Genomic DNA, 57,671 nt, shown 5'->3' with positions numbered 1-57,671 from the left:
TGCTCACAGAAGGTGCACCTACATTCGAGCGTCCTTCCAGAACTCCTGCGCTCCGCGAGGAAGGCGACAAACCGGAAATGCCAACTGATCTCAAAGCGACAGTTCTCAAAGTACTATCCTCTCACAATGTGGCTTCAAAAAAATGGATATACAGGCAGTATGACCATGAAGTTCAGTTAAGGACAGTAATGAAACCCGGAGATGATTCAGGCATCCTGAGAATCGATGGTAATGAGGGTATTGCAATGTCCTGCGGCTGCAATCCGAGACACACGCTACTTGATCCCTACCATGGAGGGAAAGGCACTTTGATAGAGAATGCCATGAACCTGGCTGTTAAGGGCTCCCGTGGAATAGCAGTGGTGGATTGCCTCAATTTCGGCAATCCCGAGAAACCTGATATTTACTGGCAGTTCAAACATGCCATCCTGGGTCTGGGAGATGGCTGCAGGGAACTTTCCATTCCAGTTGTGGGAGGTAATGTATCCCTGTACAATGAGAGCGAAGAGTTCAGGACTGCCATTCCACCCACTCCATCTATTGGTGTCGTAGGTTATATCAGTGATGTGACTATCGCACCACCCGGAATGTTCATGAATGAAGGGGATACCATCATCCTTGTCGGGACAACAAAGGATGAGATGGGAGGCTCCGAGTACTACAACCTTGCAGGAAAGAAGAAGAACGGGAAAGTCCCCCAGGTACCAGAAAATGTTTCTGACATTATCGATGCTGTGATCAGGACAGTGGAAAGCGGGAAGGTAACAGCTTCACATGATGTTTCTCTTGGAGGGCTTGCAGCAGCATTATGTAAAATGTGCGTGAACATGGGTGCTAGTGCAGACCTGACATCCACAGGACCGGAAATGAGGGCTGATGATGTGCTGTTTTCGGAATCATATGCCAGAGCCATCATTACAACCCCTGAACCTGAAGCTGTTGAAGAATTGCTTGGGAACATTCCTCATACAGTCATTGGGACGACAGGTGGCAGTGAACTGAAGATAACAGGAAACGGATTTAGCATATCTGTTCAGCCTGAGGAAATAAAAGAGGCAGAAGAGAGCCTCACAAAACTGATGATGGAGTAAGATCCATCATCAACTTCGATACATAAGTACAACTCATTTGCGTGTTGTTCTTGTCTCATCTGCCTTGTCATCGCTACCTACCCGTGTAGCGAAATACAGCATGTATAGCGCTGCCAGACCCACAAGGATGTAGATTATTCTTGAGAGCAGACTCATCTCGCCAAAGATAGCTGCTACAAGGTCAAACTCGAATGCACCGACCAAACCCCAGTTAAGGCCACCAATTATCACAAGTGCAAGGGATAACCAGTCAAGAGCGTTCATTCTTGTTGCCAATTTGTCACCTCCCTAAAACCCCCTGAATACTAATTTTCTTTATGCGAGTAATGATTCTTAAAATAAGACGTAACAATTTTAAGGATTCGTCATAAAACGCTAGCTTCCGATGGAAAATAGAATCGGCCCTATTTAGAAGTCAGAAGACTACCCGTCATGGCAGGAAAGAAAAAAAGGAATTAGATGAAAATATAAAATTAGAAATATAACTGAGATGGGCTCCGGCCCATCATATTAAGATTTATTCTTCCTTTTCTGCAAATGCGAATTTACGCAGTACTTTAGTGATCTTGATGTTTACGGTCTCACCGACTTCAGCCTGAGGCACAAAGATAACAAAGCCCTCTATCCTGGCAATGCCGTCTCCCTCTTTAGCGATGTCCTGAATCGTTACTTCGTATGTTTCTCCAGCAGCTACAGGAGCTGTTGACTCTTGATTATTGTTAAACAAAACAATACACGTCCTTTATTTGAAAACTAAGATCTTCAACCATACTGCTGAAAAACGCCATAAATTGGTAATTTATAGAGAATCTGCAGAACAGTATCTAATCTTAGGCATAATACATACAAATCCATATTTAAATCTTTTTAGTGATAATAGAAGCTACCGAGTATATCGCAGACCACATCTATTTTAACTATGAAATAAAATAAGTACCTAGCAATCACAATCAAATTATAGATTTGAAATAATATTCAGGATGAACTCAATGGACGAAGTACAGATCAAAGTAGAGAAAGCACATCCGAACGACTTCGGCAGGGGAATTGTAAGACTGGACCCTACAACCCTTCTGAGCCTGCAGCTATCTCCCGGCGACATAGTGGAGATAGAGGGCAAGAGGAAAACTGCAGCGAAGGTTTGGAGAGCCGAGAGACAGGACTGGGGGCAGGGAATCGTACGCATAGACGGATTCATCCGGCAGAATTCCGGAGTTGGTATCGGAGAAAGGGTAACCATCAGGAAAGCAGAGGTTGAGACAGCTACCAAGATAATCCTCGCACCTCCGGAAGGTGTGACTATGGAATTTGGGGATCATATCAGTGAAATAATCAAGAGGAACATAATGAAGAGGCCCCTTGTGGAAGGAGATGTCATACCAATCATCAGTTCTATGACACAGCCAATGTCCAGCCAGGTAGGCGGGGGACAGGCCATACCACTAATAGCTGTTGAGGTCGAACCTGCCGATACAATCGTTATAATAGGTGAATTCACTGAAATAGAACTCAGGCAAAAACCTGTGAGAGGATATGACGGTGCGGCAAGAGGAATCACCTATGAGGATATCGGAGGTCTTGGTACTGAGATACAGCGCGTAAGGGAAATGATAGAGTTGCCCCTTAAGCACCCGGAGTTGTTCCAGAGGCTTAATATCGAGCCTCCAAAAGGTATAATACTCTTCGGCCCACCGGGAACCGGAAAGACGCTTATCGCAAAGGCTGTGGCCAATGAATCCCGTGCTAACTTCCTTTACATTGCGGGTCCCGAGATCATGGGCAAATACTATGGTGAAAGCGAGGAACGCATACGTAAGATCTTTGAGGAAGCGGAAGAAGAAGCTCCTTCGATCATATTCATAGATGAGATAGATTCCATTGCGCCCAAGAGACAGAATGTTACCGGAGAGGTGGAAAGAAGAGTTGTCGCCCAACTACTCACTATGATGGACGGCCTTGAGGAAAGAGGACAGGTAGTAGTCATCGGAGCAACGAACCGCCTTGACGCCATCGACCCGGCTTTGCGTAGGCCTGGAAGGTTTGACAGAGAAATAGAGATTGGAGTTCCTGATACGGACGACCGTCTTGAGATACTGCAGATCCATACAAGAGGAGTCCCACTTCGTGAGGATATGACCCCGGAAATGCTTGAGTACCTTGCAAAGCATACCCAGGGTTTTGTAGGTGCAGACCTTCTTGCGCTTGTCCAGGAAGCAGCTATGAAGTCACTTAGGCGTGCACTTCCCGACATCAATCTGGAAGATGAGGAAATATCGCCGGAAATACTTGATACTATAAATGTATGCAGGGAAGACTTTGAGAGTGCGCTTCGTGAGATAGAACCGTCTGCCATGAGAGAAGTGCTTGTGGAAGTGCCTGCTGTTAAATGGAGCGATGTGGGAGGTCTTGATAAAGCCAAGCAGGAAATAGTAGAGGCAGTGGAATGGCCCCTCACACGACCCGAGAAATTTGTTGAGATGGGTATCAAGCCCCCAAAAGGAGTTCTGCTGTTCGGCCCGCCAGGAACCGGAAAGACACTTATCGCGCAGGCGGTTGCCAATGAATCTAATGCGAATTTCATCAGCGTGAAGGGACCACAGATGCTCTCAAAATGGGTAGGTGAATCTGAGAAAGCCATTCGTGAGACATTTAAGAAAGCAAGGCAGGTAGCTCCTTGTATAGTATTCTTCGATGAGATAGATTCAATAGCACCCATGAGAAGTGCGATGACTGAAGACGGCAAGGTTTCTGAAAGGATAGTCAACCAGTTGCTCACAGAACTTGACGGACTTGAGCCACTGAAAGAGATAGTTGTGATAGCCGCTACTAATCGTCCTGATATGCTGGACCCCGCACTTCTGAGATCCGGGCGCTTTGACAGGCTTGTGCTTGTAGGACAGTCCACGCTTACAGGCAGGAAAGATATATTCAGGATACACACCAAGAATATCCCCATGGGAGAGGATGTCAATATAGACGACCTCGCAATTCTTACTGAGGGCTTTGTTGGCTCAGATATAGAAGCCGTATGCAGAGAAGCTGTAATGCTCGCACTACGCGAAAACTTTGAGAGCGAGAAGGTCGGCATGAAGTATTTCAGGGAAGCTCTGGCCAAGGTCAGACCAACGCTCTCAGAGAACATGATCGAGTATTATGAGAGAATACAGGCACAGTTTAAAGGCGGTATAAAGAAAGAGGAACCAAGTTCTTATATAGGATACAGATAAATATATCAAAAATTTAAGTGTCACTTTTATATTCAGGGGTGAATGAAATAATGGCAAATGTCTTTGCAAAAAACCTTTCAAGCAAACAGGTAATGGCAACCGATGGTACAGAAATAGGTGTCCTTTTCAATATAGTGATGGATGTCAAGACCGGCGACCTGATCAACCTGATAGTAAAGCCGGATATGAGCCTTGATACATCTAAATACCTGACCGATGACCAGTACATATTACTTCCTTTTGAATCGGTCAGGGCCATCAAGGACTACATAGTTGTCGACAAGAACCTTGCCAAGAGCCTAAAAGATAAAGCAGGTTTGTAAAGCCACGGATACAAGTTCACCCCGGGCTTTACAGCCATTCTTACAGCCTTTTTTTATACCCCTTCACTTCTGACTGAAAAGGTCACAGCATGCCTTTTGACAGAAGGTAGTCAATTGCTTCTGCGGTCCCGTCCCCATATGTAGTGTCTGTCACATAATCTGCAGCGATTTTTGTCACCCGATCTGCATTTCCTACTGCAACAGCGAAGCCTGCTATATCAAGCATTTCGACGTCATTCACTGAATCGCCTATTGCAACAAAATCAGACACTTTCAGTCCCATTAGGTCAGCCATTTTTGCAAGACCGGTGCCTTTATTGATTTTTTTGCTCTTGATATGGATGGCAAAATGAGTATCTATAATTTCGACATCTAGTCCGGTGGTTTCCAGTAAAGCCCTTGCAGTTTCAATATCAAAATTCCTTCTTAGCACTATCTCTGTTTTTCTCAGGGACGAGTCAAGCTTCTCCATATCGAGTACCTTCGAAAGGATAACGAAAGCCTGTTCACATTCATGGATGTGATTCGAAACTATCGGTTCTTTGTCAAAACCATCTGTGATAACACCGCCGTTCTCGGCGATTATACGACAGCATACCCCTATGAGCTTGGAAGCAGCCCTAGCATAGCAAAGGACATTACCTGTTGCAAGGATAACGGGGACCTCAAGAGTACGCAGTTTTTCAGCCGCTTTCAGGCTGAGCCGTCGATCAGTATCAGTAATAGTACCATCGATGTCAATTGCAAGAGCCTTGAATTTCATAGAATTAGGATAAGGGGAAACGATTAAAACGTTTCCCTGATCATGGATCGCGCAATCCTGCAGTAGTGACAGAGATTATAGACTCCGCATCCGGAAGGTTAGGCGAGTCAACAAGACGGACTATTCTTTTGTCCCCTTTAGATTTACGCATATATAACCTGAAAGTGGCTGTATGTCCTACAATGTGCCCACCTATTGGTTTTGTCGGGTCACCAAAGAAAGCGTCCGGTTTTGACATTACCTGGTTTGTCACAACAACACATGCGTTTAAGAGATCCCCAAACCTTTGCAGCCCATGAAGGTGCTTGTTGAGTTTCTGCTGCCTGTCAGCAAGAGTTCCTCTGCCTATGTACTCAGCCCTGAAATGGGCAGTCAGTGAGTCCACAATGAGAAGTCTTACAGGCTTTTCGGTGTTTTTGAGCTCGTTGGCAAGTTCCATTGCTGAATCCACAAGCAATATCTGATGATTGGAATTGAAGGCACGCGCAACATGTATGTTCTTCAGGAACTCTTCATGATCATACTCCTGACCATACTTCTCGGATAGTCCTTCCACCATCTGCTGGATTCTCTCCGGTCTGAAAGTGTTCTCAGTGTCGATGATGATCACAGAGCCGTCAAGACCTCCCTGTTCTCTGGGAAGCTGTACATTGACCGCAAGCTGGTGTGCAACCTGGGTCTTCCCGGAACCGAACTCACCGTACATCTCAGTTATCGATTGGGTCTCGATACCGCCTCCCATCATCTCATTGAACTCCATGCAACCCGTGGAAAGTTTCCCCACATGCTTCCTGCGTTCCATTACAACATCCCCGGTCTCAAAACCTCCGATATCCGCAGATTGCCGGGCAGCCAGGATGATCTTGGCGGCAGTGGATTCACCTATATCTGCTGCGGTTGCGAGTTCCGCAGGCGATGAAACAGCTATCGCTTCTACTGTCGTGAACCCTGCATCCATCAGTTTCTGTGCGGTTGCGGGACCCACATGGTCCAGTTCTTCTAATAACACTTCAGTCATTCTTATTACTCCATAGGTGCACATGCTATCAATTTCGTGCACATTTGTGATGCTTTATAGGGGTGTGAGTATATATACATAAGGCAAGCAAGGTGAAAGTATTCAATGTTCAGGAAAGATTACTGCAACACAAGCCTTATCACAGAAAATGGTAATTAACATCCCGATGGCAAAAGTAGCGATCGGAGGTACTTTCGAATGCCTGCACGACGGGCACAGGGAACTGCTCAGAAAAGCATTCGAACTTGCAGACAGCGGGCAGGTCGACATCGGCCTGACATCAAATACGATGGCAAACAAGCGAAGCCGGAAGATACCGGACTACTCCTGTCGCGAGTCACAGCTTCTGGAATACATAAGTGGTAGCCCAAAAAAAGCAAAGTACAGAGTGATCGAACTTAATGACCCTTATGGCAAGACACTTGACGAAGACTATGATTATATTGTGGTTTCACCGGAAACACACCCTGTAGCACTTAAGATTAACAGCATCCGCAAAGATAAGGGCATGAAGCCTATAGAGATAGTCAGGATCGGATTCGTGCTTGCGGAGGACAGCGAGCGTATCTCCTCGACCAGAATTGTCAGTGGAGAGATAGATACACACGGGCGCATCCTGCGCTAAGATCAAAAGTACATAATTTTATTAACCTTCTTTTACAACTAATCTGCATGAGCAGAGAATTCTCGCAGATGGATAAACAGATATTTGACAAGCTGGCACCTGAAGCCGGCGGAAGTACAATGTCCAAGATGGGGCACAGTTACCCGTTCATCCTCAGACCCATATCCCACAAGATAGCACAGTCTGCAGAGGATTTCAGGGAAAGGCTGGAAAAACTTGATACCACCGAGCTTGATTATCTCGTAGAACTTGCCATGGAAGAAAAAGAAGATATCCGCTCTCTGGAAGAGGAAGATGTTGATTCGTTCATGGAACTTATCAGGAACAAGCTCTCTCCCGAGAGGGAAAAGGAACTGAAGGCAAAACTCGGGTTCGCATGAGCGGAGAAAGACCTGACAGATTACTTTTTGGAACAGCAGGCACCCCCAGAGGTTCTCTTAAAGGCACAAGCATCAGCGGAATAGAAAGGATAAGAGATGTGAAACTTGGTTGCATGGAGCTCGAATTTGTCCGGGGAGTAAAGATGGGCGAGAAAAGTGCAAGGAACGTTCTTGAAAAAGCAGAGAAACTGGATGTGTCCCTGAGCGTGCATGCGCCATATTACATCAACCTTAACTCCGCTGAACCCGAGAAAATAGATGCCAGTATCAGAAGGATATATGCGGCTGCAAGGATAGGAAGCCTGTGCGGAGCAAGGAACATAGTGTTCCATCCTGCCTATTACCATGAGGACACCACGGAGAAAGTGCATGAGAGAGTTTCAACTCTTCTCAGAACACTGACATCACGCCTTGAGGACGAGAGCATACATGTTGTCCTGAGACCAGAAACAACCGGCAAGCCCTCTCAGTTCGGGTCCCTTGATGAAACACTGAGACTGAGCAGTGAGATAGAAGGAGTTCTGCCTTGCATTGATTTTGCACACCTGCATGCCAGGAGCAACGGAGCTGAGAACTCCGGAGAGGAATTCTCCCGCGTCCTTGCAAAGGTTGAAGGAACACTCGGAAAAGAAGCCCTGCATGATATGCACATGCATGTTTCCGGCATAGAGTACGGAGAAAAGGGAGAAAGGAACCACCTCAATCTGGAGGATTCGGACTTCCAATATGCAGAACTTATGAAGGCGTTGAAAGAATTCAGGGTTAAAGGCCTTCTGATATGTGAAAGCCCGGACAACGAAGGCGATGCACTGCTGTTGAAAAGAACCTATGAGGGAATTTGAACACTCCTTTTCATATATGTATACCCGGTGCCAGGTGTTCCAGTATCGGATGCAGCAGTGTCAGTACCCCTATAATGATTATGAATGAACCGCTGACCAGGGGAAGCTTGCTGATGCTCGTGCTGCTGACATAACCCTCGATAAAACCCCTTCCTTTAACAAATACTATCGAGAGGAAAGTTATGGATACTGCCAGACCGGCGCTGAATACGAGCACATAGGAAAGACCATTATATACCTGATCATTGGATATGCTGAAGAGTAATATCGCAAGCGCTGTCGGGCATGGTATAAGCCCTGTGGAAAGCCCTATTGCAATTACCCCTTTCCTTGTATCGATAGTATGCTCATGAGGGTGATAGAATTTCCTTAATATCCATACTCCCACACCTATCAGTATGAGCCCACCGACCAGGCTCATGATATCATGAGTCAGGTCGACATTCAAGGCCTCTACGAGATAAATGGAAGCAACACCCAATGCCATCACTACTATAACGTGAGAGAAAACTATAGTCATTCCAAGAAGAAGAGCATCTTTAAGATCTGCATCCGTCCCCATGACAAAAACTGCCATTATCGATTTTCCATGACCTGGTTCGAGTACATGTAATGCACCAAGCAGAAATGCAGAAACAAGTATCAAAAAGCTAAAATCTGAAGACATTGTACTTGTTTCCAGTGATAGTAGATTCATGAATCATAGCCCCATCAGGATATTCTTATTTAAGTAATGTAAAGTATAGTAATACTTCGTAATACTTAAATGGAGTTACTATATAAAAGGGTAACGAATAAGTATGTCAATAGACCACAAGAAAGTGTTACTTTGCTCATTATGACCACTCAGGAGTTAAACAAAAGCAAACAGAGGGATTTATCTTTACACTAGATACATGAACAATATCTCTGGAACATCCCACCTCTGCACATTGTTACATGAACAGAAGTATGTATTGAACAAGCAGTACTTACAAAAATACTAACAATTATATGGATAAATGCTAATACTAAATATAATGAAAGAACGGTACATAATCATCTTATTTATACTATATGTCATGCTCACTCTTACATTTTCACTCAATGAATAAAGATTAGCTATGAGAAAGTCCGGATGCGTTGTATCAAAAAAGGCATTTGCATAGATCAATGTCCTTCCGACACCCATGAGCTCACTTTTCCGGTACTGGATTAGCCACACTCACAGGAATGTTTATCCCACTCTTTTCCATATAGCCTTTTATACGGTCCATAGCATGCTCTACCATACCATCATGAGTCAAAATGAGACACCTCTGGCCCGACAATGCATTGAGTATAGAGCGGTCGATAACCCCGGAGGTGACATGGATATATAGATCATCTTCTTCAGCTATCAGTTTACTCTTCTTGCCCATGGCACCCACGCACTCGATACCATCCTTTGAAATTATGCGCATCAGTTCATCATGAGAATACCTGGAAGTGTCATAGATACCAATGGAGCCGGCCCTGAGAGCTTTTCGGTCCATCTCGACTATCGCAAGACCGTCTTCGTGGATGTGCAGCACACGACAGTTGATAGCCTCATACATCGAATCCATAGCATATTCCCCGTAAAGTATCCCCAGATTTATAGTATCGCCTTCCTTAACCTCGGGAGGGATATCGACCCACATCAGATGCTGGGAGCGCAGGGTCTGCACCAGGTCAGGAATATCCCGGGGGCAACTTTTAATCTTAGCAAGACCCCTCTTTTTGATCTCCTCGTATATCTCCAGCGTAACAGGCCTCTTGAGATAAGCTGTCTTGAGGTTTTCAGTCTGCCTGAATATTTCCTCAGGAGCACCTTCACTGATGACTTGGCGATTATTCATGAGGAAAACATAATCTGCCCAACTATAAGCGAGATCGACATCATGGGTTGAAATTATGATAGTCTTGCCAAAATAGTTCAGTTCGTTTAGCAGGTCCATTACCTCATCTGCTCCCACAGGATCCAGATTGGAAAGTGGCTCATCGAGGATGATAACCTCCGGGTCCATGGCGACTATACCGGCAATTGCAACCCTCTTTTTCTGCCCCCCGCTGAGGTGGTGGGGCGGTTTGTTCTTAAGATGTGTCAACCCGACATATTCCAAAGTGTCAGTGACTACCTTTTCAACCTTCTCTTTTGAATAACCCAGGTTAGTAGGCCCGAAAGCAACATCCTGGTAAATTGTGGGTGCAAATATCTGGTCATCGGAATTCTGGAAAACAATACCTACATTCTTTCTTACTTCGCGCAGGGACTTTGAATCGTATTTGAGGGGTTCCCTGTGATAGAGCACCTGGCCTTTCTGGGGGCGGTAGGTCCCGTTAAGGGCAAGGAAAAGCGTGGATTTGCCAGAGCCATTGCGACCGACAAATGCTATTTTCTTTCCCTTTTCGATCTTTATATTGATGCTCTCAAGAGCGAGGGTGCCATCAGGATAAGAGTAACTGAGATCCTTTGTTTCCAGAACGACCATGTTTTTACCTCAGATAAAGGAGATACCTCTTGTAAAATAGAAAACAGCCAGCACAAGCACAAAGTAACCACATGTCAGCACGATCTCGGGTAGCCGGACTGGTCTTTTCTCATCAAGCATGGTCAGCTTCCCGTCATAGCACCTTGAGTTCATTGACACATATAGTTTTTCCCCCTGCTCCCATGACCTGATGAAAAGGTTAGTCCCAAGCATGACCACAGACCGGAAGGATGTCCTGAAATCCTTATATCCCAACCGGACAGTCTGAGCATACTTCACACCCATAGCCACCTCCAGGAAGACAAAGATATAGCGATACATCATCATCGATATCTCAATGAACGAGTCAGGAATTCTTGTCGCTTTTAGGACCGAGAACAGTTCTATCATAGGTGTGGTAAGGGACAGGAAGAGCAGGCAGGACATACCACCCAGGGTCCGTGCAAGTACCAGCAGGGCCATATTAAGACCGGCAGATCCCACACCAAGAGTAAAGCCCAAGACCTCAAAGGAAAACAACTTCGCCCCCTCTCCAAAGAAAAATGCAATTATTACAGCACTCACCATAACAAAACCTGCAGGAGCTGCAAGTACTCGTAGATAGAGACCTGTAGGTACCTTGCCAAAGTAAACTGTTGCGAAACTCATGCACACAGCTATTACAAGAGGAACAAAGGGAGAGTTGGAGGAAACACCTGCAAGGATGCCAAAAGCAACAACAGTTAATTTGAGCCAGTTGTTCCTGTACCTGAGAGGGCTCGATACGGCATAGTCATCCAGGATATGTGTCATTTTCCAAACCAGCTTAAAACTAACCAATAAATAGAACGAATCTTACCTGCTATTGTACAAGTATAAAGAAAGAAAATACAGTACCTTCTAGATAAGCATTTCGTTATGAATCAACATCATAAGAACTGTGATGTTTACAGGACACTAGGAGAATCAGGATATGTTTGTATTCGTGGATAAGTTGACATTATATCCAATGCCACTATAAATAGAGCATGAAAAAAGAGAAATGGAAAGAAAAGAATTAGTGCCTTTCCCCGGAAAAGCACAACATCATTCAATTCCTCTCGCCTTTTCCCTTATAGTAGCCAATAGTGTATCCGATTACAACAGAACCGAACGCCGCCTGGAGAGCAAAGAGCAGGCTTTCTGTCTCGCCTCCTGGTGGTTCAAAGCCAATACCTCCGAACCACGGTTCATAGTCAGGATTGATCTCAGCTATCATGTCTCCAGCCTCACCATCCGCACCGCCGAATTCGGAATCAGGATTATTGGCTACGCCATAGAAGAACTGTGCTGCAAAGAGTATCACGACTATGGCAACAAGGTATTCAAGCTTCATTCCATGGCCTCCCTTAGTTTTGTGGCTGCTGAGGAAGTGAGCACATTAAGGCCCACCAGCACATCACTCTTGACCTGTACCACATACTTCATTATCAGTGCTGTCAGAGCTCCTTCCATGATAGCAAGAGGGACCTGGGTTGTTGCAAATACAAGGGCAAACATTTTGAATGATGCAAATACGCTTCCTTCGAAGGGAAAGGCTAAAGCAAGCTGCAAGGAAGTTACAACATACGTTACCCAGTCGGCAATTGCAGTGGCAAGGAATACATTCAGGTAAAAGTTCATACCTGCCTTTGATGCCACCTTATATAATGCGTAAGCAACAAAAGGACCTGCGATACCCATGGAGAACACGTTGGCGCCCAGAGTAGTCAGACCGCCATGTGCCAGAAACAGTGACTGATACAATAGCACGATCACACTTAGAACAGAAGTTACAGCCGGTCCGAAGAGGATAGCTGCCATTCCGGTGCCTGTGGGATGTGAGGAACTGCCAGTCACAGAAGGAAGCTTCAGGGATGACAGCACGAATATAAACGCACCCGCAACAGCAAGCAAAGGAACGATTTCACGTCTTTGACTCACCAGTTTGTTCATCTGATAGATACCATACATTATAACAGGAATGGAAATGGCAAACCATACCTGCCACCAGGGAGAGGGTAAAAAACCTTCGAATATATGCAACTAAGATCACCTTCCTTTTTATAACACCAACAAATCAAGTATAATTGACTAGATGTATATCAGGTATTATGTTATGGTAAATAAACATAACGATAGGTGTTAAAGTTAAGATATGTCAGCATTTGTACTAACAACAATCCACGTTGAAGTAACTTATATACATACATATGTGTTGATAATAGGCTGATTGGAAATAATACAATTCACACAGTCCTTCAAAACCGCAGATACAATAATAGAACAGAGCTTAAAAAAAGTAACTTTACTTGATATTATCTGACAACCATCAAACAGTACACATCCGACTTGTTCAGAGGTGGCTCGCTCACAGTGCCGACAGCGGACCGTTCATCAGGGTAGCCAATATCCTCATAGATACATATTTTCGCATCGATATCCATTTCTTCCAGAATCCCTGCGACCTCAGCCGGCCCGAAGTTGTCAGCAGGTAACAGGAAAATATTCTTTCCCAGAGACAATTCACGGATAAGAGCTTCTTTTGCCGGAGCCGGATCCCTGCCATGCGCTGTTATCATGGCCAGATTTGACATCTCCACATGGAAGCGTGCGCATGACGCCTGTATTGATGAAACGCCGGTGACAACCCTGTCATGTCCTCCTGCGAATTTTCCCAGCCCGGAGAACATGGGATCTCCGGTAGAGAGTACAACTGCATCTGAGGGCAAAAGATGCAGGTTCTTGAAACTCTTGATAGGGTGGGCTTCACACTTAATGTGATCCCTGGCAAGCTCTATCGCCCTTTCAGAACCATAGATCACAGGTGCTGCACTGATAACATCTATTGCCTCCTGTGTCAGCATCTTCGGACCGACACCCACACCTACGATGATCATATTCCATCCCCGCTGTCCATGAGGACCGTTCCGTCGCGGTCAACAACGACGATGCGTGCTCCTTTGCCTTTCTCTATTGCCATCTCAAAGGCTTTCCTGAGCCGCTCGTTGCCGGGGTCAAGCTCAAGCATCTCAACAACGGTGGCAAATCCGCTGTCCTTGAGCATGTCAGGGTTTCCCCACTTCAGGACAAGACCTGGCAGGCCGCATATGACAACGTCCCCGGTTGCAGCCTCAAGAGCTTCATCGATACGGCTTCCGGCAAGCACGACAGTATACTCCGGAAATAGCATGGTCGAATACCTGATGCCTATCCTGCCGGTAGTAAGTACCACTTTGTCGGACTCTCTTATCAAATCCCCTTTCATCTCCCCAAGATGATCGTTCCAGGGCTCTACAAAACCGGTAGTCCCGAGGATTGATATGCCATCAACGATACCTATGCGATTGTTGAGAGTCTGCTTTGCGATTTCCTTTCCCTGCGGGAGATAGATGGTGACTTCGGCACCCCTGAGATTCAGCTCTTCCACAGCCTCTGTTATGGAGGCAACTATTTGCTCCATGGGCCGCGGATTAATGGCAGGGTGCCCTTTCTTGGATTCAAGCCCGCTGCGTGTGACGATACCGACACCCTGGCCGGCATTCACCACAATTCCATCAGCCTCCTTGGCATCGGCTGCGAATTCAAGCCCGCGGGTGATATCAGATTCATGATCGTTATTGATCTTGACTGCAACAGCATGCCCCTTACTTGCCTTGACGTCAAGTTCGGCACGCAGGCCTACTGGTGTGGGGACTGATACATGGAACACATCCGTACCAAGAGAGAGCACCGCAGCCTTTGCAGCAAGTGCAGCCGTTGTCCCGGTAGTATAACCTCTCTTTAACACCGAGCCATTGCTAAGTACAACCAGCATTCCGCTCCTTATACCTTCTTCCAGTTCCTTGCGGGACATCTGTGAGCGTTCAAGCCATTCTTCTGGTATCTTGGATTTGTTTACCGGGTCGATCATCTCAGGTCAATTGTAGTTCATACTTTTAAAATTTACCGACAAGTCACGTTCTGCCAAACATCTTACCCAGCTCCTCCTTTGTGAAGGATACCATAGTAGGCCGCCCATGCGGACATGTATATGGATTGTCGCATAACATCAGTTGCCTCAGAAGCCCAAGCATCTGCTCCTGGGTGCATACCGCACCTGCTTTTATCGCCGCCCTGCAGGCCATGGTGCTGCACAGGCGGTCATACACCTGTGTGTCCTCCTTGATCCTCCCGCCTGATACCAGGTCCGAGATGATATCGTGAACGATTTCCGGGTCTTCCAGCCTGCCAAAAATGCTTGGCACTGTCGTGACCACATAGCTACCGGACCCGAACTCGGACATGGAAAAGCCGATCTGCTCCAGGAAAGGTATATAATCCTCTATAATGGCCATTTCCTTTGTACTGAGCTCAAGGGTCACGGGGGTGATAAGCTCCTGCCAACCCATATCCCGCATCTTGAGCACCTGCTCGTACATGATGCGCTCGTGGGCTGCATGCTGGTCCACCAGTACAAGTTTCCCTTCTGTTTCTGTTATTATGTAAAGATCGGAGAACTGCCCAAGCACCTTCACATCCGGAACCTCACCTTTTCTCACGGGAGGTACATGCTGCGCCTGAAGCCTCTCACTCTTCGTCAGCCGCTTCTGGGTATCTTTCATCGGATACTGGTAAGGCTGGCTATTCTCTTTAATAAGGACAGGTTTTTCCTGATGCAGTTCCTGCCTGTACTCTTCAGTGCGCTGTTCACGACTTTCCGGATAATACCCCCCAAAGCCTTCTTTTTCCACCGGAAGTCCCGCTGGCTCCGGCTCATATATCTTTGACTGGAGGGTGCTCTCCTTCGCAACCCTGAGCTCAGGGATGAGGTCTGCTGTGCTGAGGGCCTGCTCAACTGCCGTGATTATGGCAGATTCTATCTCTTTTTCTTGGCTCAGCCGAACTTCTCTTTTTGTGGGATGCACATTCACATCAACATGAACTGGGTCGATGTCAAACTTCAGGAAAGCTGCCGGATAGCGTCCCTTGGGAAGAAGCGTGTAGTAACCCAGCCTGACAGCATTGCTTATAGCCCTTGAATAAATGCTTCTGCCATTAATGAAGAAAGCTTGCAGGTCCGTTCCGCTTCTGGTAAGTTCGGGTTTTGATATGTATCCGGATATGGATACAAACTCTGAATGTAGTTCCACTGGAACTAATGAGCGGGCAACATCTGCACCGTAAAGGTGCACTATGCTGCCAAAAAGGTCGCCGGAGCTCGGAGACCTCATGACTACCTTGCCATCACTTACAAGAGTGAAAGATATTTCCGGATGCGCTACTGCATGCCTTGTGACCACATCAGTGACATTAGCAAGCTCTGTACGCAAGGTTTTCAGATACTTTTTCCGTGCAGGGGTACTGTAAAAAAGGTCGCTTACAGAGATAGAGGTTCCCACAGCCGAGCCTGCAGAGGAGATATCCTTTATGCCGCTGCTGTCCACAATTATCTTCGTACCCGAGATATCGCTTTCCTGCCTTGTGACGAGTTCAACCTTTGAGACCGAGGCTATGGATGCGAGCGCTTCCCCTCTGAAACCCAGAGTGAGGACACGCTCGAGGTCATCGATACTGCTTATCTTACTGGTAGCATGCTTCATGAAAGCCAGCGAAGCATCCTGATGACCCATTCCCGAACCATTGTCGATGATAAGTATACTTTTCGTGCCAGACCCCCTTATTTCCACTCGAATATCAGTGGCATTGGCATCAATTGAATTATCTATGAGTTCCTTGACCACAGATGCAGGGCGCTCGATGACTTCTCCTGCAGCTATTTTATTTATCGTGGACTCGTCCAGCAGATGTATCCTGGAATCTTGCAAATCACATGCATCGTCCGTCATTTTCGCTCTCTCCTTTCTCACATACAGCAATCTTAAGCCTTTCCTAAGAAGTATCAGGGAATACACATACTTTTCCTTGACTGAATTAATGTATATTTTCTGTCAGAGAATATACCATAGATAAGAATTATATCTGTTTGGCTTTTTAGAGGCAGCATATAATTAGAAGGTCTAAGATGAAAGATACCGGGGAAATTGAAAAAATAGTGCCTTTACTAGCACTTTTAACAGCCTTTCCAGCATTTTCGACGGATATGATCCTGCCAGCCATCCCATCTCTTGCTATAATATGGGACAAGCCCCTGGCAGTGATCAATTTGATCCTTATTGCTTTTTTCGTAACCTATGGCTTCTTCCTGCTTTTCTACGGCCCCATATCAGACAGATACGGGCGCCGGAAACCTCTCATTGTCGGCATTTCATTGTACATATTTGCCAGTATGCTCTGTGCTCTGGCTAACAGTGCAGCCGCATTGATAGCATTCCGAATACTACAGGCTGCTGGAGCTGCTGCCAGCGCATCTTTGTCCATGGCGATGACTAAAGATATCTTTTCAGGGAAAGAAAGAGAGAGAGTCCTTGCCTATATAGCCATAATCATGGCATTGGCTCCTATGTTCGCCCCCATCCTTGGAGGATGGATACTGGCATACCTTTCATGGCAATGGATATTCTTTGCCCAGGGTATGATGGGCGTGATAGGCCTCCTTGGAGTTCTCAGGACACCAGAAACACTGAAAGAAGCATCAGAAACACCTATGTCAAGGGTCATGCATTCCTATAGGGATCTGCTGCTTAACAAAAGCTATGTCATCATGGTCCTGGTAATGTCTGTAAGTCTTTTACCATTATACAGTTTCATTGCCGGCTCTTCTGCTTTATACATCACTGGGTTTGGCCTGAGCGAACAGAATTTCGGTTATTTCTTCGCCTTCAATGCCTTAGCATTAATGGCCGGGTCGATATCATACCTTAAACTTACATACAGAATAGACTCCAAGTATATCATGACAGCCGGTTTTGCAGGAATCGCGCTTGGAGGGGCGCTTATCCTCGTTATGGGCCAGCGTGGACCATGGAGCTTTGCCATCCCCATGGCAATGATAACATATTCCATCGGCATCAGCAGGCCACCGAGCAATCATCTCGTACTTGAGCAGGTACGCAAAGATGCAGGCTCTGCATCTTCTTTATTGATATTCACGTACTTCACCCTTGGAGCTGTGGGCATGTGGCTGGTATCCCAGGACTGGATGGCCCAGATACAGATATTGGGTATCATTGCCTTAAGTTGCGGTGCTCTTGTGCTGGTTGCCTGGATGATATTACAAAAAAGGAAAAGTATTGGCAAAAATCAATAGAACTAAAGCAAGTTTCAAAGACGGATATTGATTGCTGATGTGAAAAAAGAGTTCATATTGCGCACTTCAGCTCACTTGCCTACTTCCCCTGAGAGCCGAATCTTCATCTGGCTCAACTTATTGAGTGCCTCAAGAGGTGTGAGTGAATTGACATCCAGCTCCCTCAGTTCCTCCACAACAGGATGTTGTTTGCTTTCTTTTTCAGAGGTAGCCTGGTCGAAGAGTATCAGCTGGGTGTACTTCGCATTGTTGCGATGCTTCCTGCCTACCTTGGCATCGGTCATACTGATAGCGCTCTCGTTCTCGATATCCTCCAGTATTTCCCTGGCCCTCTTGGTTACGCTGAGGGGGACACCGGCAATCCTTGCCACATGGATACCATAACTTTTGTCTGTGGCACCAGGCACGATCTTTCGCAGGAAGACCAGATCGTCACCTTCTTCTTTTACTGCAATGTGGAAGTTCTTCACCCTTTTCAGGTTACCTGCGATCTCGGTCAGCTGGTGATAGTGGGTGGCAAAGAGCGACCTCACACCGACACGTCCCTTGTTATGGATGTACTCCACCACGGCCTTTGCTATGCTGTAACCATCGTAGGTGCTGGTGCCCCTGCCGATCTCGTCCAGCAGCACCAGGCTTCTCGGAGTAGCGTTATTAAGGATGTTGGCAAGTTCCACCATCTCCACCATGAAGGTGCTCTGCCCGCTGGCAAGGTCATCGAAGGCTCCGACGCGTGTGAACACCCTATCAACTATGCCAATGGACGCGTGTGAAACAGGCACAAATGAGCCTGCCTGCGCCATGATAACTATCATCGCTATCTGGCGCATATAAGTGGACTTGCCGGCCATGTTAGGCCCCGTGATAAGCATGAACTGGTTGTTCTGGCAATCCATGTCAGTATCGTTGGGAACGAAACCACCCCGGACAGCGCTCTCAACCACGGGATGTCTTCCATCCCTGATAAGCAGCTTGCAGTCATTCGTGATGCCCGGCCGGATGTAATTGTTATTTGCAGCCACTTCCGCAAAGTTGGCGAGCACATCCAGCATACCTATGGTTGCAGCAGTGTCCTGCAGTTGCTTTGAATGAGAAGCCACGACTGAGTTAACCTCGCACAGCAATTCGTATTCCAGAGCAACCATCTTCTCGTCAGCAGAGAGAATGTCGCTCTCCCGCTCCTTGAGTTGGGGCGTATAGAACCTCTCTGCATTGGTCATGGTCTGCTTGCGTATGTAATCGTCCGGAACCTGGGATATATTGGCTTTGGTAATCTCCAGGTAGTATCCGAATACCTTATTGTAACCCACCTTCAAAGACCTGATACCAGTCCTGTCACGCTCCTTCTGCTGAAATTCCGCTATCCAGTGTTTGCCGCTCTTTGACAGGCCCTTGAGCTCGTCCAGCCTCTCGTTATAGCCGGACTTTATCATACCACCATCCCTGACACTCACCGGCGGCTCATCCACTATTGCCCTGCCTATCAGTTCCGTAAGCACCTCCAGTTCTGTGAAGGAAGAGAGCTGTGAAACAATATCATCCAGAAGTTCGGATTTCCCGCATCCTCTCATGGAATCTACTATTTGCGGCACGGCCTCCATGGACCGCCTCAGGGCAACCAGGTCCCTTGCATTTGAATTGCCATACAGCACCCTTCCCACGAGTCTCTCCATGTCCTTCACATAAGACAGGTGCGACCTGAGATCAAACCTCACAAGAGTATTACCAAGAAGCTGTGAAACTGCATCCAGCCGGTAATTGATATCATCAACGGATACAAGGGGCTTGAGCAGCCATTTCTGCAGCAGCCTGCCACCCATTGGAGTCATGGTTTCATCAAGCACGTTCATCAGGGTAGAATCGCTGCCTTCCCCCCTGACATTCTTCACTATCTCCAGATTGCGCAGGGTGATGGCATCCAGCACCATGAACTCCGAATCAAAATAAGTCTTGAGATGCTGCACCTGTGACAGCTCCCTCATCTGCGTGTCTATGGCATACTGAAGAGCTGCGCCCGCGGAACTTACAGCAAATGGAAGCCCGCTGCATCCCATACCTTCAAGTGTGGAAACTTTGAAATGTTCCCTGAGCACCTTCTCAGCAAAGTCATGCACGAAAGCGTCTTCTTCGTATTTGTGAATGATTATCTTCAGTTCCCTGATTCGCTCCACCATTTTCTCATCGGCAAGAATGGCATCCGGCATGATGCACTCAGAGGGGCCCATGCGTGCAGCTTCGCTTGCTATCCTGTCATAGGGCGAACTGTCCACAAGCTGGGTAGTCAGGAACTCACCCGTAGAGATATCCAGGAATGCGATACCGAAATCCTTTCCTTCCCCATATAGCGCCATAAGGTAGTTATTCGAGGCATCCGGAAACATGGAAGGGTCCATGGCAGTACCAGGCGTAACAACGCGTACGACACCTCTTTTCACGACACCTTTAGCCAGTTTTGGGTCCTCAAGCTGCTCGCATATTGCGACCTTGTAGCCTTTTTTTATAAGCCGGGGCAGGTAATTGTCAATAGCATGATAAGGAATCCCCGCAAGTGGCATGTCCTTTCCATCCTTGTCCCTTCCCCTGGTAGTGAGAGTTATCTCCAGCTCTCTTGCAATGGTCTTTGCATCCTCGCCAAAAGATTCATAGAAATCCCCCATCCTGAAAAATATAAGGGCATCCCCATGCTCCTCCTTGGCGGAGTAAAATTGCTGCATGGCAGGCGTTATCTGGTTCATGATAATCTGTTGAATGGTTTGTTTCCCAAATTATCTGGCTGTTACTATTTTTGTGTTTGCATTGGGGACAGACACCATGCTCCATACATTTTTATGTAGTTCGGCCAGCTCCCTGTTCCCATCGATCCAATGAAGAACACAAAGTATGTCCGGAGTATCTAAAGGCATGGGAATTAACAGGATGTGCAGCTGATGATTGATTATCTTATCGCCCTGGAATATGAAGATCAGCACAAGTGGATCAACAGGCCCGCATGGATCACCCATTCTCTAGTAAGACAATTAATCAAGGACAACAGAAGCTATTTAAAACTGGGAAGGATTAAGGGAAATAGATACTTTGGTCGTAAGATACCAAATATTCGAATAACAGGGTGTAATTTATGGCCTCTATTGAAAAATACCAATCCTTCATAATACTAGCGTCTGTTGTTACAGGATTGACCCTTGGCCAGATTCCGGTTATCCATAATCATGCGGCTCTTTTTATTGTTCCTTTCCTGATGGTGATGCTATATGGCATCTTCTTGCAGGTTCCCCTCAGCCAATTGGGGAATTCTTTCAGGAACTGGAAATTTGCAGGTGTCAGCGGGAGCATTAATTTCATATTCAACCCTCTGCTGGCCTTTGCCCTCGGGTTCTTTTTCTTAAGGGATGCACCCGCCTTATGGATTGGCTTTATCATGCTGATGGTCACTCCATGTACAGACTGGTACTTGCTTTTTACAGGCATTGCACGCGGTAATGTACCACTTTCCGCATCCATCCTACCTATGAACCTTATCCTGCAGCTGGCATTACTACCATTATACCTGTTTATCTTTGCAGGGACCATTGCAAGCATCGATACTTCCCTGCTGCTTGAAAGTGTAATCCTTGTGCTCTTTATCCCTTTTATCCTGTCCCTGGTCTCAAAGGCTGTCTTGCCAAAAGCAAAGGGGGAATACTGGCTTGAAGAGAAGGTTTTCCCGAAACTGGATCATGTACAGTTTTCTTTTCTGAACCTTGCGATCATATCCATGTTCGCTTCACAGGGAGAATACCTGGTCCGGAATCCCCTGATATTGCTCAAGCTCATAACTCCCGTGTTGCTCTTCTTTGTAATAGTGTTCATGGTAGGTCAGATAGTTGGAAGATATCTTCATTTTTCCTATCAGGATACTGCCAGCCTGAACCTCACAACTCTTGCACGCAATTCCCCGATAGTGCTGGCAATCGCGCTCACGGCTTTTCCGGAGGAGCCGCTGATAGCATTGGCACTGGTCATAGGTCCTTTGATAGAGTTGCCTGTGCTGGGAATCATATCCCATACCCTGCTGTGGATCAGGAAAGGATGGGTATCCGAAGATGAAGCTTGTTGAAAAATAGCACTGTTAATGAATTGTAGGGGAGGGGATTTCTCCCCCTTTTTATCATTCACCTACGTTCACATCCATTCCACTCACTTCGGTACTGACCTGCGGGTTGTAGTACGAATACGCCCTGCTCTCCTGTGCGATAGCCTTCACCGGGAACAATGCTTTCATTCGGATGCTGAAATTTATTTCCTCACCCGGCTGCATGTCATCGATGTAGAGTATCACTTTGCGGCCTGCGACTTCATAGCGGGTTATCACACCTTCGTCCTTTAGGGATGCAAGGCTTGATGTCACAGGAGTGAAGCCGGTGGGAACTGCGATATCCACGATCATCATTCCGCTGGATGTCGCCCTGCCGTCGATGCCTCGTATGCCGTTGTATTTCACCCGTGTCTGCACGTTCACAATGTCATTCACGGTTACATTTGCAGAGTCATATTTTACGTCAAGCTCTATCTCTTTCTGCTGTGTGACTTCCGGCAGTATCACATTGAAACGCTTCACCAGCTGGTAACTCAGTTCACCTGTGCCCTCCATTTCGAGTCTGGCCTGTGAAATGTTCCCGGGAATCTCGACTATCTGCACTACATCGAAGTTGCGGGAGTTCACATCTATCGACCTGACGGTGTTATTTTTTGCAATGACCTTTATCGTTGCATCGATATCCCTGCCTGCTGATGCCGCTGCACTCATCAAGGCCCTGAAGGCCATGACAGTATCCTGGGTACTGGAAAAGCCGCCGTTGGAATTTCGCTGTGCGGATATCCATTTCAATGATGAACTGGCTACCGGGTTCCTTGCATCTATCAAAGCAAGAGTGGCGTAGGCGGTGGTCTCGACATTCTTGCTGGACGGCACCATGAAATCATAACCACGATGCTCGTATGGCATTGGTACCGGTCCGTCACCATAGCCCCAGTATGTGCCATGATCGTCCTGTTTTGAGATGGCGAGCAGGTCACTCAGGGCTTTATCCGCAAACGGGCTGTCTAACTTCTGCAAAGCCAGAGTGCCAATGGCAAGAGCATATGGGTCATTCTGGCCTCAAGGTTGTCCTCTAGATACTTACGGGCATCAGCTATTACCACCTGGTTGGCTGAGCCATAATCATCAAGCGCCAGGGTGACATAGGCTGTCAGTGCATAGGTGCCGCTGACCCCTCCCATCATATCCTGATGTATCACAAAGCCCACTGGCTCCCAGGAACCGTCAGCCAGCTGGTGAGATTCTATCCAGCCAGCTGATTCTGCAAGAACACCTTCATCGATGGTCGTAAGGTCCCTTGCCCCACTAAACTGGGAAAGCACGAATGCCGTCAGCCAGAGACTGCCTTCAGGGTCACTCTCACCGAAAGCGGAGAAGGAGCCGTCACTATGCCTGTATGTCAACTGTCGCTGGTAGCCTGTGACTATGTACATCTCTGCCTTGGCTTTAAGTCCGGGGTTATCCTGTCCTGTAGCCTCAAGGTAGCGGAGCACTTCAACATCAGTGGAAAAGAGCATCATATTCTGCTCCCCGCATCCATAGGGCATACCCAGCAAGTTGTCAACACCGTTGATTGTCTGGGCCACTATACTCGGACTGAAGCTCACGAGCACCTTTCCCGAATCCGGTACTATTCCTTCAGGAAGAGTAACATCCATCATCACAGAACCATTCTTGAGTATGCCGTTTTCCACAAGCTCCCTCATGGCACCTTCAGGCTCAACGATAATATCCTTCCTGACAGCATCTGCCTTTTCTGTAGTCTGGCCCGTTATCTCGATGATCTTCCTGCCAACCTCGGTGGGCCGGATAGTGAAACTTGCATAACCGACACTGTTGTCCTCAACTGTCACTTCCTGCACATCATCGCCTACTATATCGAACCATTCGGCACCCGAAAGAGTAAGCTTCACATTCTGCTCCCTGTCAAGGTAATTATAAACCTGTATCTGCACCGGGAACTCCTCACCCCGGATAACCGAATACGGCAGGTCAGGGTCGATGAAGAAATCCTGGAACACTCTCAGCTTTGCCTCTGAAATACCTATGCCTTCAGGACCCGAGGAAACTGCATGCAGCCTCCAGGTAGTGATACTGTCAGGCGCAGTCAGCTCAAGGCTGGCACGTCCCTCCTCATCGGTAAGCATGTCAGGCATCCATATCCATGTCTCGGGGAAGAACTGGCGCACCCTTTGGACTTCAGCAAGAGAAGCACCTGAATCTGTATCTTCTGCAGCAGCTTCATCAAGAACTATGCCTCCATCCATGGGAGCTTCCATCATAGGGGCTTCCATCTCAACTGCCTCGGCTTTATCCATGTCAACAAAAAAACCTGCAAAATTAGCTGCCTCCCACCCGACACTGTTCTGAGATTTGGGTACACTGATTCCGGGGGATGCCATCACTGTCACACCCGCGCTCTCCAGCATCTCATAGGCACCCTCACGGTACCAGTACGGATGGGATTCCGCCTGGGGTTCCATGAAGCGTTTTTCGAGTTCATCAAATACCTGCTTCAGATTGAGCCGGCCTTCGCTCAGGGCATATACTGACTCGTCAACAATTGAGAAACCTATCAGGGACCTGCTTCCTGCATCAAAGTCAACGGTCACATTTTTCCCCGGCTCCACGGACTCGCTGTCAAAGGAACTTTTCAGGTCCAGTTGTGCAGAGAACTGCACATCAAAGGGCAGCACATCCACGGAAACCTCGCTGTTGGGGTTGATCATGTAAGCCACGACCTTTGCCTGCGGGCTCATCTGCATTGTTACAGGTATATTGATATCCTGTTCCGTGCTGGTTCCTGAATACACAGTCCTGCCGTTAGCGAACACATCATAGAACACAGTTCCCGGATTGGTGGAATACACCCTGAAAGTGATGACATCCCCTACTTCCGGGATACCGTCACTGACCTGGCTTATATGGATGAAACTTGCACTTGGGGAATATACTGCATTCAGTTCCTTGTATGCATATGCATTGTCTGCGTCTGCGTTGAGATAGCACTGCACTGCGGATTCAGGCACATCGTAAGTAAGGAGTGCAACACCGTTTTTGGTAGATAGGGTTTGCTGGTCTGCAGTATCGCGATAGGAATCATCCCTGAAAGTCATATCAACGGTTACCTGGGTGTCCACCGGTTTTCCTCCGGGGTCCTTGGTCACCACAAGCACCTGAAAAGGCATTCCCGGCTTGATATAACTCGATTCGGGAATGATCTGGAGTAACACAGGGGACCCGGCTATGGTCAACAGCTTGTTGCTGATCTCGCTATGGTTGCCCGTGTCCGTGACAGTCACGTTGAGCATCAGGCTTGCCTGCCCGCCCGCACCGTAGGTGCCTGCTGCATACCCCACGGCAGGAAGTTCGAAATCCACGGAGCCGTTGCTGAGCTTTGCATTATATATGGCATACTGCTCCCATTCACCCACATAGCGGGAAGCTTCCACAAGCACTTCCCCTTCCACATCCTTGCCGAAGAAGTATGAAGATGACACAGTGCCTGTTATCTTGTCCGACACAAGGAACCATTCCTGCGGAGTACTTACGGTTACATCGAACTTCGGAAGCACGTACTTGTCAACCTGGATATCCACATTGGAGAAGGAATCTCCGGCACTTGCCTTTATCTTCCAGGTGCCCAGGTTAAGCTCTGAGGCCAGGGGCAGGTCAAAGGAGGCAACTCCGTATTCGTTCGAGCTCATTTCCTCCTTGAACACTTTGATGCCCTTTGCATCCGTTATCTCGATCAGGATGTCCTGTTCCACAGGCACCAGATTGTTGTTGAGGGAAAGTATCCTGCCGTGGATGGTCTGCCCAGGCTTGTAGATGGGCTTGTCAGTCTCGATAAAGAGCGGGTTGTTCCTTACCACTTCCACCGTGGCGGTGAAATTGCGCTCATAACCTGCGGGTCTTGCTGTGAGCACATAGCGACCCTCCTTCACATCAGGCACCTCAAAGGAAGCTACGGAATTGCCAGCGCCGGTTGTGGACGCCGTGAAAAGGGCAATCTCTTCATTGTTCTCATCCACAAGGGTATATTCGATACAGCGACTGACCGGCTCACCATTCTCAAAAGCAGCCATGGTTATGGAGCTCTCGCCGCCTGAGAAGAGCATTTTAGGAGCGAGTATGAAGAACTCGTCTCCTGCATCTGCAAGTTGACCGGTGCACGGACCGGTGAGGTTTGAAGAGAGTTCACTTTGGTTAGCTATACACCCTGAAAAGAGGGAGAATAATATTAGCATGCAAAGCACGCATGATCCTGATCTGACTCCTGGAAATTTCATTTTTCATCACATCTGATGCCGTAAGAATGTCGAATAAGAATTTTCTTTAGTTAGGATGTAAGGAACAGGACCGTATATACTTTGCTTAAACTTCAACGATGTTTGAAGTTATGAACTGAGATGTAACTTGGATCTACATCATGGCCTAGCAAAGGTATCCTGAAAACAAATTACATTCTCCTCCTACAGACCAGACCAATCACAAAGACTGCAAGCAAGCTACTCAAAACTCCAAGTGCTGGTGTCTGTTTGTTAGTGTCGTTTGTATCTTGAAGGTTTGAAGCTAACACGTTTTGAGAATTTTGTTCTAAGCTGCTGTTTTCCTCAATGGATTCCTCGTCAAGAACATAGGCATACTCATATACCTCCCCAGCATAGAGAAAAGAAGTATCGTTGGTGAGAGAGAAAACCACAGGAACATCTTCAACTCCATTTTCGATTGCATGTTTATTGACTATGTCGTATATCTTTTTAGTATGCTTCTCGGAATATGCCGTCCCGTCGGCATACAACCCAACATAGAAATATGCATTTATGGGGGTAGTGCCATATTCAACGACATGCCCATGTGGATAGAGATCAATTTCCCCCCGGGAACTATCCCTGATGTTCCTTAATTTATTTGCGAATTCATTTAACTGAGTCCCATTGCGGATGGGTGGGACCTTTCCGTATGCTTTGAAGACTGCCGGGTCATATATGGGACTGGCCGGATCGGTCCAGTTCTCAATACCATACTGAGACAGAGTCGCAGCTTCCTGCACCAGACTGTCACCGCTGCCATATTTCACATTGAGCGCACTCGCATGAGGAGTTACTGCCAAGAGAAGCGCAAGTACAATTAATCCGATTTTTGTTTTGTGCATGTGATAATTCCCCGCCTTAATTACGGTTTCCTCCTGCCAATCAGGCCAGCCAGAAAGACCGCAAGCAGGCTACCTAAAATCCCAGGTAAGGGTATCGATTTACTGGTTGTGTTTGTCTCAGAAATGTTTGAGATTGTTGTATTGGCAGTGCTTAGCTCCTGGCTAGTGTTATTGTCCGTGGATTCATCTTCAAGGTCATACATCATATAAGCAAACTCGGCATAGCCGACATCAGTACTGTTTGTGAGTACGAAAACTACAGGAACATCTTCAATGCCGTTTTTAATTGCATATTTATCTACAACATCGTATATCTTCTGAGTGTGCTTCTCAGAATACGCTGTTCCGTCATTATACAGCGTTATTAAAAAATACCCGCATCTCGGATCAGAACCATATTGGACTACATGCCCGTTAGGATAAAAGTCAGTCTCATTCCATGAATTTTCCCTGACACTTCGTAATTTATCTGCAAATTCATTCATCTGTGTTGCATTGTGAATAGGAGGAACCTCCCCGTATGCTTTGAAAACTGCAGGGTCATATATAGGACTGTCTTGATCAGTCCAGTTATCAATACCATACTGTGATAGGGCGGCCACTCTTTCGAATACGTCTCCACTAGTACTGTCAAGATTTACACTAACAGCACTTGCGTGTGCTATCCCTGTCAGAAGGAGTGCAAGTATAATTAATCCGATTTTTGTTTTGTGCATGTGATTTTGTTCTCCCATTAGATTAAAGAAAGAAAAGTTGAAACCCAATTCACATTTTTTCAGTGAAGTGATGAACAATTAACAGAATTTATTATAAATATTATGGCCACATCATCGGACTGAGAAATTCATTTTTCAGGCACCTAATGACCGATCATATCCTTAGCGTGCCCGTTTCAGATTATGAGCGAACGATAATCCTATTAATTGTAGATTTTTTGTGGCGCGAAACTTTGCAAATGACACTATCCCCGATCTTCACACTATTAAAGTCATTTCGATCAACCAAATAAGCATATGTTTCTCCTTCCCTCACGTTATTCACAGGATCGGCGGAACCTATCTTAACCGCAACAATATATTCAACACTAATATATTTCCCTTCCAATGATTCATGCAATGAATCACTTATGAAGATGTCATTATCATCAACAGAAATAGAATGCTCTAATTCCTTTTTTTCGATTCGTATTGATGGCTGATCTGTATGAGAGGGCATAATCTCTAAGATTCCTTCTACAATATCTCCACTCATCCTGCCTTCTATCGCTTTATATTCAACTATGCCATTAATTCCAACTGGAGTCATGAAGTAAACAAGTGATGCCAAGAGTATTAAAATCAGTAAAGTCAATATTTGGTGATCTCTCTTCATAATACCCGCTAAATAAAAGAAATATTACTGCTAAAGCAGTAATATTCACCTATCTTCAACTATATGAAATGTATGGGAGGAAGTTGTAGAGCTTCCGGGTTATAAAGAGGACTGGTCGAATCGGTCCAATTCTCAATACCATACTGTGACAGAACATTCACTTTTTCAAACAATCCAGGATCAGTACTGCCAAGATTTACACTACAACACTTGAGGGAGTGATCCCTGCTAAGAGGAGTACGATTATAAGAGTTCCAATTTTTTATGCATCCGATAATTATCTCCTGCAAATTTATATATTCGAGTTCTGTATTGTTCTTGTTACAATGGTTCTATTTTTAAAATAGTATAAATGTGATTATGAGTGACACTACCAATGAAATAATTATACAACAGAGCCAGTAAAACCTATTAGTAATTCGGTTTTTTGCCTCCGCCCTTTTTTTAATAATTAGAATCATCAAGCTTGATATAACGGCCCATATTAAGAAACCTATTAGATATATCCCATTGTTTACGGGTGGCATGAAACTATATCCGTAAGAAAACATATTTTTCTCCTAGAAATCATTCATTTTACAATAAAAAAGGGAGATAAGTCCTCCCTAAATATGCATATTTATTAAAGATGTTTCCAACCTGAGTCTTTTACCGCATACCATGTAGGTGGTTCACATCCGGGTGGCCAGACAGCCGTAGATTGGGTAATTATTTTATAATCACCAGACACATAGGAAATACTACCACTTGTTGAGATTTGGTACACATTGGTTCCACTTTTATAGGATGCACCTACCAGCACTGCACTAGTTCCACTTTTTCGGAATACTTGTGTAGTTTGCGCCATTTGTGGTATAGGTGTCGTTGGACTTGGCAGCACCATCTTCTCATACGATGAAAAACTTATCTTCGTTGAAGAAGACTTTTCTACTTTACCGTTAGCTGCAACTAAATAAATAGTTTTAGCTAGTGTACTATTTATCGATGATTCAGATATTTCTTCATTGTTTTTCATAGGATCTATCCAGATCATTTTCATTTCATAATATGCTTTTGTGGCAGCATCAGGAGACTCATCATAAGCTTCTGGGAAGACTTGTTTAATGTACTCTCCATTGGTAATATCAGTACCCCATAATTGTCTTGCAATCTCTAACTGTTTGTCTTTTGTTGTATCACTATCTACAATATTTTTTGCACTCACGGTCGAGACAAATATTGTGCTCAATATCAACATCGCCAATAGAAGCGAAGTTACTTGTAATCTTCTTACCACATTTTCACCTTGTTTCTTTACTCCAGAGGCAAGACCACGCAAGTTTTAAACCAAATCAAAACTAACAATATCTTTGCCTCTGGGCATCTCAGGGTTCAGCTCTTTTCTCACAATTTGCAGTTGAACCCTGTAAACTCCTGTATTGTTCAAGTATAAATTTCTTCTGTGCAGATCATCGAAATGAAGATGATTCCTGAATTTTCTTGTTCACATCAAAAGCAGCATGAAATCATTTCGAGAAATTGGAGAGAAAACTTATCTACTTGTAAAATTATTAACTCTTCGGTGATTTGGTGAGAATAAAGAAAATTCTTTTTCTGTTTGTGGTTCTGGCTTTAATATCAGCACCTGCTGTTTCTGCAAAAGAGGAATACACTATCTGTTCTTCAACGGAAGAGCATCAGCCGGTTATTATCAAGGCATACAGCACAATAACACAGGGACAGACAAAAACATATACAACAACTATTGGAACCACAGTTAAAAAGCTGGAAGTTGACCTCAACTGGGGTGATACCAGCGATTACCTGTCGCTTGCGATATACACACCCAGCGGAGCATATGTGGGAAAGTTCTATGACAACGCGGACGGAAGTGTAGACGGCAGAATCCATCTGGACATCACTCAGGGGCAGAATTACCTGCAATCCGGAAAATGGACATTCAAGGTACGTGGGGAATCCGTAGTTGGAACAGAAGACTACTACTTCAATACTTTCACTTACTAAAGCAGGGAGTTTGCTCCTTCTTTTTATTGTCGCATTGCATACACCTGTAGCACTGGCTGCTGAATACTATGTAACTCCCAGCCAGAGCGATGGGGTTGGCATGTCCGCAACAGGAGAGCGTGGCCAGGAAGTCGAACTTATAGAGATACCTTACTGGAGGTTTGTGCTGCTGATAGGTGTGGCTCAGATAAGTTCATCCCCGGAGTTTATCCTGACATTCAAATACCTTAGATTTGCTCCTGTCCTTGGAGGCGTCAGGAGAATAAACAGATCAAATGTACTGAATAACTCCAGCAGGGACACAATATTCAATATTATCAGGTCCGTGCCGGGGATACATTTAAACCGGATTTCGAAAGACACCGGCATCAATCTAGGGACACTCCGACATCATATAGATATTCTTGAAAATGAGAAAGTGATAATGGCACAAAGGATTAACGGCAAAGTCCGCTTTTTCATGAACGGGTCTGCTTATAGCGATAAAGAGAAGACGCTGATTTCCCTTCTCAAGAATGACATTGATCGTAAAATCATATATGAGATATTGAAAGGCCATCCTATAAACAACAATTCTCTCGCCGAAAAACTGGGAGTTTGCGCTTCAACTGTAAGCTGGCATCTAAAGCACATAAGAGAAAAGGAGATTATTGAAATGAACAAGGACGGAAAAAACAATAATTACAATATCTGTCCGGATTACTACCACTTGATAGAAGATGCTTCAGATAACTGGCTTGAAGTATAATTAGGTTCTCAACATCTGCTTTTCGATTTGTACCTCCCTTAAACATGGAAATTCGTTTAGAGATTTCACTCCCCCACCAGCCTCTTTGTGATCTCCGCCACGTGCCTGCCCTGGAACCTTGCGATCGCCAGCTCATTCTCGCTCGGGAGCCGTGTGTCCGGGCCGCTACCTGCAATGGTTGAGGCTCCGTAAGGACTGCCACCTGTGATCTCAGAAAGTATGGACTGCCTTTTTTCAGAATAGGGTACGCCTACTATTATCATGCCATGGTGCAGCAAGGTCGTATGAAAACTGAGGATCGTCGATTCCTGACCACCATGCTGGGTAGCGCTGGCTGTGAATACACTGCCTGCCTTACCAATCAATGCACCCTCGGACCATAAACTGCCAGTCTGATCTAGAAAAGCACGCATCTGCGCTATCATCATCCCAAACCTTGTGGGAGTACCGAATATGATCGCATCCGCTTCGGCCAAGGTATCCGACGTTGCTACCGGGATGCGTTCAAAAACCTTCTTGTACTCAATAGCTCCGAGTTTTTCCAGGATTTCCGGCGTGTAGGTTTCGGGAACCTGATACAGACCCACATCCGCTCCTGCCACTTCCCTGGCACCCTCCGCAACTGCTTCGGCCATTCTGTAGATATGCCCGTAAAGGCTGTAAAAAATAACGTTTATTTTCATCATGTTCTCCCTGATTCCTTAAATTTATGGCTGGAAACGCCACATCAAATCTCCCGGATAAAACTGGGGGTTTCACTAAATAAATATGTTTCCGGGAAGGAACTTAGCCCACAAGTATAAATAAGGGAATTGCCGTGTTAGATATAACTATCATTAATATAGAAAAAGATAACATTTAGCGATAAATGCCCAACATAATGTTAGAAATCAATGGAGGAGAATAACAATGGATAAAATGGAAAGATACACAAAAACGATGTACTCCATAGCTGTTATCCTGATAATGGCAGGAGTAGCCATGGTTGCATTCTTTAAGAACAATCAGGAGATAGCTATCAGCCTTATCAACATCGGTGGTGTGATCATCTTTGTTACATATATAAGGGCAAAGAGATTCAAGGACGGGCCAATGAAGGACGAAAGGACTGTCAGGATAGGCTCTTACGGACTCTCTTATTCATGGTTCGTCACTCTCATTCTACTCGCTGTGCTATTCTGGGTGAACTACTTCGAACTCGTGAAGCTGACAGTCGACCAGGTACTGGGACTGCTCCTCCTTGTAATGGCGGTCACTGCAAAAGGTTTCCAGTGGTACCTTTTTAGGAAAGGCGATGTAGAGTAGGCAGAGGCAAAGATGAAGACCAGGATAAAAGAACTGAGGGCGAGATACGATATGACACAGGAAGATCTGGCAACTCTTGTGGGAGTAAGAAGGGAAACCATTGGATTCCTTGAGAAAGGCAAATATAATCCCTCACTCAAACTTGCCTGCAAGGTTGCAAGATGCCTGCAAACGAGCATTGACGAACTATTTATGTTTGAGGAAGAAGACCTCAAATGAAAGAGTGTTAGATGAAGGATATGGAAACAAAAACAAAGGTCTGGCTGACATCGGAAGGGAAGCCGCTTATCGGTGCAGGGAAAGTAGCTTTGCTCAAAGCAATTGATGAGGAGCGATCTCTCAGAAAAGCCTGTGGGAAGCTGGATATCTCCTACAAGCATGCATGGAATGTGCTCAATACAATGAGCGAAAGACTGGGGAAGGATGTTGTGACAACCGTGCGGGGAGGTAAGGACCAGGGCACTTTCCTGACAGAGGAGGGACGCCATCTTATACGGGAGTACGAGCATAACAGGGAGTTCCTTGAAGATAGTATGAAAGATGAAGGCTCCTGGGAGAATATTGGGCTGAAGATATCCGCACGTAACAGGATACCGGGTAAAGTGACTAAGGTGGAGCGTGAAGGACTAGTCTCAAAGGTAACACTTGAGATCGAGCCCTCTGTCCTGACATCCATCATTACCAGCGAGGCTGTGGAAAGACTTGATATCCAGCCGGGTGACAAGGTCTTTGCAATAGTTAAATCTACCGAGGTCCTTATTGGGAAAAAGTAAATCGTTAATGCAGTTTACTGCCTGCACTGCTTTCTGGATATACCGTGTATAATAAACGGAATGAGTGCCAGTGCGAATGCAATCTTCACCGGTTCCGGCAATATCTCGCTTGCACTGCCGACCACAGCACTTGCCTCAATGCCCATTCTGAAATATATCAGGTCGAGCAGCAAGCCAAAGCCCAATGAGCAGATTGCTATTGTTCCAAGGTAGATTGCAGCACTTTTCTTGCCGAGAAATTTCGTTACCATTGTAATAGTCGCCGCGTTGGTTGCAGGTCCGGCAAGCAGGAAAACGAATGCTGTTCCAGGACTCATTCCTTTTGCTATAAGAGCTGCAGCCAGCGGTGTGGATGCCGTGGCGCAGATGTAGAGAGGGATACCAACTATTAGCATGAACATCATAGAAGCAATGCCACCGCCCAGATAAGAACTTACAAGCTCATAGGGCACTGCATATGATATGATGCCTGCAAGAATGATGCCAATTACCAGCCATTTTGAGATGTCGCCCAGAAGCTCGACAAAGGCATATCTCAGGCCGTCTTTAAAGCGGGCAGGTCCGGACAGGACACTATCTTTCACAGGAGAAGGCTGGCAGGAGCAGGATGCATCACTGCATGCAGCCAAAGGTACTAGAGGCTGCATCATCAGGATGTTCTTTTTATCAGCAGCTTTTTGTTCAGGGAGAGGAAGTTCTTCGTGATTGAGGAAGTTCTCTGCTATCCCTGCCGAGAGAGCTGTTACAAGAGTTGCCAGCGGTCGGAACACTGTCATTATAGGGTCAAGCAGGGCATAGGTTATAGTTATTGAATCCACACCTGTTTCAGGAGTGGATATAAGGAAGGACAAAGTGGCACCCTTTGTAGCACCCTTCTTCTGCAGGGATAGTGCAGTGGGAACTACACCGCACGAACAAAGAGGTATAGGAATACCCAGCAATGTTGCATGCAACGCCGACCTGATCTTTCCAGCGGAATTGCCAAGATACTTCAGGATCTGTCTTTCAGGAATGTACACATGCAGAAGACCTGCTATTACAAATCCAAGAAAGAGATAGGGAGCCATTTCAACAAAAAGGCGCCAGGATTCCATCACAATTCCTGCAAATGCGACAAGGATAGTTCCTCTCATGATCATTCACACTCAGAGACGTGCTTCCTGCACATTTCAACAAAGGTCTGCACATGTTCGTCAGCAACATGGTAGACTGCAAATCTGCCTTCTTTTTTCACACGCACCAGATCAAGCTGACGAAGTGTCCGCAGGCTGTGGGAGATGGCCGGCTGGGAGATACTGAGTGCCTGTTCAAGTTCCTTTACACAGAGGCCACTCCGGGATAGCAGGAACAGTATCTTCAGGCGGGTCTCGGACTGGAGGGCACTAAAGATATTGCACATCCTGCAAAGTTCCTCTTCGGAAGGAACGTTTTGTGATAACAGGGATATCGATCTTTCATCCGCACACACATGCTCGACATTTTCAGTCATGGATATATGAACATATGTGCATGTATTTATGTATACCGGAAAATAAACAGGCATGCAGACAAAATGACCCTTAAACCAGGAAGAACATTATAATACCAAAGATGAGTAAAGCTGCAAGATCCTTTTTCTGCATCACAGGTTCATTAAGGGAGCTACGGTTTACACCCTGATAGCAACGGCTTTCCATTGCTACAGCTACTTCTTCTGCAGATGTGAAAGCAGTGCGGACCATCGGGACAGATAGAGCATACACAGCTTTGAAAGGGTTTCGAGCCATATCCAGACCACGTGAGACCTGTGCATCCCGGAGATGACTGAAACTTCCATAAAGAAGGGGCACAAAATGTAAAGAAAGGAACATCATGGTTGCAAGGTCAAAAGATGAGATCCCCAGTTTTTTCAGAGGCAGAGGACGAAGCATTTTTTCTATTCCCGTTGTCATTACCGATGGAGCTGTGGTGGCCGTGAGAAGTGAAGCAAACATCAGCAGGAAAAGAAATCTCATGCTCATTAAAGCTCCAAGGGCAAGTCCTTCATAGGTGGCATCAAGGCCCATCAGGGAAAACAGAGGATTCCCTTCAGTAAGGAAAAGCTGCAGGATGAAAATAATACCTAGGAACATTAACATCGGCCTGACAGCGCCCAGGATGATCCTGACTGATGTGGATGAAATCAGAACCAGTAAAAAGAATACAAGGGCTACCACAGCCATTTCCCTGAAAGAGGAAGAGATGAAAATACTGATACTTGTAATCAGCATTGCGGCTATTTTTACCCGGGGGTCGAGCCTGTGAATGATAGAGTTGCCTGGAACATACCGGAAGAAAAGATTGTTCATTTCCCCACTGCCCCCTTTGTGTTCAAAACGCGGGAAATCTCACTAAAGGCATCATCTATGTGGAAGATGTCATCCCTTACATCAAAACCCTTCCTGCGCATTTCTTTCATAAGACATGTGATTTCAGGGAGATAAGGCGCATGTTTTACATAATCTACAGGGGTCCCGCCAAATACAAGATTCCCATGGTCTAGCAGGAAGATCCGGTCAGCAGCAGACAGCAGGTCGGGTATCCTGTGGGATACAACGATAACAGAAGTTCCCTTGGTAGTAAGATGCTTTAGTGCAGACAAAAGAGTAGTCCTATTTTCAGCATCAAGTCCGGAGAAAGGCTCATCCAGCACAAGATATTCAGGCATGGAAGCCAGAACACCTGCTATGGCAACCAACCTCATCTGGCCTCCGCTAAGGTGAAAAGGTGAATTGGAGCAAATTTCTTTGTCAAACCCGAGGAGTTCCAGTGCAGAATACACTTGTTCTTCCAGTTCATTACCCCTTAAACCAAAATTCCGCGGACCAAAGGCCACATCCTCAAAAACAGTCCTCCCAAACAGTTGTTGCTGCGGGAACTGAAAAAGCACACCGACCCTGGCTTTAACTTTTTTGGCATGGGCTGCCATGCCGTCAACTGTAACCTGCCCTGAAGAAGGTTTTAGCAGACCGTTGAAATGTCGGACAAGTGTCGATTTACCAGAGCCGATCTCACCTCCAATGAGAATGAACTCACCCTTGCCAATGGAGAGACTGATATCTTTAAGAGAGGTATTCTCAAGAGGAGTGCCCGGGTTGTATCTAAAGGTCAGATTCCTTATATCTATGGACACAAAGCCTCCAGAAGTTCGTCTTTTGTAAGAGCGATTCCGATACCAGGAAAACCAGCTCTTGTAAGCATTCGTGAAAGTGCCACAACCGGGGGCAGCTCGATGCCATACATTTCAAGATCATGCTGCAGGAACACATCACGCGGAGATGCATCGGCTACTACCTTACCGGAATCCATGATGACCAGACGATCAGCATTTATAGTTTCTTCGAGCCTGTGAGTTACATAAATTACAGTAGTGCCTTTTGCATGGATGCGTTTTACAGCATCAAGCACGTCTTTTCTTGAAAATGGGTCGAGCATGGAGGTGACCTCGTCAAAGACAATACACCCAGGCTCCATTGCAAGCACGCCTGCAATTGCAACTTTCTGTTTCTGCCCACCGCTAAGGGATCTTGGGGAATGGAACCGTAGTTCTGAGATACCCATCATTTCAAGAGATATTTCCACAAGCTCTCTTATCCTCAAAGGAGGAAGACCGAGATTCTCCGGGCCAAAAGCTACATCCTCTTCAACTGTCATCCCTATGAACTGTGAATCGGGTCCCTGGAAGACCATGCCAATCGCCTTGCGAATGTCAGGATGGTTCTTTTTCTGTAATGTACACAACCTGTTGACAGATACACAACCGCCGGACGGGAGGAGTAAAGCGTTCATGTGACGGACCAGAGAGGATTTACCGCTGCCGTTTCTGCCTGCAATTACAACGAATTCCCCTTTTCCAATGTGCAGGTCTACTGAATCCAGCGCGATAGTACCATCCGGGTAACTGTAAAGAAGATCCTGAATCTCAATCATGAGGGTCATTCAACCGGGTATTTTGCAACTATAAATGAAGAGAGGGCCAGTTTCAGCAGATCCCCCGGAAGATAGGGGATAACGCCCAGTACTATCGCGCTATCTACAGATATCTGTGCAACGTACATCAGGTAAGTTGCTCCAAAGAAATATATTATAAGCAACCCTGCAAACATGAACACAGCATTTTTAAGTACACTGGAAGTGCCCAGTTTTTCGGAAAATGCACCAATAATAAAGGCAGCAGCTGCAAAGCCTACAAGATAACCGCCGGTAGGTCCTAAAAGTACACCAATACCAGAGGAACCGCCAGAGAATACGGGCAGTCCTATAATACCAAGTAACAGATAGATCATTACACTCATAAGCCCCCACCGTGCACCAAGCATTGCCCCTGCAAGGAATATAAAAAGAACCTGCAGAGTTACCGGGACAGGACTTATGGGAACCGGTATCCTGATGAATGCCCCTACAGATATCAGCGCGGCAAAAAGGGAGGACAGTGCCATTTTCCTTATGTCGCTCTGATAATCACTTTCGCGATGGTAACTTTTGTTCACAGTTATACTCCTTTTTTAGACTTTTCTTTGTACTCTTTCCTTTTACCTCGGTCCATCTTTTTCCTGTATTATCCCAGGTACACACGATTTCACATCATTGGGTTTACAATAAAGATCATCATTGACCGCACAAAACTGCAAAGCTTCATCTGAGCACAAGCAATACAGAGATACATGTGCATTGTCAACCTTTTTTTTCAAATGGTTTACATGTTATAAAAAACTTATCTTAAAGATATGAGAAGAAACAGAGAGGTTTACAATAAGGCACAAAAGCCACTTGGATTTGCAACACTCTTAGAAAAGGACAATTAATAAAAAAACATGATGTGCCGGAGTACCGGCACTATATAGAATAATGTTTGAGACTTACATCCCCATGCCAGGCTGAGGCATTCCTGGCGGCATTGCTGACTTCCTGGAACTTGCAACCACATCATCGATCCTGAGGATCATTACGGTTGCTTCTGTAGCAGCATTGATAGCCTGGGTCTTGATCCTGAGAGGTTCAAGGACGTCCTTGTCAAACATGTTCACTACCTGACCGGTGTAAACATCAAGGCCTGCATTCTTGTTGCCCTGCTCGTGCTGGGAGCGCAGTTCGATAAGCATATCAATGGCATCCAGACCTGCATTTTCGGCAAGGGTTTGTGGAATTATCTCGAAGGCTTCTGCGAACTTGCTGACAGCAAGCTGTTCCCTGCCCTTGAGGGTTGCTGCATATTCCCTGAGCCTGAGTGCAAGCTCGATCTCCGGAGAGCCACCGCCTGCAACGATCTTCCGATCTTCCAGCGCTACACCCACAACACATAATGCATCATTGAGTGCGCGTTTGAGTGCATCGACGATGTGTGTTGTACCACCGTGGAGGATAAGGGAAACGGTCTTCTCTTCCCTGCATCCGGTGAGGATGGTCATCTTGGCACCGTTGACATCTTTCTCTTCTACCACTTCGGCAGCTCCAAGGTCACTTGATCTTATATCCGTGACATCCTGGAACAGAGTTGCTCCGGTTGCTTTTGCTAATTTCTGAAGGTCGCTCTTCTTGATCCTTCTGCATGCATAGATACCAGCCTTCTCAAGGTAGTACTGTGCAAGGTCGTCAATGGCCTTCTGGCAGAACACAACATTTGCACCACTTGCGATGATCTTGTCAACCATCTCCTTGACCATTCTCTCTTCCTGCTCTACGAAGAGCTGCATCTGGTCCGGAGAAGTAATCTTGATCTCTGCATCTTTCTCGATCTTATGGAACTCTATTGCAAAGCTCGCCAGCAGAATCTTCGCATTTTCGATCTTCTTTGGCATGTTCGGCCTGACACGCTCTTTGTCAATAATGAGACCGGGAACCATCTCTGTATCAAGGATACTTCCGCCTTCCTTCTTTTCGATGGTTATGTCACCTACATCAACCTTGACACCATCGTCGGTATCCTCAGCAACTGAGAGAACAGCATCGAGAACGATTTCTGAAAGGAATTCCTTATACTCGCCTGCGCCTTTCCCTGTAAGGGCGGTTCTGGCAAGTTTTTTAAGTGTTTCCCTGTCATCCCGGGAGACGTCTATTGTGATTGTTTCAAGGATCTCAGCGCATTTCTTTGCAGCATGCCTGTATCCTGAAGCTATTATTGTTGGGTGAATGCCCTTATCAAGGAGTTCTTCAGCTTTTGCAAGAAGTTCTCCTGTAAGTACAGCTGCTGTGGTAGTACCGTCGCCGACCTCATCATCCTGGGTCTTTGCGACCTCGACCACCATCTTTGCTGCCGGGTGCTCGATATCCATTTCCCTGAGAATTGTCGCACCATCGTTAGTGATGACAATATCACCTAATGAATCTACAAGCATTTTGTCCATACCCTTGGGACCAAGAGTGGTCCTTACTGCCTTTGCCACGGCTTTACCTGCAAGGATATTGATGCTTTGCGCATCTCTTCCGCGTGATTTCATGCTGTTGCTTCCTGAAACGAACCTGGGCTGTCCTGCCAAATTATAACCTCCTTGTAATCATGAATCATTCTACCAATGTAGAAAGTTAGTGTTAGTTGCCATCGAGTATCTAGGATACTCATGCTGCTCAATCTAAATGCAAGCAGTTCTATATAAAGATAACCGGTCAGTTATTTTAGACTAAAATAGGAAATAAAAGATAATATCGATCAGGACCTGCCGTATAATTTGTCCAGATGTGCATTAATCAGATAATACACATGCTGCCTGTAACGTGCCGGATCAGGGATGTTGAAAAAAGACATACCCGGATTAGGAGCATTGAAAAGAGAGTTACCACCCGCATTCCAGCCCACGTTAGTTATCACCAGCGAACTTTCCATTTCATCCACCATGGCCTTGACTTTACCAAAATCTTCGATAGTCCCTCCCCATTCACTTTCATTAAAGTTCGGGGACTTGCCACTCGTATTAAGCTCCAGTTGCTGCAGAGCAAAACTATATGTCCTGAACCACTGGACATCATCATCACTCAGATCAATGACACCATGCCTCGCATCCTGATGCAGGCTCTTCATCAACATAGGAACATCGTACGATCTGAAAGTATTATTCTTTGATTTTTCAAGAAAGATAGCTGGCTTACCCATAGTAATATACCCCGTTGCATGAACTTTATTCTGATTAAAAGATGGGAGGCAATGCAAATAAGCATTTTGTCCGAAAGTACCCCATGACAGTTCGGTACATCAGTAAAATTTAAAGAGGGGCAGCAGGAGCTATGGACCATGCAGGGGTCGGGATATTTATCCCCTTAAAATTTCCCGGGACCTGCCATTAACCGGAAGAAGCCAGGCCTAGCAGACCACGAGGCTCCTTATACACGCGTTCTTGATGAACTGGATCATATCATGCCGGAGAAGGAACTCCTGGTCAGAGAGATCATCTGTGTCGAGATACCGATGGAATATTTCCTTAAACTCATTGAATGTGGTTTCATCTTGGTTGTTCATGCAATACTCCTAAATGAACAATTTATAATATCTAATTAGAAAAATAAATATAAATACTTATCTATTAAAGCAGCTACGCATCATCAAATGTAGAAAAATACATCACTCAAATGATAAATTCAAATGTTCTTAATTAGCGATCAATCCTGCGAAAACCACAGACATTAACATAAGTAGATACAGAGTAAAAACTATCATTATTCTTACTTTTCCGGGACATACACATCTACTCATCAAGCCACCTCCTGCTGAAAGGAATATAAATTCAGGTCACTGGGAACACATCAAAAAAGAGGGCGAAGGAGAGAGGACAGGGTCATTGACCCTTTCCTTAGTCCAGATCACCTGTAGTGATGCTGTACTCAAAGTTATCCGTATTTACCGGAAGTATACTCAGTGTCCATTCGCCTGCGGCACCTGCGACCTCATAGACTTCAGTATACATCGTACCAGTGCTCTGATAACCAAAGGATGCAGAGGATGTCATCGGCTCCATAGGACTCGTACCGTAGGTGACATGGCCTTTTGTGGTTGTCCTGACGAGCTGCATATCTACCGGCTGGCCACCCTGCTTCATTGAAACTTCGAACGATGGTGACAGACTGGATGACCTGGTACCATAGATGCCATAATCATATACGTTTGTCGTAACCTCTATACTCATTGTGCCATCGGTGTAAGTGGTGAACTCCCTGACGAAAGTTTCAGAGGGCTGCTCCCATACTGTGAAGTACAGCTGCACCTGGCCTTCCCATTCACGCAGGGCAGGGTCGTCTATCCCAAGGTCAATGGTACCGCTGAAAGAGCCAGTAGCATCCGAAGGTACGTCCAGCCTTACTTTTACAGTTACCGTTTCGCCGGCCTTGATTACGGAAGGCGCATCCACCGTGATGGCACTCTCATCAATTACAGCCATTGAAGCACCTCCGTACCTGACAGAAGACACAGCCTCAGCATAATAGATATTGTTTATGAGCACTTCGGGGTCCATTGCGATGTCCTGCTTGCCCACGTTGGTTATCTTGACTTCATAGTCATAACTGCTGCCTGCCTCGACACGGTCGTTGATGTAGGTCGTCCCGATCTGGACGCTTGGAGGGGTCCAGACATCTATTGACATCTCCAGGGAGCCGCCGTACACAGGATACATGGTGTGGTTCTGTACATCAGACTCCCCAAAGGCCATGGTTGCATAATAGTACCCCAGGTCTGCATTTTCGGGAATGCTTATCCTGACAAGGAAATCCTGTTTTGCATCCGGCGCAAGTTCAGCGGATGTTGGTGTTACGACTACCCATTCATCCTTGAGATAGTTCGGGGTGTAGGGCTGGATAACCAGTGTCGGATCGATGGAAGCTGTTTTATCTCCCCTGTTGGTGACACTGACCTTTATCTCCCTGCTCTCGCCGGGCTGCAGCCTCACATTAGAGTAACTTGGTTTTACGACAATTTTGCTCATTTCCCCGTAAGGGTAGATTGCCATATCCGTGACGGTGGCAATGTCTCCTGCATAGGCAGGCTCGGAAGATACACCGGAACCTGCAGAGGAGACCATCTTTACTTCTGTGTTGAGCGATTGGATCAAAGGCATTCTGCCATCTGCCATTGCACCTGATACAAAGAGTGAACTGATGACCAGCAGCCCTATTGAAATATAGATCAAGGATTTTTTCATAGATCACACCTCTTGTTGTTCTCAGTACATCTAGGAAGTCTACTTATTAAAGAATTGTCTAAACTTCAGTGCAGTTCGCAGTTATCCACGTCAGAGGATATTGATTCCAGAAATAGTGGGAAGTCCGGTGCATAAAGCCTTCAGAACTATGCCAACTAGAATATCCAGAGTTATGATAAATCAAGCCTGCTTAACGCTGTTACTTAACTTATTTTAGTAACATTCTTATAGAAGAAAGTCTTGCGAATTAATGGGAAATATCCTGTTCCTAAAAAGTGGTGGTGAAATATGATAAAAAATAGTGTGAATAGTGTAACGTATCAAGTGAGATCAATCGGGATAGTGTTGATCGTCATAACCTTGCTGATAGCATCATCATCCCAAGCTTTGGCTAATTCCAGACCATGCGAAGTTGGAAAGATTGGCGACCGTGTGTGGGAAGACATAAACTTCAATGGGGTACAAGATGAGGGAGAGCCCGGCGTGGGAGGCGTGACGGTGAACCTTTATGATTGCTGTACAATGATCCTTGTTGCCACAACTACAACAGATGAAAACGGATCCTATTGCTTTGAAGATATACCTGCCAATTACCAGAGTTACTATATAGAGTTCGTGCACCCGACCGGTTGGAAATTCACGAGTGCAGATACTGGGAACTATGATGTTGACAGTGACGCAGACACCGTGACCGGCCTGACAGTATGCACAAACCTTGCGAACGGTGAAGAAGATTATACATGGGACGCCGGCCTGGTGCGCGTGACAAACGAGATACCGGAGTTCCCGACAATCGCCTTGCCCATGGCTGCGATAATAGGACTGGCATTTATTTTCAGGCGCAGGAATGAGTGATTTCAGCACTCATTTTTTAGGCGGATTGAGGGATTGGCTGGAAAATAAAATTCAATTCAACAGAAAGCCAGGAACATTACTTCCCTGGTCTTGTCGATCAATTCCCGGACTTCGTCTTCCTGTGGCTCTTCATCCGGACGAGTACATTTATCCCTTAAAGTTGCGAGATGGTCCATTGATCCAAGGCTTTCTGAATCAATATCCTGCAGCTTATTGGATCCAAGGAGCTTTTGAGCCATCGTGACCATGGTATCTTCAGGTTCCAATCCAATATCGTTAACCTCGCACAATGCCCTTAAGTATCGTTCAAGACCAAAACCTGCAATAATACCTGCCTGGCGGATAGACCCTTGCTGATATAGACTTTCAGCTTCTTCAAGTCCGGAATTCACCAGATCTGCTGTTATCATTCTCTTGTAGTTGTTCTTACTTAAGGTGATAATAGGCTCTATTGTGTGCAGCATGCGGACCTGGCCATCAAAACCGGAGAGGAATCCGTCTTTTAAATGCTTCTTCTCATTAGAGTTCGTGTCAGGGTCTTTGAGATCGATCAGGCTCAATATCCTCTCGTACATCCCCGTGAAACTTTCATACTTCGCTCCCCTGCCCCTGCCCATATATTCAAGAGCAAGCTTGCGGCAGGCTTCATACCAGACCTCATACTTTCTCAAAAGGGTACACTGCAGCAGCTCGTTCTTGGAATTGATGATACATACTTTATATTCGACATTCGGCAATCCCGAGGAACCATCACCAGCATGCCTCATCCTTTTCTGGGTCGTACCTTCCAGCAGGTCCATGTACATTTCTTCGATTTCTTCAGCCTCTTGAATATATGTGTGAATGTCTGGATCGTTCATATTACCAGAATGTGAAATTCTCTATTTAAATGAGGTGAATCAGGAATGTCTTTCTTAAGCAGGACATTCTGACTCTGCAAATTTACATTACATATTTGTTACAGCGATTTAAAAATGATAGCTGCCTGCATGTTAACCAACACAAGAAAACATAGAGCCGAAAAAAGAATATGGTATTTGGTAAATATAAAAAGTAAAGCACCTTTGGATTCAGGGGAGGAAACATTATGAGAAAGATCATTGTCCTATCTTTTATAACACTGGACGGAATTATGCAGGCTCCCGGCGGGCCTGAGGAAGATACATCGGGAGATTTCAAATATGGCGGGTGGACAGTTCCCTACTTTGACGACTTTCTTGGCAAGGTAATGACCGAACAGATGAGCAAACCATTTGACCTTTTGCTTGGCAGGAAAACGTATGAGATATTTGCCGCATACTGGCCGACCCATAATGAAGATGGAGAAGCACTCAACAAAGCAAAAAAGTATGTAGTCTCTCATTCTCAAATGCAGCCTGAGTGGAGTAATTCAGTCCAGTTGAAAGACGATGTCGTCGGGAAAATAAAAGAACTCAAGTCACAGGAAGGTCCGCAGCTGCAAGTCCACGGCAGCGGCAAGCTCATTCAGACACTATTGGAACATGATCTTGTTGATGAGCTCTGGCTCAAGATATTCCCTGTCACCCTCGGAACAGGCAAGCGCCTGTTTGCCGAAGGCACCATTCCTGCTGCGTTTACTTTGCACGATCTGAAAAGCTCACCGAAGGGAGTGATAATAGCTTCCTATAAGCGTGCAGGGAGAGTTGAAACCGGTTCATTCTGATGATACTCGTTTCATAAAAATAGACATTCTACAAACCTGTTCCTTGTTTCAAGGTCCTGTGAGCTCAGGAATTTCCTTATGTGCGGGTGCACATTTATCCGGAATGGCATTTTGCTCACTTAGATTTCATCAACTGAGACAAACTGATCCTTTTCTTCCAGGCGCCTGCACATGCGGTCCATAAATTCATCCTTATCGACAGCATCCATGAGGCGTTCCAATATCTCGCTATAGGTCTCTCCTTTTCGACCATAGCTTTTAAGCCGGTCTCGTACAAGCTGTGTAGCTGGTATTGTTGTTTGGTCAATGGTAGGAGCCACGATGTTTCCTCCTGAGATTGTGGTGATATGTAGCTTATAATTACTTGTAAGTGACCGTCGAGATTATCAATATCAATAAAACCTTATAGATTCCAGTGTCATCCGACAATATAGGACTAATAACAATCAGTGCCTTCAACTAGATTTTAGTCTTCTTGCAACAAGTTTTTCTCTAATTTGCCTCAATTTTTCTATTTCGTGTTCTTCTAATCCAATATTTTCTTTGAGAATAATGTTATCAGTGTAATTTAAAATATTACATATATTTTGCTCACTCTTGAGCATCTCCCCGAGGGCTAAAAAGTGCTCATTTGTTATATTTTCGCAATATGGAAGAGATATTTTTTTGAATTCATTGGGAGTTAATTCCAAGACGCCACCACCATAATAGCGGCCTTCCAACTCTGCAAGGACTAAACACAGTGAGTTGTAAAAAGAGAACACTAAGCTTTTGATATCATATTCTTCTTTTATATTTATTCGATAGAAGGAATCAGTGACATTAATCTTTGCACTGTTTAGAATTACTCTTGGGAACTTGTGAGCACGTTTTCCAAAAAAACCATCACACTTCCAAAGATATGGAACACTATACCAGTTTGTGCGCTGCTTGCATTTGTATCTTTTATCAAGGTCTAAAGACTCTCCATAATCAATATATTTTCTTGCACTTTGATCTATTTCTTCGATATCGACATTAGGAAAGGTGATGAGATTTGTTTTCTTATTCGATTGTTTTAAATCACTTATGACTTCATTTGTAATATCAATTATTCCGCTAATGTCTGACGATTTTGAGAGGATGCTATCTGAAAAACTATGAAGTTGGTACTCATCTACTTTGTCATCATTTACTATAAAATATGAATTCGCTGCTGTAACAATACCTACACCAATTTTTTCACAATAGTATTCTATAGGCATTAATCTTCTTCTAATATCATCTATGAAATTCAGTTCCTCGTCTTCAAGAAGATAATTAGTCCATTTGTCAAGAGTCTTCCTATGTACATTACTATTTTTTTCAATAAACTGAGGTATTTGTAAATCCTCAAGCTTATTTACTTGATAAAATGAAATTCCGTCTTTCCCATTTGAAGCAGCTTCTTTTGAAGCTATTAGTACAATAACATCTTGTTCTATCTTTTCGAAAATAAGTTCATTGAATGCAAAAATTTCAATTCTATTAAAACTATCCAATAGATACTTTCTTATTTCTTTAGCATATTTAACTTGAAGTAATTCTGCAGGTAAAACCAAACATATAACACTATTTTCATCCAATTTCTTAATTGAAGTTAATAGAAAAGATGTCCATATATTTTTAATGCAGTCAGACGATAATTCTGCATTTTGGTGGATTTTATGGCATAATTCTCTTTGCCGTTTGGAAAGTAAAACTTTTTTTATATAAGGTGGATTACCTATAATGAGATTATATCTCTCAGATAAATCTTCTTGGAATTCGAGAAAATCAGTATTGAACGAATTTACCTTTAATAAAGGATTATAACTCTGTGTGATTTTTAATGCTTTTTCAAGTTCCAAATTACTTTTTTCGACTAAAGTTAACTCGGATATTGAATCAAAAGGAACATGGTTAAGCAATGCTTCAATAAATATCCCATCCCCACAACTAGGCTCTAGTATTTTTACTTTCTTAGGGAGTACATAATGTTCAAAAATATGCTTTACTATAAAATTTGCTAGTAATGGAGATGTATAGTAACTTCCGTTCTGTTTTTGATTTTCCATTTGGTACCTCATACCAAATATCACTCATTATTTATAACACGTAAGTACATCATTTCTTCATAATATTTTTCTAATAGAGTGCAGTATTCTAAAATGTGATCTTTTAATAAACCTTTTTCTTTAAGCTTTTTGAGTCTTTCTATTCGAATCTCAAAACGGGATAAATTCCATATTAAGGCATGTCTTCGTAATCCCAAATTTAAGTGAAGATGCATGTAATCACCAAGCTGAGAACAGGGGATAATATCCCCTCTTTCATTTCTTTTGAAATGCCCTGGGAAATCGTCGTGACAAGGATCGATGTATCCTCGTATTCCATCATTATGCTGATTAATATTGCCAGTTGGCCAATCTTTTCTTTTTCTATTGTTGCAAAAAAAGCATGAATACACTAAATTCGAATATTCCGCGCGATCAATTTCTTCGAAGGACTTTGGTACAAAATGGTCAATTTGATAGAACCTTTTCCCTCCCGAAAAGGCATCATTATCACCACAGTATCCGCAACTGTTTTTGAAGTCCTCGCACAAATCATTCTTATGTAATCTATAGTCTTTAACTTCTTTAGTTTGATTTCTTCTTTTTGGAGAGATAAGCCTGAAATCACTCATTTTGATCAATCTCTTTTAATATTGCATCTGCTTTTTCAACTAATTTAGTCAACTCTTCCAGATACTCACTACGTTTTGATAGTACTGCTTTTGCTTGCGTTTTATCATGACTTTCTTCCAGAAATAAGTCCAACCTAAGCAGTTGTTCTTCTTCTTCCAAGCTTAATTTTTCCTTTTTAACAAGAGCACTATATTCTAAATGAGCTGATTCCAATTTTGTGTTGTAGTTTTCAATTTTATTAGTGATGCGCTGAGCCATCAACTCCTTATTTTCATAAACAGAATCCTTTTCATGAATTAAATCATCTATGGAAGGATCTGATGTGTTAATAGCATCTAGCTCATGACCTGTAAACATAAACATTGGAAAGTTGAGATATCTATTGTTTATCATTTCAAGAATCTGGTTTCCAAATATATTCACTGAATCATTTTCTTTTAAGTTAAAATCGACTATGATTATATCAATGTTTTTCTCATTCATCCATGATAAGATGTCATTTAGTTCTGTTTTTAGGTCTGGTTTAAACACGATTATTTCAAAGTACTTATCGAAAGCACGCTGAAATTCATGAATGTCATCCTCGTCTTCATCAATATAGCCAACCTTATAAAACTTTTTTTCAGTAATTATATTACTCTCCTCTTCCCCTTATTGGCAAAATAATTTCTAAGCCAAACCCAACTTCAGGTTTTAAAATATTTATCTTTCCGGCGTAATCGTCAATTATATTTTTTACTATCCACATCCCAAGTCCAGTGCCTATGATATTGCCATGTTTGTCTCTTTTTGTGGTTACAAAAGCATTGAATATAACTTCAGGATTTTCATAATCTGCTGAGAGCCCACAACCTGTATCAGAATAGAATATTATCAAATTGTCGTTCTTTTTTTCCCAAGTTATTGTTATAATCCTTTCCTTGGAAGCACCATCACGCTTGAATGCATCAATCGAATTTGCTATTAAATTTGAGAATATACTATCCAAATCTATGGGTAATACCTTTATTTCGCAAGACTCTTCCCCTGAAGGAGTAACAAGTAGAATAGAACGTTGAGATAGTAACACATTCCACGTGGCATGCAATTCTTTAAAATACTCTTTTATATCAATATTTGTACGTTTTCTCTTGTCCTTTTTCAAAGTTAAAAGAGAAATTTTAAGCCATTGAGATAATTTAGCATCTTGGTTTTCCATTTCGTCAATTAGAACGTAAGGGTTTTTAAAAGCCGGTAAGTGCTCGACTTTTGTTTTAGGCAATGTATCTTCTAATAAATCCCTTAATGAGGCAGTCCTACTTGATAATTTTCTATGTAATGTTTTGAATTCATGTGCAAAAGATGCTATGAGCAAGCCAGAACTACTAAGGCTCCTTGAAATTCTAATCTCTTCATTTTTTTCATCTAATTCATTTTTCTGGGCTGCAAATCCGTTTGCAAGTATGATAACATCTTCGTCCTTATCTTCACTGGCCTCGGTTTTACCGTTAGATTCTTGAGAAGTATTGTCGGCTTTATCTTCATCTTTTTTTCTTGTTTCTTCCTCAGCTATTTTTTTTGCTAACTCCTCTGCTTGTTTTTTCTTAGCTGCAACGGTGCTTTTATGAACCTTGTTAAAGTAATACATTATATGATTTCTGTCATTTTCAAAAACAGAGATAATTCCGAGAAGAAGTTCTTTTAGCACTTTAAACTCATCATTTTCTTGAATTCCTTCTCTACCAGATTTATCTTGAAAGTTTACATTAGTTATTCTTGAAATATGAAGTGAGCCAGAGATTTGAGTAGGACGTACTCTATAACCACCCAATGTTTGCCCTGCACTACCTGGGCTTTTTGCAGCTCTGTTTCCTAAATCGAGCCAATCATAACCTGGTTCTCCATATGGCCGAATACGAAAACCATCCCTAAATATTTTGATTCCACCAAACTTTTGCAACCACTCTTTGCGAAAAGACGAATGGATAGATTTATAGGGATAAACTCCTTTTTCATCTGTTGGAACTTGATTTTTTAAGTAATAGAATGTAAAACTGAAGTCACCTATTTTATCAAGTGTTTTTTTTTCATCTACATCTTTGAATCCTGGCAGAAGACTTGAAAGTGTCCTCTCAATGATAAAAGATTTATTTTTAAATGTTTCAAAATTGTATGGGAACTCTTTCATTTTTTCATGTTCAATTACGTTCATATATTTTGTTTCAATCGATGAGATGTCTAACTCATTTCTCTCTATTGTAATTTTAACAGTTTTGTTAGCACCATCCAAATATTTTGCACTTACTTTGTAATCGTATTCATCACAAAAATCGGGCGAGACGTCCCCATACTCTTTTTCTTCAAGAGAACTCAATAGAGTTATTTTAAAATCAGATATTTCTTTTGGAGGAACAAGTATTTCTAAGTTCTCAAATATTTTACTGACCAAATATTGATCCCAGTCATCATTCAGTAAGCAAATTTTAAGTATAGTTCCACTATCTAATTTGAGATCTTGTATCAAATCAGACAGTAAAGAATAGTCATTAGTTATCGATTTGATCGTCTGTTTCAAATCCATATTTGGAATTTCAGTCAAATCTGCTAAAATCTGGTCTATAGATAGATTCGGTTTTTCAAATTCAGACCAGTCTACTTTCCACAAATATCCATTCGTCTTACCAGCTGGTAATGTATACATTTCACACACTTTACCTAGTCTATCAAGTGCGAATCTTCCAATCCCTTTAGCACCTGTTTTAACGCGGCTCTTTGGTGAAATATAATCCTTATCTTTAATGTCAGTACCTATTGTCATCCAATGATTTTGGATAATCGAATCATTCATTCCCGTTCCATTATCAATGATGTAAATGCAGCACAGATTTGAAAAGAAAGTGTTGAGCCCAATAGTTGATGCATTGGCATTTAAATTTAAAGTATAGTTCCCTTCTATATCAGCAATGTAATGAGTCTCAATAATATCAGACATAGTAGAGAGTTTAGAATATTCACCACTTGACAAAGTGTGTGGTATTGAATGATATTTGTTATCAAAATAAATAATACAGTTTTCTGCATCAGCATCATATGTGTTTTTAACTAACTCTACGACAGCTCCGTTAGCATTAGCTACATTTTCTCTGCCTATTAGTCTTGCTGTCCTCGCTGAGACTTTGAAAGGAACCTTACTCATTGAACAAACAATGTATTCTTAATATATAAATGTGACAATGTACCAAAGTCAATACAACCGTAACCCAGTCATGTCCACAGAACGTAGCCTAGTTGTGCTTTAGTGTATTCTGCGCAATCAACTGCCGAAGAGAAACCATAAAACACAGAATAGCATAAATATCAAGTAGTAGACTAGTTCTTAGCTATAGAATCCTTGCCTCTTAAGTACATTTCAATATGACTAAATAAGAAACTAAATCTTTAAACTGTAAAAAAGAAATATACGTCCCGACCGAGGATCGAACTCGGGTCTAAGGCTCCGCAGGCCTCAAGGATATCCGCTACCCTACCGGGACACTTGGTTCGTGTTCTAATGTCCTGCTTAGATATAAAGATTATTGCCTGAAGGGATATTGAACTTGCGAGTGGGAGGGGAAAGCATTGATAACAGTTAAATCCTGCAACAGTGATTAGTAATCATGTCAATGATCATAGGACTTGCAGGGAAACCTAATTCCGGGAAATCCACATTCTTTAAGGCCGCTACAATGGCGGATGTGGAGATCGCGAATTACCCTTTCACCACTATTAATGCCAACCGCGGAGTCACTTATGTGCGTGCCGAATGCCCTTGTGTCACACGCAGCAAGCGTTGCGGGCACTGTGTAGACGGCATCCGCTATGTACCCATAGAGCTCATCGATGTTGCAGGACTCGTACCCGATGCACATCTGGGAAAGGGGCTTGGTAACACCTTCCTTGATGAACTGAGGCAGGCGCATGCCATCATCCATGTTGTTGATGCATCCGGAGGCACTGACATCGAAGGCAATCCCGTAGACATAGGAAGCCACAATCCCATGGATGACATCGACTTCCTCAACCGCGAGATAACCATGTGGATGGTCGGCATCCTCAAACGCAACTGGGACAGGCTGTCACGCAAGATCCAGGCCGAAGGGCTCAAGATAGAGAAAGTGCTCGCTGAACAGCTTGCAGGCGCAGGAGTTGACGAGTACCAGGTCATATGCTCAATTTCTGCTTGCAAGATCGACCACAACCACATCAAATGGGGAGACGAGGATCTCATAATGCTCTGTGATGCTATGCGTGTCATCAGCAAACCCATGATGATAGCAGCAAACAAAGCAGATATTGCCCCTGCCAAGTTTATCAATGACCTCAAGTCACTGGACCGGATAGTAGTCCCCACAAGTGCTGCCGCCGAAGTAGTGCTCAAATCCGCATCAAAGGGCGGTGCTATCAAGTACAACTCCGGGGACGACGACTTCAGCATAATCAAGGAAGACCTTACCCCTGCTCAGAGAAAAGGCCTTGAGAGCGTGCATGCACTCATCAAAAAGACAGGCGGCACCGGGATACAGGAGTGCGTCAACAAAGCCGTGTTCGAACTGCTTAGCCTCATAGTGGTATATCCGGTGGAGGACGAAGGTAAATGGTCCGACAAGAGCGACAGGATGCTTCCGGATGCATTCCTCATGAAAAAAGGCTCAACAGCCCACGACCTTGCATATAAGATCCACTCGGACATAGGCGACAGGTTCCTCTACGCAGTCGATGCGAAGACCAAGATGCGCCTTGGGGAAAAGCACGAACTTAACAACGGCGACGTCGTGAAGATAGTTTCCACTGCAAAATGAACACACAGGATGAGATAATATCTTTCAGGAAACTAAATGAGTATCATCACCTCCCTCTATGAAAAGTACCTCCTGGGACAGATAAACAGAACCTCTGCAAAGGTTCCTGAACATGTGTCCCTGGTGCTTTCCGAAACTGATCTCCTTCATCCGGGAGGTTTCGGAAAGTTCAGGGACTACATAACCTGGTGCAGACAGCTTAACATAAGGATCACAAGCATCTATGTAGATGTACTGGACACGGAAGAACAGCTCAGAACAGAGATGATCGGACAGCTCACACGAAAATTCTCCGAGATGCTGTCAAAAATACCCGAGGAGATTGGTTTTGAGGTTTACACCGCTGACGGGGAACTCAGTGCCAGAAGAGATGGCACAGAACTCCTGGTGTACATCTCTGTGGGATTCGGGGGGAGGAAAGAGGTTACAAAAGCTGTGCTTTCCATTTTAGCGGATGTTAAGGAGGGCAGGATACAACCCTCCCACATCACGGAAGCAACTATTGAATCCCGGCTGAAGGTAAAACACGAACCGGACATATTCATCCGTTCAGGTGGCAAGCACCTGTCAGACTTCCTTATCTGGCAGGCAGTGTATTCAGAGTTATATTTTACAGATGTGAACTGGCGCAACATGAGAAAGTTAGACATACTGAGGATAATAAGGGATTTTCAGAAAAGGCAAAGAAGGTTTGGCAGATAGGCGCCAATGGACAGCCTGAAAAGAACTCAGGACTATATGTTCTTGGTCATAATGATAGCATCGTCATCCACATAGTAGCCTGCAACGGTGCCGCTTATTTTAAAGCCGTTGTTTGCATAAAAAGCCTGAGAGCTGGTCTTCTTTTGTCGTACTTCAAGAATCATCTCGCGATATCCATAAAGCTTAACAAGGTCGATACACCATTCAAGGAGTTCCGTACCAATACCCTGCCTGCGGCACTGAGGATGTACAGCAATGTTCTGGAGGTGCGCTTTCCCTTCGGAATCCCCGACCATGGCATAACCAAGGATATTGCCTTCCTTCTCGTATGCTACAAAACCCGGATTGTTAAGATGGGCCTTGAAAAGGAAGTCAGGCCATGGCACATCGAAAGACAGTTCCTCGACCTTCACTATCAGAGGAACATCGGCTAGGGTTGCCCTGCGTATTATACTCTTATCCCGGCGAATCATTTATACAACTGGTATATATAGGTAATACTTCCTGGATACATTATGACTAAGGAGCAAACATGCCAGCCTTTGGAGTGATAGTCTGTCCCAGATGCAGGAAGCATGCCCAGATACTTGAACTTGCCGGCGCAAAGAGGACAAGATGCCAGAAATGCGGAGCACCGCTTGAAGTCAGGAAACTGCGAATCCTGTTCTTATCCGACACGCTTGAAGAAGCAGTATCCGCAAGGACGCTCCTTCAGGCCAGAGTTCATAAGTTGGAGGGAGAGATGGAAAATGTGCTTGCAAGAGAAGGAAAGAGAGCCAATGATACAAAAGAAGAAAACCCAGTTTCCCCCATGCTCTGGCAGGACAGAAGGCAGCCCCAAAAAAAGAACCCTGCACAAGTGATTCTCCAGCTGTTAAGGTCAAATGAAGAGGGAATGGAGATCGAATCTCTGACATTCCTGGCAAAGGAACAAGGGATAGATGAGCAGAAACTGGAAGCCATTCTTGAAAAACTCAAAAGCACTGGAGAGATCTACGAGCCCTTCACAGGAAAGCTCTGCCTTGCATAGGAATAAAATAATATGCCCGTGTTCTGGGATATTAAAAATTGGATTAAATTACGATACAAAAGATATATTTGAAATGAGACCTTATATGTAATGTCTCAACGATTGCAAAACCCTGCATATCCATAGTTTAACTTTATTCTATAGGTAAGAACATGTCCGATACAACGTCTGATATCATTGAACTGCTGCTTACTGCACAAATTTATAATAAGTACCCGGAACTGGATGTAAATGACCTCCCAAAGAGCATCCGTAAATACTACTGGAGCAGGGAACAGAGAACGGTCCCAAAACCTATCAGAGTCAAAACACTGGATCTTGAAAAGATATTTGAGATCAGCAAGGTCAATGGCATGCTGAACTCACTGCCATTCGTCAGTATAGACGACATGGAATTCTCTGTGAAGATCACGGCCCTTGATGTGGGAGCGGACTGGTTCCAGAAAAGGGAAGGTTCAATGGATAAGATCGCCCAGAATCCCACCCTTGCTTTTTACTACGAAAAGAAACATGTCCAGGGCGCAGATTATGGTACCGCCAAGTCTAAGGCCAGACCCAAGGAAGTTGACAGGGAGTGGATAGAATCCCTCATAATGGACATACAGAAGGAAGAGGGTGGCGAGGACATGGTCAAACTTGCCGAAATAAGCGCTCCAGAAGACATCAGGCAGACACTTAAGGAATTCATCCTTACACCTGCCCAGGAAGAAGATGTCAAAAAGATCGTCAAAGCCATCCAATACAGGGAATATCTGAAACGCATCGGTCTCTATGATGTGGGCAAGATTCTCATGGTCGGGCCACCGGGGACCGGAAAAACCTCACTTGCAAAGGCAATGTCAGAGCACCTTGCCATTCCGTTTGTGGAAGTAAGGCTGTCCATGATAACCGACCAGTACCTCGGTGAGACTGCCAAGAACATCGACAGAGTGTTCTCACTTGCAAAGAAATTGAGCCCTTGCATACTTTTCATTGACGAGTTCGATTTTATCGCAAAGACCCGTTCTTCAGATGAGCACGCTGCCCTTAAGAGAGCTGTCAATACATTGCTCAAGGCCATAGATGGCATCAGCCTTACAAATGACGGTGTGCTCCTGCTGGCTGCAACTAACCATCCCAAGATGCTTGATTCGGCTGCATGGAGGCGCTTTGATGACATTATGCAATTTCCGCTTCCAGACACGGACATGCGCAAGAAGATACTTGACATTGTTATGAAAGAGATCCAGGGAGAATTTGACACACACGAGGTCGCATCACTCACACATGGCTACAGCGGCTCCGATCTTCGCATGGTCATCCGGGAATGTGTTCTCAGTGCGCTGATGACCGAACGCATGGAGCTTACACAGAAAGACCTGCTCAGTGCTGTTGCAAAGTTTGACGAGCGAGCTGTGCTGAAAACCAACGAATACGATGCTACGATGTAAATGTGATGTCCATGAGAATAACGCTTCTCGGTACAGGCGATGCTACAGGGACACCCGTTATCGGATGTAACTGCCCGACATGTCAGGATGGACATCGGGGAGGGAGAAGTCAGAGGACCAGATCTGCAATACTTGTGGAGTCTGACAAGGGCGCGGTCCTGATAGACACCGGGCCCGACCTTCGCACCCAGATGCTGAAAAACAATATAGGACGTATCGATGGCGTAATATGGACACACGGCCACTATGACCACTTTGCAGGTTTTGCCGAATTCCATAGGGTACAGTACAATGTGGATGTCTATGGATTAGGGGAAACCCTGGATTACATTTTCGAGTACCTGAAATTCATGCATCCCAAGAGACACAATATACCTTTATATAAACCTTTTAATCTGATAGGGCTGGAATTCACACTCTTTGAAGTGGTGCACCCGCCTTCAAAAAAGCCGGTGGGGGTCATCATCAGGCATGCAGGAAAGAAGGTAGTGATTACGGGAGATTGCCAGAGAAACATACCACAGGAAAGCATGCAGCACATCATGAACCCAGATCTCCTTATAGCAGATGCGATAGTACCTCCCACGGTCGGGGTCAAAAAACACATGAACACCGACGAAGCAATGGACCTTGCCAGGGAGACGGGAGCAAAGGACGTAGTGTTCACGCATCTGAGCCATTTCTTTAAACCACACGCTGAGGCCGTAGAGGTCTATCCTCTGGCCTATGACGGAATGGTCTTTGAACTATAGAAAAAACAAATTGGAGATATTAATTTATCAATTCTTACCTTTTTTATTTTTATCCTTACCGGGGAAACTTTCCTCAACACTTTCCCTTATTCTGGCAAGGCGTTTTCTTTCCCGCCTGCTTCTGGAAAGTACAACGAATGCCGCCAGACCAAGGATACCGCCTGCAGCCATCAGGCCCATGGGAGCTGATTCTGAGTAGTACTTGATGCTTATTGCTCTTGGCGCCTGGTTTACCTGGGAGATAGTACTATTAGAGAAGATCTGTAACCTTTCGGTTATACTGCCCGTAGCTGTCCCCTGATTCACCCATACCAGATTATTCCTGCCAGAGGAATCATAATACGTATCATCAGGCGTAGGAGAGGTCTTCCCGATAAGGGGATTACCGGTGGTGTATCCTTCAGGGAGAACAAAGCGCACGACAGAAGGCGGTGTCGTGATATACAGAAAATCCTGTCCGCGCGGGGTGGTCATTGTGAATGCTACAAAGCCGGTAATTGGTTCGCTGAAGGTAATGTAAATATGCTTTTGTCCGCGTATCACATCCTCTGAAAGAGTATAATTGATATAAGCAGGCTCAACTGACCTTGAAAGGTTCATAAAGGTCGGGACAGATGCTTCCAGATTACTTGAATAATCACCCAATACTACGATATTGTTTACAGGATCCTCATTTGAAGAACGCAGGTCCTCAAGAGGAATTATATCGATCACAGACTCATTTTCTACCATATAGACTGCTTTTGTGAGCCCTTCTCCTGTGAGATAGAAAGTGGAGGTAGGTATAAACTCCTCATCGATAAAACTGTAATTGGTGAAGGCTTCAAATTCATATACAGATATGTTTCCTATGCTGGTCTGCTGATCAACGGGAACAAGCTCGTCGATACATCCCCCTGCAAATAGAACGAACATTAGGATGCAAAATGCCAGTGTGATCCTTTTTTTCATCATTACACAATCGGTGATGTATTTTATCAAGATATCGCTACGTTTCATGGAAATGGAGGATTCTTCCCAAAAATGAAGGTTCAAACGATAAGCCTCTTCTTCATCATATTTATTGACACCAGGAGCAGGACAGCGCAGACAACTATGATCCATGCGAGATCGAACAGGAGCACAGGTTCAAGTGTCCCGTACCCGATCAGGCGGATACCGTTGACTATGTGTGTAAGCGGAAGGAA

58 protein-coding genes, 1 tRNA gene and 1 pseudogene (2 of these 60 cut by a window edge) are annotated in these 57,671 nt (G+C 44.7%); 20 read left to right on the top strand and 40 right to left on the bottom strand.

From position 1 onward, the window contains the following. On the top strand, positions 1–1,091 hold the 3' portion of the coding sequence (gene purL, locus QZZ22_RS04390; RefSeq protein ID WP_292463019.1) for a phosphoribosylformylglycinamidine synthase subunit PurL. The gene continues 1,057 nt to the left of window position 1, outside the view; 1,091 of the gene's 2,148 nt are visible here — the last part of the coding sequence; the start codon falls outside the window, past its left edge; it ends in the stop codon at positions 1,089–1,091. Positions 1,092–1,124: 33 nt separating this feature from the next. Here purL and QZZ22_RS04385 read toward each other — a convergent pair whose 3' ends face one another. After that, positions 1,125–1,355 carry a DUF378 domain-containing protein gene (locus QZZ22_RS04385; RefSeq protein ID WP_342765077.1) on the bottom strand — a complete coding sequence of 77 codons (231 nt, stop codon included), beginning with the start codon at positions 1,353–1,355 and terminating at the stop codon, positions 1,125–1,127. Positions 1,356–1,608: 253 nt separating this feature from the next. Beyond that, a complete protein-coding gene (locus QZZ22_RS04380) occupies positions 1,609–1,818 on the bottom strand; it encodes a TRAM domain-containing protein (RefSeq protein ID WP_292463017.1) in 210 nt (69 codons plus the stop codon). A 262-nt stretch (positions 1,819–2,080) separates the two neighbouring features. Here QZZ22_RS04380 and QZZ22_RS04375 point away from each other — a divergent pair, with 262 nt between their 5' ends. Continuing rightward, the gene (locus tag QZZ22_RS04375; RefSeq protein WP_292463016.1) at positions 2,081–4,318 is read left to right on the top strand and encodes a CDC48 family AAA ATPase; all 2,238 of its coding nucleotides are present in this window, start codon (positions 2,081–2,083) and stop codon (positions 4,316–4,318) included. Positions 4,319–4,368: 50 nt separating this feature from the next. Then, on the top strand, positions 4,369–4,641 hold the full coding sequence (locus QZZ22_RS04370; protein WP_015053912.1) for a PRC-barrel domain-containing protein: 273 nt from the start codon (positions 4,369–4,371) through the stop codon (positions 4,639–4,641). 82 nt (positions 4,642–4,723) lie between these two features. On the opposite strand, the gene QZZ22_RS04365 is transcribed toward QZZ22_RS04370, so the two are convergent. Both QZZ22_RS04365 and radA read right to left on the bottom strand, forming a co-directional pair. After that, positions 4,724–5,404, bottom strand: a complete 681-nt coding sequence (locus QZZ22_RS04365; protein ID WP_292463015.1) for a phosphoglycolate phosphatase — start codon at positions 5,402–5,404, stop codon at positions 4,724–4,726. A 40-nt stretch (positions 5,405–5,444) separates the two neighbouring features. Further along, on the bottom strand, positions 5,445–6,422 hold the full coding sequence (gene radA, locus QZZ22_RS04360; protein ID WP_292463014.1) for a DNA repair and recombination protein RadA: 978 nt from the start codon (positions 6,420–6,422) through the stop codon (positions 5,445–5,447). A gap of 166 nt (positions 6,423–6,588) precedes the next feature. On the opposite strand from radA, the gene QZZ22_RS04355 reads away from it, so the two are divergent. The 3 genes from QZZ22_RS04355 to QZZ22_RS04345 are packed head-to-tail and all read left to right on the top strand — an operon-like array spanning position 6,589 to position 8,269. Beyond that, a complete protein-coding gene (locus tag QZZ22_RS04355) occupies positions 6,589–7,047 on the top strand; it encodes a phosphopantetheine adenylyltransferase (protein WP_292463176.1) in 459 nt (152 codons plus the stop codon). 47 nt (positions 7,048–7,094) lie between these two features. After that, complete coding sequence (locus QZZ22_RS04350; RefSeq protein WP_292463012.1) at positions 7,095–7,427, top strand: hypothetical protein; 333 nt, start codon at positions 7,095–7,097, stop codon at positions 7,425–7,427. Beyond that, positions 7,424–8,269, top strand: a complete 846-nt coding sequence (locus QZZ22_RS04345) for a TIM barrel protein (RefSeq protein WP_292463010.1) — start codon at positions 7,424–7,426, stop codon at positions 8,267–8,269. Before QZZ22_RS04350 ends, QZZ22_RS04345 begins: the two co-directional genes overlap by 4 nt. A 10-nt stretch (positions 8,270–8,279) precedes the next feature. On the opposite strand, the gene QZZ22_RS04340 is transcribed toward QZZ22_RS04345, so the two are convergent. From QZZ22_RS04340 to mutL, 8 genes are all read right to left on the bottom strand, one after another. Beyond that, positions 8,280–8,966, bottom strand: coding sequence for a sulfite exporter TauE/SafE family protein (locus QZZ22_RS04340; RefSeq protein WP_292463009.1), 687 nt, complete (start codon positions 8,964–8,966; stop codon positions 8,280–8,282). Between the two features lie 478 nt (positions 8,967–9,444). Next, a complete protein-coding gene (locus tag QZZ22_RS04335; protein WP_292463008.1) occupies positions 9,445–10,761 on the bottom strand; it encodes an ATP-binding cassette domain-containing protein in 1,317 nt (438 codons plus the stop codon). Between the two features lie 9 nt (positions 10,762–10,770). Further along, complete coding sequence (gene cbiQ / locus QZZ22_RS04330) at positions 10,771–11,553, bottom strand: cobalt ECF transporter T component CbiQ (protein ID WP_292463007.1); 783 nt, start codon at positions 11,551–11,553, stop codon at positions 10,771–10,773. 277 nt (positions 11,554–11,830) lie between these two features. Next, positions 11,831–12,115, bottom strand: a complete 285-nt coding sequence (locus QZZ22_RS04325; protein ID WP_292463006.1) for an energy-coupling factor ABC transporter substrate-binding protein — start codon at positions 12,113–12,115, stop codon at positions 11,831–11,833. Continuing rightward, complete coding sequence (locus QZZ22_RS04320; RefSeq protein WP_292463005.1) at positions 12,112–12,804, bottom strand: energy-coupling factor ABC transporter permease; 693 nt, start codon at positions 12,802–12,804, stop codon at positions 12,112–12,114. The genes QZZ22_RS04325 and QZZ22_RS04320 overlap by 4 nt, the downstream gene beginning before the upstream one ends. 272 nt (positions 12,805–13,076) lie before the next feature. After that, positions 13,077–13,658 carry a cobalt-precorrin-7 (C(5))-methyltransferase gene (locus tag QZZ22_RS04315; protein WP_292463004.1) on the bottom strand — a complete coding sequence of 194 codons (582 nt, stop codon included), beginning with the start codon at positions 13,656–13,658 and terminating at the stop codon, positions 13,077–13,079. After that, complete coding sequence (locus QZZ22_RS04310; protein ID WP_292463003.1) at positions 13,655–14,671, bottom strand: cobalt-precorrin-5B (C(1))-methyltransferase; 1,017 nt, start codon at positions 14,669–14,671, stop codon at positions 13,655–13,657. The genes QZZ22_RS04315 and QZZ22_RS04310 overlap by 4 nt, the downstream gene beginning before the upstream one ends. Positions 14,672–14,714: 43 nt before the next feature. Further along, on the bottom strand, positions 14,715–16,586 hold the full coding sequence (gene mutL, locus QZZ22_RS04305; RefSeq protein WP_292463002.1) for a DNA mismatch repair endonuclease MutL: 1,872 nt from the start codon (positions 16,584–16,586) through the stop codon (positions 14,715–14,717). A 176-nt stretch (positions 16,587–16,762) separates the two neighbouring features. Here mutL and QZZ22_RS04300 point away from each other — a divergent pair, with 176 nt between their 5' ends. Further along, on the top strand, positions 16,763–17,947 hold the full coding sequence (locus tag QZZ22_RS04300) for a multidrug effflux MFS transporter (RefSeq protein ID WP_292463001.1): 1,185 nt from the start codon (positions 16,763–16,765) through the stop codon (positions 17,945–17,947). 71 nt (positions 17,948–18,018) lie between these two features. Here QZZ22_RS04300 and mutS read toward each other — a convergent pair whose 3' ends face one another. Further along, positions 18,019–20,685: a DNA mismatch repair protein MutS gene (mutS, locus tag QZZ22_RS04295; protein WP_292463174.1), complete on the bottom strand. Its 2,667-nt coding sequence runs from the start codon at positions 20,683–20,685 to the stop codon at positions 18,019–18,021. 27 nt (positions 20,686–20,712) lie between these two features. After that, positions 20,713–20,949, bottom strand: a complete 237-nt coding sequence (locus tag QZZ22_RS04290; protein WP_292463000.1) for a hypothetical protein — start codon at positions 20,947–20,949, stop codon at positions 20,713–20,715. 116 nt (positions 20,950–21,065) lie between these two features. Here QZZ22_RS04290 and QZZ22_RS04285 point away from each other — a divergent pair, with 116 nt between their 5' ends. After that, positions 21,066–22,043 (top strand): bile acid:sodium symporter, encoded by a 978-nt coding sequence (locus tag QZZ22_RS04285; RefSeq protein ID WP_292462999.1) that lies wholly within the window; start codon positions 21,066–21,068, stop codon positions 22,041–22,043. Positions 22,044–22,094: 51 nt separating this feature from the next. Here the strand turns inward: QZZ22_RS04285 and QZZ22_RS04275 are convergent. From QZZ22_RS04275 to QZZ22_RS04255, 5 genes and pseudogenes are all read right to left on the bottom strand, one after another. Beyond that, positions 22,095–26,113 (bottom strand): annotated as a pseudogene (locus QZZ22_RS04275) (alpha-2-macroglobulin family protein). Between the two features lie 374 nt (positions 26,114–26,487). Further along, positions 26,488–27,183, bottom strand: coding sequence for a hypothetical protein (locus QZZ22_RS04270; RefSeq protein ID WP_292462998.1), 696 nt, complete (start codon positions 27,181–27,183; stop codon positions 26,488–26,490). Between the two features lie 20 nt (positions 27,184–27,203). Then, positions 27,204–27,899: a hypothetical protein gene (locus tag QZZ22_RS04265; RefSeq protein WP_292462997.1), complete on the bottom strand. Its 696-nt coding sequence runs from the start codon at positions 27,897–27,899 to the stop codon at positions 27,204–27,206. 181 nt (positions 27,900–28,080) lie between these two features. Beyond that, positions 28,081–28,554: a hypothetical protein gene (locus QZZ22_RS04260; protein WP_292462996.1), complete on the bottom strand. Its 474-nt coding sequence runs from the start codon at positions 28,552–28,554 to the stop codon at positions 28,081–28,083. A 622-nt stretch (positions 28,555–29,176) separates the two neighbouring features. Further along, positions 29,177–29,872, bottom strand: coding sequence for a hypothetical protein (locus QZZ22_RS04255; protein ID WP_292462995.1), 696 nt, complete (start codon positions 29,870–29,872; stop codon positions 29,177–29,179). Between the two features lie 251 nt (positions 29,873–30,123). Here QZZ22_RS04255 and QZZ22_RS04250 point away from each other — a divergent pair, with 251 nt between their 5' ends. Both QZZ22_RS04250 and QZZ22_RS04245 read left to right on the top strand, forming a co-directional pair. Continuing rightward, the gene (locus QZZ22_RS04250) at positions 30,124–30,558 is read left to right on the top strand and encodes a hypothetical protein (RefSeq protein ID WP_292462993.1); all 435 of its coding nucleotides are present in this window, start codon (positions 30,124–30,126) and stop codon (positions 30,556–30,558) included. Then, positions 30,518–31,306, top strand: coding sequence for a winged helix-turn-helix transcriptional regulator (locus tag QZZ22_RS04245; protein WP_292462992.1), 789 nt, complete (start codon positions 30,518–30,520; stop codon positions 31,304–31,306). The genes QZZ22_RS04250 and QZZ22_RS04245 overlap by 41 nt, the downstream gene beginning before the upstream one ends. A gap of 65 nt (positions 31,307–31,371) precedes the next feature. Here QZZ22_RS04245 and wrbA read toward each other — a convergent pair whose 3' ends face one another. Further along, positions 31,372–31,989: an NAD(P)H:quinone oxidoreductase gene (gene wrbA / locus QZZ22_RS04240; protein WP_292462991.1), complete on the bottom strand. Its 618-nt coding sequence runs from the start codon at positions 31,987–31,989 to the stop codon at positions 31,372–31,374. 226 nt (positions 31,990–32,215) lie between these two features. On the opposite strand from wrbA, the gene QZZ22_RS04235 reads away from it, so the two are divergent. The 3 genes from QZZ22_RS04235 to QZZ22_RS04225 are packed head-to-tail and all read left to right on the top strand — an operon-like array spanning position 32,216 to position 33,384. Continuing rightward, the gene (locus QZZ22_RS04235; protein ID WP_292462990.1) at positions 32,216–32,611 is read left to right on the top strand and encodes a hypothetical protein; all 396 of its coding nucleotides are present in this window, start codon (positions 32,216–32,218) and stop codon (positions 32,609–32,611) included. Between the two features lie 12 nt (positions 32,612–32,623). Continuing rightward, positions 32,624–32,830 (top strand): helix-turn-helix transcriptional regulator, encoded by a 207-nt coding sequence (locus tag QZZ22_RS04230; RefSeq protein ID WP_292462989.1) that lies wholly within the window; start codon positions 32,624–32,626, stop codon positions 32,828–32,830. Between the two features lie 11 nt (positions 32,831–32,841). Then, positions 32,842–33,384: a molybdenum-dependent transcriptional regulator gene (locus QZZ22_RS04225; RefSeq protein ID WP_292462988.1), complete on the top strand. Its 543-nt coding sequence runs from the start codon at positions 32,842–32,844 to the stop codon at positions 33,382–33,384. 14 nt (positions 33,385–33,398) lie between these two features. Here the strand turns inward: QZZ22_RS04225 and QZZ22_RS04220 are convergent, their stop codons facing one another. The 10 genes from QZZ22_RS04220 to QZZ22_RS04175 form a co-directional block, all read right to left on the bottom strand. Further along, complete coding sequence (locus QZZ22_RS04220) at positions 33,399–34,523, bottom strand: SO_0444 family Cu/Zn efflux transporter (RefSeq protein ID WP_292462987.1); 1,125 nt, start codon at positions 34,521–34,523, stop codon at positions 33,399–33,401. Then, the gene (locus QZZ22_RS04215) at positions 34,520–34,873 is read right to left on the bottom strand and encodes a metalloregulator ArsR/SmtB family transcription factor (RefSeq protein WP_292462986.1); all 354 of its coding nucleotides are present in this window, start codon (positions 34,871–34,873) and stop codon (positions 34,520–34,522) included. The genes QZZ22_RS04220 and QZZ22_RS04215 overlap by 4 nt, the downstream gene beginning before the upstream one ends. A 70-nt stretch (positions 34,874–34,943) precedes the next feature. Beyond that, positions 34,944–35,711 (bottom strand): CbiQ family ECF transporter T component, encoded by a 768-nt coding sequence (locus tag QZZ22_RS04210; protein ID WP_292462984.1) that lies wholly within the window; start codon positions 35,709–35,711, stop codon positions 34,944–34,946. After that, entirely contained in the window at positions 35,708–36,535 is an 828-nt protein-coding gene (locus tag QZZ22_RS04205; protein WP_292462983.1) for an ATP-binding cassette domain-containing protein, read from the bottom strand. The genes QZZ22_RS04210 and QZZ22_RS04205 overlap by 4 nt, the downstream gene beginning before the upstream one ends. Continuing rightward, a complete protein-coding gene (locus QZZ22_RS04200) occupies positions 36,526–37,332 on the bottom strand; it encodes an ATP-binding cassette domain-containing protein (protein WP_292462981.1) in 807 nt (268 codons plus the stop codon). Before QZZ22_RS04200 ends, QZZ22_RS04205 begins: the two co-directional genes overlap by 10 nt. Before the next feature lie 5 nt (positions 37,333–37,337). Further along, complete coding sequence (locus tag QZZ22_RS04195; RefSeq protein WP_292462980.1) at positions 37,338–37,892, bottom strand: biotin transporter BioY; 555 nt, start codon at positions 37,890–37,892, stop codon at positions 37,338–37,340. 369 nt (positions 37,893–38,261) lie between these two features. Further along, positions 38,262–39,878, bottom strand: coding sequence for a thermosome subunit alpha (gene thsA, locus QZZ22_RS04190; RefSeq protein WP_292462979.1), 1,617 nt, complete (start codon positions 39,876–39,878; stop codon positions 38,262–38,264). A 170-nt stretch (positions 39,879–40,048) separates the two neighbouring features. After that, positions 40,049–40,489, bottom strand: coding sequence for a hypothetical protein (locus tag QZZ22_RS04185; RefSeq protein ID WP_292462978.1), 441 nt, complete (start codon positions 40,487–40,489; stop codon positions 40,049–40,051). A gap of 207 nt (positions 40,490–40,696) precedes the next feature. Next, a complete protein-coding gene (locus QZZ22_RS04180) occupies positions 40,697–40,852 on the bottom strand; it encodes a hypothetical protein (protein WP_292462977.1) in 156 nt (51 codons plus the stop codon). A gap of 331 nt (positions 40,853–41,183) precedes the next feature. Then, positions 41,184–42,527 carry a hypothetical protein gene (locus QZZ22_RS04175; protein WP_292462976.1) on the bottom strand — a complete coding sequence of 448 codons (1,344 nt, stop codon included), beginning with the start codon at positions 42,525–42,527 and terminating at the stop codon, positions 41,184–41,186. Between the two features lie 288 nt (positions 42,528–42,815). Here QZZ22_RS04175 and QZZ22_RS04170 point away from each other — a divergent pair, with 288 nt between their 5' ends. Beyond that, positions 42,816–43,382 (top strand): SdrD B-like domain-containing protein, encoded by a 567-nt coding sequence (locus QZZ22_RS04170; RefSeq protein ID WP_292462975.1) that lies wholly within the window; start codon positions 42,816–42,818, stop codon positions 43,380–43,382. Between the two features lie 56 nt (positions 43,383–43,438). Here the strand turns inward: QZZ22_RS04170 and QZZ22_RS04165 are convergent, their stop codons facing one another. Then, positions 43,439–44,242, bottom strand: coding sequence for a hypothetical protein (locus tag QZZ22_RS04165; protein WP_292462974.1), 804 nt, complete (start codon positions 44,240–44,242; stop codon positions 43,439–43,441). A gap of 227 nt (positions 44,243–44,469) precedes the next feature. Between QZZ22_RS04165 and QZZ22_RS04160 the strand changes: the two genes are divergently transcribed. Further along, positions 44,470–45,066 (top strand): dihydrofolate reductase family protein, encoded by a 597-nt coding sequence (locus QZZ22_RS04160; protein WP_292462972.1) that lies wholly within the window; start codon positions 44,470–44,472, stop codon positions 45,064–45,066. A 119-nt stretch (positions 45,067–45,185) separates the two neighbouring features. On the opposite strand, the gene QZZ22_RS04155 is transcribed toward QZZ22_RS04160, so the two are convergent. The 6 genes from QZZ22_RS04155 to QZZ22_RS04130 all read right to left on the bottom strand — a co-directional run bounded on the left by QZZ22_RS04155 (position 45,186) and on the right by QZZ22_RS04130 (position 51,265). Next, positions 45,186–45,386 carry a hypothetical protein gene (locus tag QZZ22_RS04155; protein WP_292462970.1) on the bottom strand — a complete coding sequence of 67 codons (201 nt, stop codon included), beginning with the start codon at positions 45,384–45,386 and terminating at the stop codon, positions 45,186–45,188. 135 nt (positions 45,387–45,521) lie between these two features. Further along, positions 45,522–47,141, bottom strand: a complete 1,620-nt coding sequence (locus QZZ22_RS04150; RefSeq protein ID WP_292462969.1) for an N-6 DNA methylase — start codon at positions 47,139–47,141, stop codon at positions 45,522–45,524. A gap of 20 nt (positions 47,142–47,161) precedes the next feature. Beyond that, a complete protein-coding gene (locus QZZ22_RS04145) occupies positions 47,162–47,752 on the bottom strand; it encodes an HNH endonuclease (RefSeq protein WP_292462968.1) in 591 nt (196 codons plus the stop codon). Continuing rightward, positions 47,745–48,236 carry a hypothetical protein gene (locus tag QZZ22_RS04140; RefSeq protein WP_292462967.1) on the bottom strand — a complete coding sequence of 164 codons (492 nt, stop codon included), beginning with the start codon at positions 48,234–48,236 and terminating at the stop codon, positions 47,745–47,747. The genes QZZ22_RS04145 and QZZ22_RS04140 overlap by 8 nt, the downstream gene beginning before the upstream one ends. Positions 48,237–48,387: 151 nt before the next feature. Beyond that, complete coding sequence (locus QZZ22_RS04135; protein ID WP_292462966.1) at positions 48,388–50,928, bottom strand: sensor histidine kinase; 2,541 nt, start codon at positions 50,926–50,928, stop codon at positions 48,388–48,390. Between the two features lie 265 nt (positions 50,929–51,193). Further along, positions 51,194–51,265 (bottom strand) — tRNA-Arg (locus QZZ22_RS04130). A gap of 123 nt (positions 51,266–51,388) precedes the next feature. Here QZZ22_RS04130 and QZZ22_RS04125 point away from each other — a divergent pair. Beyond that, positions 51,389–52,570: a redox-regulated ATPase YchF gene (locus tag QZZ22_RS04125; RefSeq protein ID WP_292462965.1), complete on the top strand. Its 1,182-nt coding sequence runs from the start codon at positions 51,389–51,391 to the stop codon at positions 52,568–52,570. A gap of 36 nt (positions 52,571–52,606) precedes the next feature. Next, a complete protein-coding gene (locus QZZ22_RS04120) occupies positions 52,607–53,272 on the top strand; it encodes an undecaprenyl diphosphate synthase family protein (RefSeq protein ID WP_292462964.1) in 666 nt (221 codons plus the stop codon). Between the two features lie 32 nt (positions 53,273–53,304). Here the strand turns inward: QZZ22_RS04120 and rimI are convergent, their stop codons facing one another. Continuing rightward, entirely contained in the window at positions 53,305–53,745 is a 441-nt protein-coding gene (rimI, locus tag QZZ22_RS04115) for a ribosomal protein S18-alanine N-acetyltransferase (RefSeq protein ID WP_292462963.1), read from the bottom strand. 59 nt (positions 53,746–53,804) lie between these two features. On the opposite strand from rimI, the gene QZZ22_RS04110 reads away from it, so the two are divergent. From QZZ22_RS04110 to QZZ22_RS04100, 3 genes are all read left to right on the top strand, one after another. After that, positions 53,805–54,302: a hypothetical protein gene (locus QZZ22_RS04110; RefSeq protein WP_292462962.1), complete on the top strand. Its 498-nt coding sequence runs from the start codon at positions 53,805–53,807 to the stop codon at positions 54,300–54,302. Between the two features lie 152 nt (positions 54,303–54,454). Further along, positions 54,455–55,732, top strand: a complete 1,278-nt coding sequence (locus QZZ22_RS04105; protein ID WP_292462961.1) for an ATP-binding protein — start codon at positions 54,455–54,457, stop codon at positions 55,730–55,732. 11 nt (positions 55,733–55,743) lie between these two features. Further along, positions 55,744–56,484: an MBL fold metallo-hydrolase gene (locus QZZ22_RS04100; RefSeq protein WP_292462959.1), complete on the top strand. Its 741-nt coding sequence runs from the start codon at positions 55,744–55,746 to the stop codon at positions 56,482–56,484. Between the two features lie 27 nt (positions 56,485–56,511). Here QZZ22_RS04100 and QZZ22_RS04095 read toward each other — a convergent pair whose 3' ends face one another. Together QZZ22_RS04095 and QZZ22_RS04090 are read right to left on the bottom strand one after the other, a co-directional pair. Further along, positions 56,512–57,435, bottom strand: coding sequence for a DUF5803 family protein (locus tag QZZ22_RS04095; RefSeq protein WP_292462958.1), 924 nt, complete (start codon positions 57,433–57,435; stop codon positions 56,512–56,514). Between the two features lie 80 nt (positions 57,436–57,515). Beyond that, on the bottom strand, positions 57,516–57,671 hold the 3' portion of the coding sequence (locus tag QZZ22_RS04090; protein WP_292462957.1) for an ABC transporter permease. 636 nt of this gene lie beyond the right edge of the window; only the last 156 of its 792 coding nucleotides appear in the window; its start codon lies off the right edge, out of view; the stop codon is at positions 57,516–57,518.

Source organism: Methanolobus sp. (assembly GCF_016278365.1).
Lineage (GTDB): Archaea > Halobacteriota > Methanosarcinia > Methanosarcinales > Methanosarcinaceae > Methanolobus.
This window is presented reverse-complemented; position numbering and strand designations above follow the sequence as displayed.

Bases quoted from the DNA above. Each gene is read 5' to 3' on its own strand.
- QZZ22_RS04185 (WP_292462978.1), bottom strand. From the start codon at position 40,489: ATGGGTAAGCCAGCTATCTTTCTTGAAAAATCAAAGAATAATACTTTC.
- QZZ22_RS04355 (WP_292463176.1), top strand. From the start codon at position 6,589: ATGGCAAAAGTAGCGATCGGAGGTACTTTCGAATGCCTGCACGACGGG.
- QZZ22_RS04235 (WP_292462990.1), top strand. From the start codon at position 32,216: ATGGATAAAATGGAAAGATACACAAAAACGATGTACTCCATAGCTGTT.
- QZZ22_RS04100 (WP_292462959.1), top strand. From the start codon at position 55,744: ATGAGAATAACGCTTCTCGGTACAGGCGATGCTACAGGGACACCCGTT.
- QZZ22_RS04300 (WP_292463001.1), top strand. From the start codon at position 16,763: ATGAAAGATACCGGGGAAATTGAAAAAATAGTGCCTTTACTAGCACTT.
- QZZ22_RS04105 (WP_292462961.1), top strand. From the start codon at position 54,455: ATGTCCGATACAACGTCTGATATCATTGAACTGCTGCTTACTGCACAA.
- cbiQ (WP_292463007.1), bottom strand. From the start codon at position 11,553: ATGACACATATCCTGGATGACTATGCCGTATCGAGCCCTCTCAGGTAC.
- QZZ22_RS04175 (WP_292462976.1), bottom strand. From the start codon at position 42,527: ATGAAAAAATCCTTGATCTATATTTCAATAGGGCTGCTGGTCATCAGT.
- QZZ22_RS04350 (WP_292463012.1), top strand. From the start codon at position 7,095: ATGAGCAGAGAATTCTCGCAGATGGATAAACAGATATTTGACAAGCTG.
- QZZ22_RS04210 (WP_292462984.1), bottom strand. From the start codon at position 35,711: ATGAACAATCTTTTCTTCCGGTATGTTCCAGGCAACTCTATCATTCAC.
- QZZ22_RS04215 (WP_292462986.1), bottom strand. From the start codon at position 34,873: ATGACTGAAAATGTCGAGCATGTGTGTGCGGATGAAAGATCGATATCC.
- QZZ22_RS04125 (WP_292462965.1), top strand. From the start codon at position 51,389: ATGTCAATGATCATAGGACTTGCAGGGAAACCTAATTCCGGGAAATCC.
- QZZ22_RS04220 (WP_292462987.1), bottom strand. From the start codon at position 34,523: ATGATCATGAGAGGAACTATCCTTGTCGCATTTGCAGGAATTGTGATG.
- QZZ22_RS04325 (WP_292463006.1), bottom strand. From the start codon at position 12,115: ATGAAGCTTGAATACCTTGTTGCCATAGTCGTGATACTCTTTGCAGCA.
- QZZ22_RS04270 (WP_292462998.1), bottom strand. From the start codon at position 27,183: ATGCACAAAACAAAAATCGGATTAATTGTACTTGCGCTTCTCTTGGCA.
- rimI (WP_292462963.1), bottom strand. From the start codon at position 53,745: ATGATTCGCCGGGATAAGAGTATAATACGCAGGGCAACCCTAGCCGAT.
- QZZ22_RS04160 (WP_292462972.1), top strand. From the start codon at position 44,470: ATGAGAAAGATCATTGTCCTATCTTTTATAACACTGGACGGAATTATG.
- QZZ22_RS04265 (WP_292462997.1), bottom strand. From the start codon at position 27,899: ATGCACAAAACAAAAATCGGATTAATTATACTTGCACTCCTTCTGACA.
- QZZ22_RS04165 (WP_292462974.1), bottom strand. From the start codon at position 44,242: ATGAACGATCCAGACATTCACACATATATTCAAGAGGCTGAAGAAATC.
- QZZ22_RS04375 (WP_292463016.1), top strand. From the start codon at position 2,081: ATGGACGAAGTACAGATCAAAGTAGAGAAAGCACATCCGAACGACTTC.
- QZZ22_RS04335 (WP_292463008.1), bottom strand. From the start codon at position 10,761: ATGGTCGTTCTGGAAACAAAGGATCTCAGTTACTCTTATCCTGATGGC.
- QZZ22_RS04260 (WP_292462996.1), bottom strand. From the start codon at position 28,554: ATGAAGAGAGATCACCAAATATTGACTTTACTGATTTTAATACTCTTG.
- QZZ22_RS04385 (WP_342765077.1), bottom strand. From the start codon at position 1,355: ATGAACGCTCTTGACTGGTTATCCCTTGCACTTGTGATAATTGGTGGC.
- wrbA (WP_292462991.1), bottom strand. From the start codon at position 31,989: ATGAAAATAAACGTTATTTTTTACAGCCTTTACGGGCATATCTACAGA.
- QZZ22_RS04200 (WP_292462981.1), bottom strand. From the start codon at position 37,332: ATGATTGAGATTCAGGATCTTCTTTACAGTTACCCGGATGGTACTATC.
- QZZ22_RS04370 (WP_015053912.1), top strand. From the start codon at position 4,369: ATGGCAAATGTCTTTGCAAAAAACCTTTCAAGCAAACAGGTAATGGCA.
- QZZ22_RS04290 (WP_292463000.1), bottom strand. From the start codon at position 20,949: ATGGGTGATCCATGCGGGCCTGTTGATCCACTTGTGCTGATCTTCATA.
- QZZ22_RS04285 (WP_292462999.1), top strand. From the start codon at position 21,066: ATGGCCTCTATTGAAAAATACCAATCCTTCATAATACTAGCGTCTGTT.
- QZZ22_RS04170 (WP_292462975.1), top strand. From the start codon at position 42,816: ATGATAAAAAATAGTGTGAATAGTGTAACGTATCAAGTGAGATCAATC.
- QZZ22_RS04345 (WP_292463010.1), top strand. From the start codon at position 7,424: ATGAGCGGAGAAAGACCTGACAGATTACTTTTTGGAACAGCAGGCACC.
- QZZ22_RS04315 (WP_292463004.1), bottom strand. From the start codon at position 13,658: ATGATCATCGTAGGTGTGGGTGTCGGTCCGAAGATGCTGACACAGGAG.
- QZZ22_RS04230 (WP_292462989.1), top strand. From the start codon at position 32,624: ATGAAGACCAGGATAAAAGAACTGAGGGCGAGATACGATATGACACAG.
- radA (WP_292463014.1), bottom strand. From the start codon at position 6,422: ATGACTGAAGTGTTATTAGAAGAACTGGACCATGTGGGTCCCGCAACC.
- QZZ22_RS04095 (WP_292462958.1), bottom strand. From the start codon at position 57,435: ATGAAAAAAAGGATCACACTGGCATTTTGCATCCTAATGTTCGTTCTA.
- mutL (WP_292463002.1), bottom strand. From the start codon at position 16,586: ATGACGGACGATGCATGTGATTTGCAAGATTCCAGGATACATCTGCTG.
- QZZ22_RS04110 (WP_292462962.1), top strand. From the start codon at position 53,805: ATGCCAGCCTTTGGAGTGATAGTCTGTCCCAGATGCAGGAAGCATGCC.
- QZZ22_RS04140 (WP_292462967.1), bottom strand. From the start codon at position 48,236: ATGAATGAGAAAAACATTGATATAATCATAGTCGATTTTAACTTAAAA.
- QZZ22_RS04365 (WP_292463015.1), bottom strand. From the start codon at position 5,404: ATGAAATTCAAGGCTCTTGCAATTGACATCGATGGTACTATTACTGAT.
- QZZ22_RS04135 (WP_292462966.1), bottom strand. From the start codon at position 50,928: ATGAGTAAGGTTCCTTTCAAAGTCTCAGCGAGGACAGCAAGACTAATA.
- QZZ22_RS04225 (WP_292462988.1), top strand. From the start codon at position 32,842: ATGAAGGATATGGAAACAAAAACAAAGGTCTGGCTGACATCGGAAGGG.
- QZZ22_RS04180 (WP_292462977.1), bottom strand. From the start codon at position 40,852: ATGAACAACCAAGATGAAACCACATTCAATGAGTTTAAGGAAATATTC.
- QZZ22_RS04145 (WP_292462968.1), bottom strand. From the start codon at position 47,752: ATGAGTGATTTCAGGCTTATCTCTCCAAAAAGAAGAAATCAAACTAAA.
- QZZ22_RS04120 (WP_292462964.1), top strand. From the start codon at position 52,607: ATGAGTATCATCACCTCCCTCTATGAAAAGTACCTCCTGGGACAGATA.
- QZZ22_RS04310 (WP_292463003.1), bottom strand. From the start codon at position 14,671: ATGATCGACCCGGTAAACAAATCCAAGATACCAGAAGAATGGCTTGAA.
- QZZ22_RS04340 (WP_292463009.1), bottom strand. From the start codon at position 8,966: ATGAATCTACTATCACTGGAAACAAGTACAATGTCTTCAGATTTTAGC.
- QZZ22_RS04150 (WP_292462969.1), bottom strand. From the start codon at position 47,141: ATGGAAAATCAAAAACAGAACGGAAGTTACTATACATCTCCATTACTA.